Genomic DNA, 57,671 nt, shown 5'->3' with positions numbered 1-57,671 from the left:
ATTGTAGACGTGGGTCTAAGTTACTTAAATCGATGCGGGCAAGTTGCGAAAGCGCCGCGCCGCCTGGCGCTAACTCTTTACCATTGCCATCAAGCAAATGCGCACCTAACGCTTGTAACATGCCCGCCCCTGCATCATTACTAGCCGTGCCGCCCAATCCCACCAGCAAATGTTCAGCGCCTTGATCAAGCGCGGCCAAAATTAATTCGCCAACACCAAAACTGGTGGTTAAACGTGGATTGCGCAGTGCGCTGGCCAATTGCTCTAAACCACAAGCTGCGGCCACTTCAATAACGGCCGTTTTACCATCACTGAGCATCCCAAAAAAACTATCCACATCGGTCATCCTCGCACCATGTACTAAGCAGCGCACCACTTTGCCACCACTGGCGGTCACAAGGGCTGCGACAGTGCCCTCACCACCATCCGCTAAAGGAAGCGCATGATAGTCAGCATCTGGATAAATTTGGGAAAATCCGTCAATAATCGCCTTGGCCGCATGCGGAGCAGACAAGCTTTCTTTGAACGAATCTGGGGCAACGACAATTTTCATGGGGTAGCTCTCCTTGAGAAATAACATTCATATTTCACGGCTATCTTCAGTTTAGGCTAATTATGCTCAAAAGCGCGAGCCATTATTGATCCAGCCAATCTTTGGCCACTTTGACCAGATGCTCACGAATAGCCTTCATCTGCGTTCCCGCAAATAGCCAATCATGCCAATACAAGGGCACCGATAAATGGTGCTCAGGCAATAGATCGATGAGCTCAGCGCTAGCAAGCTGTTTAACAATTTGCTGACGGGAAATCATGCAATAGGCATACCCAGCGGTTGCCATACTAACAAAGGCTTCTGAAGATCGTACCGTATGACATGGGTAATCACCTGACTTTAAGCCAAAGAAACGATCTATGTATTGAAAGTGCATATCGTCGCGCTGATCATAGGCTATCGCTGGCGCGACGCGTAGCTGCGCAATTGAAGGGGCCTCGTGCGGAAAATAACGCGCTTTAAATTCCGCTGACGCAACACACAGATAGGTTAAATGCCCCAAATAGGTGCTCTGCGCACCACTGACTGGTTTAGCGCGGCTCGTCACCGCGCCTAGCACTTCACCCGATTGCATTTTACGCCAGGTCAATGCCTCGTTTTCAACGCTAAAATGCAGTTCAATTTGGCCATTCATTAACCACGGATGACACGCATCCAGTAGCCATGTCGCTAAGCTGTCAGCATTCACCGCAATCGGTAGCCGCAGTGGCGTATGGGTGATGTCATCGATTTGTGTAGCCAATTCCTGCTCAAGCAAGGCGACCCGCTGATAATGCCCCAATAATTGCCGTCCTCGCGACGTACATACCGGTGGCTGACTACGCACCAGTAGTGGCTCGCCTAACTGTTGCTCTAATAAACGAATACGCTGCGACACCGCCGACTGGCTAATTGCCAATCGAGCCGCAGCCCGTTCAAAACTTTGGGCGGCGACTACCGCATCTAATGCCTGCAATAATTTGTAGTCAAAACGCATTATTAGTATTCCTAATATAACTTTAGAATTATTAATTTAACTTAAAAAATAAATCCTCGTAAGCTATACCAACAAGTAATCATACAAGGACGTTAATGATGGGAACATTTATTCAAGGCTATTTGTTAATGCTAGGGCTTATCATGCCCATTGGGATGCAAAATGCATTTGTCTTAAGCCAAGGGATCCATCGCCAACATCACTATCTAGTGGCCACCATTTGCACGCTTGCCGATCTATTTTTAGTCAGCCTTTCCGTATATGGATTGGGTTCGCTATTGACTCGTCATCCTCTGCTAGAGAAGTTATTTATCTTAGCTGGCTGTATCTTCTTGCTCTATTATGCCATGGTATGTCTGCGTCGCGCTTGGCGGGCAAGTTATCCATCATCCGCAGAACCTGCCCAACAGCGTCAGCGCCGCCAAGTCATCATGGCTACGCTTGGCATTACCCTCTTAAATCCACATGTCTATCTGGATACGCTCTTAATTTGGGGCAGCTATGCAGTCGGCATTCCCGCCCATGCTCGACCTTGGTTAATTATCGGCGGCGTATCTGCATCCCTATGTTGGTTTTTTTTATTAGCCAGTGCAGGGGCTTATTTGGCCCCATGGTTGTCCCGTCCACGCACTCAGCAGTTGCTTAATATCGTGATTGCTCTGGTAGTACTGATATTAGCCATGCAGCTGCTAGCGCACCTCTATTAATCATTCGCTTATTGGTTTGTCTATGTTACGTTATAGTGATTTTTAGCAACGTTGAACATTGCATGCGGCCATTTTTTCGACTGGTTTTTTTAGTCCTATTCATCCCATCTATAGCGAATGCTCATCCACACTCTTGGATCGAGCAACAAACGACGATTCTCGGCGATAGTCAGCATATAACTGGGTTAAAAATGGTCTGGAGTTTTGATGTCATCACCACCGCTTATACACTTGATGGTGAAGACCTCTCTAAGGCCCACCGTCACGCTACACTACAAAAAGTAGGCGCCAGCATTATTGCCCATATGCTGCCGGATCACTTTTTTACCTACTTTTATCGCGATGGAAAACCCGTACGCTTTCGCATGGTGCATGAGTATCATGCCGCAATGCCACAGAAAAAATATATTCTCTATTTCACCATCCCGCTTGATCATCCGTTAGCATTTGATAACCACCCACTACAACTATTGATCTTCGATCCCAGTTATTATGTAGATATGTATTGGGACAATGCCAAATCGATTCATCTTGCCAAAGCACTACAGGGACACTGTAAGCTTGATTTAATTAAACCGCATCCCACCCCCAAGGAAGTCAACTATGCGCTATCACTACCTGCCAATGCCGACCCTGATTATAAGTTAGGGCAACTTTTCACCCAAAAATTGGATATTCGCTGCTCACCATGAAATCGACTCTTTCAAATCGTTTGCTAGCCCTTGTGGCTGCCATTTTACTACTGGCCGCGATCTGGCAGTATTGGCCCGTTTTGTTATTGACGAGTATGCAGGCCCAACAGCAGATCTATAGCCATTTCGATACCCTATTAGTCGAGCTCAGTGATCACCAATGGCACGCCGCTTGGATGCTCATTGCGCTGAGCCTCGTCTATGGGGTGTTTCACGCCGTTGGGCCAGGCCATGGTAAAGTGGTGATGTCCAGCTATTTAGCCACCCATCGAGCTCAGCTCAAAACCAGCCTGATGTTGACAATGGCCGCGGCGATAATGCAAGCGGTGGTGGCCATCAGCATTGTGACATTGCTGCGTTTTGTTCTGACCCAGACCGCCCATCAGGTGAATAACAATGCTCTGAACATTATTCATTTTAATAGCTTATTGGTGATCGCTTTAGGGATTTGGTTAGCCATTCAGGCCATCAGAAAAAGCCTGCCTAAGCGAACCCATTACCGCCAATTTGCGCCTATCAAACCAGTTTCAGCGCTGCAACAACCTTTTCGTCCAGCCGCACAATGTGGCTGTGGTCACGCCCATGCTATTTCGCCAACGCAGTTAGCCAAAGCATCCCATTGGCGCGATTATGTCGCATTAATCGTTAGTATCGGGGCCCGCCCTTGCAGTGGCGCCCTCTTAGTTCTGACCGTCTCGGCGCTTATGGGGATCTATTGGATTGGCGTTGCCAGTGCACTTGTCATGGCTATCGGGACCGGGAGCACGACATCCTTGCTGGCAGCGTTAACCGTCACGGCTCGCGGGTTATTGAGCAAAGCCTATGGGAATCATAAACCGCATCCAATGTTAACGGCTCTGCCCGCCGCATTAGGCGCACTGATCCTCATTCTGTTAGGCGTCACTCTTTATCAAATGCCTCCAATGGCAGGGATGCCTGGCTTTTTAGTCCATTAGCTGCACCGTGGCGACAAAGCTTGCCTAATTATAAAACCACTAAATCCAGCGGCAGTGACGCAATCGTTCTGCTACAATTCGCATCCCAATGAGCACTGCTAGGAAATATAACCATGAGTGACCCAAAACAAAGCTTTTACCAGCAATCAAGTGACGTACGCTATCAACTGACATTAGCAGCGATTCGCCGAACTCATACCATATGGACACTAAAAGACGACCAAGGCTGCATTATGGTTTCTAGTGATGAAGAGCACTGTTTGCCGATTTGGCCAGATGCTGACACTGCCGAGGCATGGGCAACTGAAGAGCACGCCCATTGTGAACCATTAGCCATTGATTTAAGTGCATTTTTATCACGTTGGGTACCCGGCATGACTGAAGACGGTTACTACTTAGCCGTAGGCCCAAGTCTTGATGCAGAAAGCTTAGTGGAAAGTCCAAGTGATTTGGCAGAAGCGATTAATCGTCGTTAAGTTAAATAGTACCCAAACAAAGGAGACAGACATGGCCATTCAGTGGTATCCCGGTCACATGCATAAGGCCCAAAAACAGATCCGCGAGGTGATGCCGCAGGTCGACTTAGTGATCGAGGTACTTGATGCTCGGCTCCCATTTAGCAGTAATAATCCGCTAGTCAGTGAGCTGCGCGGTGAAAAACCGTGTCTTAAGATCCTCAACAAAAGCGATTTAGCAGACCCCGACCAAACCCAAGTTTGGGTGGATTATCTCGAGCAAACCCAAGGTGTGCGGGCATTGCCAATGGATCAACAAAAGCAGGGGCAGATCCCTTTACTACTGGCGTTGATTCGTGACATGGTGCCACAGCGAGGCAGTGCTGATAAGCCCATCACGACACTCATTTGTGGCATTCCCAACGTGGGTAAGTCCACTCTAATCAATACCCTAGCTGGGCGCATTATCGCCAAAACGGGCAACGAGCCCGCTGTCACCAAAACGCAACAAAAGATCCGCTTGGATGGTTATATCACCTTGCTGGACACTCCGGGCATTCTGTGGCCAAAATTTGATAATGAAAACAGCGGCTATCGACTCGCTGCCAGTGGCGCAATTAAAGACACGGCAATGAGTCATGATGATGTCGCCGCATTCATGGGCGAATATTTGCTCAGCCACTATCCGCAGCGTTTACAAAGTCGCTATAACTGGCCACAATTACCCGTGGATGAAATTGACTTGTTAGAAACACTCGGGCGTCAGCGCGGTTGTTTAGTTCGCGGGGGACACGTGGATTACACCAAAGCCGCTACCATTTTGCTCAATGAGTTGCGCGATGGCAAACTGGGCCCGATTACCCTAGAAATGCCTTCGCAGATTGAAGTTGAAGAGCTGCATTTTGCCGCGCTACGAGAAGAAAAGGTGGCGAAAAAGAAAATTCATGATCGTGAGCGCCGAGCAAAGGCCCGAAATCGACGTCGTTAACCCTCGTTTGCAAGGGGCTTGCCACTAGCCTCTTGTGCGCTCACTTGATGAGTTATCGATTAACAACATGAGTACTCCCTTCCCTATTCAATACCCAGCCATCCATTGCACTTGTGCTAAATCATGGAAACCGATGATGTCGTCAAACCATCAGCCATTTGTCACAAAAATAACATATAGACTGGTTAGGCTGTCGCCGTCAATCATCGCAATTTTGATCTAAACACAGCCGCGTACTGACAAGTTAGGCAAAAGCAGCCTGCATGTGATGGTATCAATATTGTCGATGACGTTTCCTTTTGCTGTATGGAAGTCACTATGTCAATCAAGCACAAACTCGTTATTGCCGTCATTGTCGTGCTGGCAGCATTGTCTGTCGTTCAAACTTGGCAACAAGTGGAAAGCTTAAAGCATGATGTAACCAAAACACTCAACCACCAAGCGAAACAACTCTCGTCAACCATTGCGACACAGCTATCAACGTGGCTTGATGATAAAGTGAGTGCGCTGCAAGCAGTGACCGATAAATCGCCGAAAAACCAAGACTTCCAATTGGAGCTTTATCAAACCCAAAAAGCAGCTGGATTTTCGAGTGTTTATTATGGCAACGAACAAGGGCAAATGGTGGCCGGCGATCCCAATTATGAGATCCCCTACGGTTACGATCCACGCGTGCGTATTTGGTATATGGGAGCCCAGCAGCAAAGTCCCTATTTTTCGCAGCCATACACGGGAACAGACGGTAAGATGGTGATGACCATAGCGATTAAGAACAATAACAGCGTATTTGCCGCCGATTTGCCGCTCACGACCATTAAGACCCAAATGAGCGCTGTCAGCAATAATCGAGTCACCGCATTTATGGTCTCAGATGATGGCACCATATTGGTCTACCCAAAGGCAAAATGGATTGAACATAGCATCAGTGAGTTGGATAAACAGCTCACCAAAAAGCTGATCAACGCCAAACAACATCAGTTAATTGCCGCTAAAATCGACAAAAAAGAGGTATTGTTAAGCTTCTCTCATATTCCGCATAGCCATTGGTCAGTGGCGATAAGTTTTGATAAAAACATAGCCTATGCTGAGGTCCATGACCGATTGATGGCGAGTTTGCGCTATAACGCGATCATGTTTATTGTGGTGGCCCTAGTGATGTACACGTTGATTTCATTTTCATTTCGACCACTCAAACAACTGCAGCTGGCAATCGACGAGTTAGGGCAAGGAGATGCCAATTTAACCTTACGATTAAATTTAAAACGACGCGATGAAATTGGCCAGCTTGGTAACAGTGTGGATATCTTTTTGACTCGTTTACACAAGCTGTTAGCGGGGATCCAACGCGATTCAGTGCGACTTCTTGAGCACGCTGAGCAAGTGACCCACTATGCGGGACAATCATCGGACTCGGCGCAGAGCCAACGCCAGCAAATCAGCGCAATGACCGACTCATTTAACGAAATCACGGACAGCGCTCGCCACGTCGCCGAAAACGCTGAGCGAACTGGGATGACAGTGCAAACCTCGCGGGCGGCTTGTGCATCTGGAAAAGCCGTTATTGCACGTAATCAAGAACAAATTGAAGAGCTTGCAGAGCAGCTTGAAAATAACGCGTTAAGTATGAGTGATCTTGAAAATAGCAGCCATCAAATCACCGATATCCTAGCGATTATTCAAGGGATCGCCGAGCAAACTAATTTGCTGGCACTGAATGCGGCCATCGAAGCGGCTCGCGCAGGCGATCATGGCCGCGGTTTTGCCGTGGTCGCCGATGAAGTACGTAAACTCTCGGCTCGTACCCATGAATCCACCGATGAAATCCACTCAGTTTTGAACCAATTGCAGCATCATACTCAACGAACCGCCAATGCCATGAAAGCGAGTCGTCAACATGCCCAGTTAAGTATTGAGGAAGCAAGCGCGGCTACCGAAGCATTAGATCATATCAATGATACCATTGAAAAAATCCAAGATATGGCCACCCAAATTAGCAGCGCTGCTGATCAACAGCATCAATCAACTATTAAGGTGCGCGACAATAGCAGCGTCATTGAACAGGCCTGTGATACCTTACAAACGCACGCACAAAGTAACGATGCACAAGCTCAAGAACTGCGCCAGATTGCCCAGCGACTCACCACTGAAATGGCCCAATTCGTCCTCTGACACCAACTCATCTGGGGCCTACCAGAGCGTATGTAGGCCCAAAACGCTATAATTTGCATAGATATTCACCAAACAAACGCTTTTATTAATAATGTAGTTAAAATTGCTGCCATTAGTCCTTAGTATTAACAATGAATCTGCCCCTGAAGACAGACGATAAACTGAACTGTCCACGTCAGTTCAGCCTTTGGAAATAACACCGTGTAACGCAGTAACCAAGGATTAGGGATACACTATTTATGTCCATTAAACATCGTTTAACGCTCACCGTTGTTGTCATTCTCATACTTTTAGGTTCAGCGCAAATTGCGCTACAAACCGTCCAACTCAAGCGTAATCTCACAGATGAATTAGCCGCTCAAGCTCAGCAAAGTGGCCAAACTACCGCACTGCAAATGCACGTTTGGTTACAAACAAAAATGAGAATTTTAAATACCATTAGCACATTACCCCATGATCAGCATTTTACTGATGCATTATGGCAAGCGCAGCGCTCCGGAAATTTTAGTCTGGTCTATTTTGGATCCGCGCAAGGTCAAATGATTACGGGCGACCCAAACTACCATAAACCTGATGGCTACGACCCAAGACTACGGCCTTGGTACCAACAGGCGCAAACTGTTAACCTCTATATGTCAGCGCCTTATCATGATGCGGCCAGCGGTGAGCTGGTCATGACGTTAGCCAAAAAAACAGACGATGGGGTGATCGCGGTTGATTTATCCTTAAACACCATGGTCAAACAGATCAAATCACTAACGAATGAATCACGGCAAGCTTTTTTACTGGATCAAACGGGTAAAATATTAGTCTCATCACATCCACAATGGTTACTCAAATCACTGCATCAATTGAGCCCTGAACTTTCAGCTCGCTCGCTAGGTAAAAACAACATCCTTACCCATGCAAATGTTGCAATGCAGCCAAGTTTGGTGCAGCTTACCGCTATCGCCAACACACCGTGGTATCTCATGTTGAGCTACCCCAAAGCCATTGCTTTTGCCAGTATTGAACATAGTATGCAGCAAGCCATCTGGTATGGCCTTATCAGCTTTTTAATCGTTGCCGCGGCGCTTTATTGGACAATTATCGCTGCTTTTAACCCGCTTAAACAACTGCACAAAGCCGTCGATGAACTCGCGCAGGGCAAAGCGGATCTTACTCAGCGCCTCGACCAAGGCCGTCAAGATGAAATCGGCTTGCTATCAAGGAGTTTTGATAAGGTCTTATATCGTCTGCATAGCATCATGCTCGCGATCAGCAATGACACAGCCGCACTCAAAGAGAGTGCCAACCAAAGTGCGCAGGTTGCGAGCCAATCAGCGCAATCACTTCACCAGCAGCAACAAGATGTCACCTTGATAGCCACCGCCTTGCAACAGATGAGTGCCACCGCCAACGAAGTAGCCAATCATGCAGGGCTGACCGCGAGTACCGTGACTGAAAGTCGTCAGTCATGTGAACAAGGCCGGCAGTTAATTCAAACCAACCAACAGCAGATCATTGAATTAGCCGAGCAGTTAGAAGTCACCGGCGCTAATGTCCAGCAACTTGAACAAGATAACCAAGAAATTGGTACGATCTTACAGACCATTCATGATATTGCCGAACAAACCAATCTGTTGGCCCTCAATGCCGCCATTGAAGCCGCGCGCGCGGGCGAGCATGGCCGGGGGTTCGCCGTCGTCGCTGATGAAGTGCGCAACCTCTCTCAACGCACACAAAGTTCCACAGCTAACATTGCTGAACTGCTCGCCCGCTTCACTCAACGTATCCAATCAACCGTTGCAATGATGAAGCAGAGCCAACAACGAGCCAGTCACAGCGTCGAAGAGGCGCATGCAGCCACTGACGCCATAGATGCCATCGCCGAGTCCATCACTCAGATTAACGACATGGCGACCCAAATTGCGAGCGCCGCCGAGCAGCAACGGGCCGTATCTGAGGATATCACTTGCAATACACAAGCAATATCGGACGTGTCCAATACGCTGCACCATCAATCCAATGACAGTGCTAAGCAGGCGCATTCGCTCAATCGAATTGCCGAGAGTCTGCACGCTCAAGTGATGCAATTTACTCTGTAATTGAATAAGATAGAATGCCTTGGACAGAGTATCGCCTAAGTGCCTCAACCTTTCGCAGCGCTTTGGCATGATGCAAGCATTGGTATTGTCCCGGTAGCTTGGTAGAATGCTCGACCGAAGGTCAGGAGTTTGGCAGTGAAACTAAATAGCGCCCAACAACAAGCGGTTGAGTATACCACAGGACCATGCCTCGTTTTGGCTGGCGCCGGCAGTGGTAAAACCCGTGTCATTACCAATAAAATTGCTTATCTGATTGAACGCTGTGGTTATCAGGGGCGCCATATCGCGGCGGTGACTTTCACCAATAAAGCAGCTCGAGAGATGGCAGATCGAGTTCGCCAAACACTCGGTCGGCAAAAATCCCGCGGACTGACTATCTCAACCTTCCATACATTGGGCCTTGATATCGTCCGTCGTGAGCATCAAGCACTCTCTCTCAAAGCTAACTTTTCGCTATTTGATGATCACGATCAGATGGCACTGCTCAAAGAGCTCAGTGAACAAGAACTGCAAGGCGATAAAGACCTATTACGCCAACTTCAGCATCAGATCAGCCGCTGGAAAAACGACTTGTGTTTAGCCCAGCAAGTGACCTCGACCGGTGATGAAAAACAGCAGTTATTTGCCGCGCTCTATCAGCGTTACCAGAACCAGTTAACGGCTTATAATGCCCTAGATTTTGACGATTTGATCTTAATGCCAACCTTATTACTGAAAACCAATTCACAGGTTCGTGAACGCTGGCAGAAAAAGATCCGTTATTTGTTGGTTGACGAATACCAAGACACGAACACCAGTCAATATCAGTTCATTAAATTACTGGTCGGCGAGCGAGCCTTTTTCACCGTTGTTGGCGATGATGACCAATCGATCTATTCATGGCGAGGTGCCAATCCTGAGAACCTATCATTATTGCAAAGTGATTACCCGCAGTTGCGCGTGGTCAAACTAGAGCAAAACTATCGCTCTACTCAGCGGATCTTAAAATGCGCCAATATTCTAATTGAGAATAATGACCACCTTTTTGACAAGCGATTATTCTCTGAACTTAGCTATGGGGAGCCACTCAAAGTCCTCATCGCCAAAAATGAAGAACAAGAAGCCGAGCGTGTGATAGCCGAACTAATGGGTCACCGCTTTATCAATCGCACTCAATATCGTGATTACGCCATTCTCTATCGCGGTAATCACCAGTCTCGTCTGCTTGAAAAAGCATTGATGACCAACCGTATTCCCTACAAAATTAGCGGCGGCCAGTCATTTTTTTCCCGCAGTGAAATCAAAGATTTAATGGCCTATCTGCGGCTATTGGTCAATCCTGATGATGACAGCGCTCTGCTGCGCATTGTGAATGTCCCTCGCCGCGAAATTGGCCCCGTCACACTGGAAAAAATAGGCCACTTTGCGAACACCCACCATGTCAGTCTGTTTAGCGCCGCCTGTGACAGCCAACTGCAAGGTCAGTTAACCGGCCGAGGTGCTCAAGCCATCGAGTTTTTCTTTCGCTGGATGGTAGAGCTATCGGACCGAGCAATGCGCGGCAATACTCTTGAAGCCGTGCGTGATCTGGTGCGCGATATCCATTATGAAGACTGGCTCTATGAAACCAGCCCCAGCGCCAAAGCCGCCGAAATGCGCATGCAAAATATATCCACGCTGTTTCGCTGGGTGAGCGATATGCTTGAAGGGGATATAGACAATCCAGCCATGAACCTCACCGAGGTTGTTAACCGCCTGATCCTGCGTGATATGATGGAGCGTGGTGAAGATAATGAAGATAGCGATCAAGTGCAACTGATGACGCTACACGCATCGAAAGGGTTGGAATTTCCCTATGTCTATTTAATCGGAATGGAAGAGGGTTTACTGCCCCACCAAACCTCCATTGATGAAGATAGTGTCGATGAAGAACGCCGCCTAGCCTACGTGGGGATCACTCGCGCACAACGAGAGCTCACCTTTACCCTCACCCGTGAGCGCCGCCAATTTGGTGAATTACTTCGCCCTGAACCGAGCCGATTTTTAATGGAACTGCCGCAAGATGATCTGCAATGGGCCAATCAACGGATCGTACAATCAGCGGAGCAGCGTCAACAAAAGGGCTTAGCGGGCGTGGCCGCCTTACGAGAAATGCTCAGCGATAAAAAAAGCGACCGTTAAGCACGTAGCAGTTGATTATGAAGGCAGATACACTTGTGCCCAAAGTTTGAATAGCATCTTAAGCGCGCCACAAGCTGCGCTTTTAGCAAAAAATGTGTAGAATTCTGACAACGGAGATGGCATTCCTCCATTAACCGCCCCACCGGCTGATGATGCCTAAGGGATGTGACAGCCATTAACACTGGCTGCTACGTGCCCGACCCACCTGAGTGAGACGATCGCTCAGTTGAAGACATTCCACCTCACCCAATGGTGGAATTAAGTCACCTTCACTAAATAAGAGGTCTTATGTTTGCAACATTGATTGCCGTCTTTATCGGCGGTGGTTGTGGCAGTATGCTACGTTGGTTTATCAGCTTAAAGCTTAACAGTGGTGGTAGTTCACTACCACTTGGAACACTGGCAGTAAATATGCTCGGGGCGTTTATCATAGCAGTTGGGATCACTATTTTTGCCAAAATGCCAAGCCTTGATCCAACGTGGAAGCTAATGATCACCACAGGTTTTTGTGGTGGTTTAACCACTTTTTCAACTTTTACCGCAGAAACACTGAATCTGTTTCAATTAGGTAAATATGCCACTGCGATTAGCAACATGGCATTAAACCTAGCCGGTTCGATGGCGATGGCCGCCTTAGCCTTTGCCTTAATGTCTTGGCTCATGACCCGATAAGCGATCGCTGACACAAAGCTCATCAGTGATGGGCTTTGCCATTTTTTAGCTTGTCGAATGTGACCGTGTAAACACGCCCGCATTTGTCAGATGAGGACGGCGATACATCGAACCTTATCCTAACAGTGATCAAAGCCCGATTATTCTTAATCTTATTCTGCCAATGGAGAGTCTTTATTGCTTATTCGCTGAGTTTGAAACGAAAGTGATAAACCTGAACGCCGAGACATAAGACACCCAGATCTGTAACGAATCACTCATGCCAGCTCAATAGCCGTGCTTTTAAATGGGCTTTTACTCGCATAGATCACAATTTAATGTCAAAAAATAGACAACACATCTACTATGTAATGACATGATATCCATAAATAACCATTCTTGTCAGGCTGCATGGGCCACAATGCAGCATTTGGCTTGTCATAATAGGAGGGTGACACCATGCAACGTTATACGACTCAGCCCGAGAAAACCTCACAGGCTAGCGCAACATCGATCACGCAGTGTATCAGTCGCCATAAAGCCTTCAGCGATCATCGCAATCAAAGCCAGCTACTCCAACGCAAAACAATGATTCAGCGCAATCAAACTGGCCTTCCTCACTCACTGAAAACAGGGATGGAGCAGCTCTCAGGGATGAACCTTGATCATGTTCGAGTGAACTATCATTCTGCTAAACCAGCCGCCGTGCAAGCCCATGCCTATGCCCAAGGCAATCATATCCATTTAGCCAGCGGACAGGAAAAACATCTTCCTCATGAGTTAGGCCATGTTGTGCAACAGATGCAAGGCCGAGTCCAGCCAACGACCTCCGTCGCAGGGATGGCAGTGAATGATAATCCAGCGCTTGAACATGAAGCCGATAAGTTGGGAGCGAAGGCAATGCAGATGAAAATCGATCATGATAGCTAAAAATCACACGGTAAAACGATGGCATGGACCCTAACGACATGAAAAGATCGCCGCGTGCGACCCCACATTCAACCCGAACATCGCAGGATCATAGACAAGATATTCAAAGGAGTAAAATGCGCTAGCGTGGACATTAAATGACTATAATCATTTCATCCTTGATGTTGTTTATCTATTTTGTCATACAATACATCGTTATTCTATTTTGACGAGTAGTATAGATATCATGATATTCAGCTTTTTGCACAAGCTATCCGAAGTTACGTAAAGAGCGCCGAGCTAAAACTGAAACACGCAACGACTTTAAGGGCTTGCAACCAACTGATGATAAACAACAAGATTAAACTTATTGTAAATGACGAGCTACTTTGATTTACTCCAAAATATCACCGAATCAAAAGCATCGCCTGAGTATAAAAATAATTGCCTATCATGACTTGATTCGCATTAGGTCAAGCAAACTATATACCGAGCAATGCGGCCAACAGCACTCATACTGTTTGACCGCATCTCGACTTTTTTGGGCTGCAGTTACAGCCTAAATCTAGATGCAACGCATCATGTCAATAAGCTGATATTGAGTTATGATGCCATTGTTCTAATCACTCAAACAACAACGGCAAGTAACTGTGAATAAAGCGAAAGAGCATTCACAGCCCTCTCACCTAAAGAGAAGTCAGGCACTGTGAATGGCTCTTCTAACTCAATTCTTGCTCTCTAATGCATCCATGGCTTGGGAAAATCCACTCCAAGACAATGGAATAGCTATCCGTTGACCACTTGCATCCAGAAAACGGAGCTGTCCCTCGCTGCCAGCCCTGATTCGCATCTGCATTTTTTTATCCAGCACATTAGAAGCTACACAACCATTAGGCACACAACGTTTCAGGCTCAAATCAAATCCGTCCTGCTTTTTATCCGTCGCTTTATCATCAATGGCAATATGTACTTCACCGGGGATAAGCACATTCACTGGCAGAACAGCGGTCATCCGAAATGTTTTCTCACCTGGCAGACGACCAATCGCTAGTTGCAAAATAGGTTGCGGTTGCCCTTCAACTTTCACCGCCTGCACCACTTCACAGCTATCTTGAGCTTGTTTATTTTGCCTATTCAAGCGCACGCAATGTAGCACCCAATTGCCATAGGTAGCCGTAGTGTCAGCAGGTGTTGAGGAGACCACAAATGGCTTAGCCTGTGCAGCCAAAGCAGTGCTGGGTACACACACTATGATAGCCATGCATAATGTCAAGGTAAGGTAAAATCGGTTTAAACGAACTTGGCCCATCATTGTATTTATCTCTTTGTATGAAAAGTAACCGAAATACTCTTCGCCGCACTCTCGCGGCGAGAAGCTCTATATCAATATGTAAGTTGGAAAATCAGAACTGCGCCGACCAGCGTAGATTAAACCGATTGTCCGCGGCACCATGGGATTGCTCGCCATGGGCGTACTCCAGCGTCAGCGTCGTGCCATGCGCGGTGTCCATTTGCGAAACCCCCACTCGAAGCCCAACACCTACCGCGCTCGCATAGGTGGTTGAGTATTCAAGCGCCGTGGCCTGTTCCAGATGAATCAAACCGGCCGCGCCAAACACATACGGCGACACCGCACTCCCTAGCGTTGCATGGGATGCCAGCGTTGGCAAAGCCAGTGGAAAACTCAACTCACTGCGCACCATCGCACCCGAATCTCCCATCAGTGCGCTCCCCCCAAATGCCGATAACCCATCCAGACCGCCCAAACCAAATTGCTCGGATGATGCCAGAACATGACCAAAGGACGTTTGTGCCTTACCTGACACAGACCACTGCACTCTGTTATTGGCAAGTTGCTGCGAATAGCGGCTGTTAATATCCAGCTTGGTGAAATTCGGTTTAGCGCCGCTGCGTGACATCGGCAGAGCGGTTGTTCCATGGCGAGCACCCAGACCTGACAGCCCAAAAGAAGCGGTCACATTCCCCGATAGAAAGCCGCCCCAGCCAGTGTACATATCGGCGGTTTGCGTCAGCTGTAGCACCCGCAGTTGGTCTTTGGTCCAATTGGTCCGTGAACCGCTGAGATCAATTTGTTGTGTCTCATCGGCTATACTGAACCCAATCTCGGTACTGGTATTTAAGTTGCGACTGCGCAGCCAATTATAGCCCAGCTTGGTTGACAATCGCTGATAGTGGTCGAGCATTGCATAGCTGAGGCCGGATTGGGGATGCGTCCGGCTATCCACTCCCTCCATATTCAGCCACACGCCATTGATCGACAAAGGGAAGGTGAAACCTGCAACCATCTGACGGTTGCGCGGGTCGTGCTCAGCCACGGATTGGTTAAAACCGGGGTAACCGCCCACTTGCAGATAACCCACTTCGCCAAGGCCCAACACATTGTTGGCATTCACCCCGAGGCTGACATTGTAGCGCCCGAGATCTGAGCCGAGACTATTATCCACTGAGATGCTATAGGTCACCGGATCATAGCGCCCATCCACCACAATGACGGTGGCACCGGGTGTTTTCCCCGCCTTCAGCGTGGATTTAAGCAGCACGCCAGGGATGTCGCCCGCTAACAATAACCGACGTTCCAATTCGTGTCGGGTCAGTACCTTATCCCCCACCAGAGGGTGCAACACCGCCTCGATACGACGCCGGGCTGTACCATCAAAGGCTGAAGCATCAATGCGTTCAACATAGCCATGGGTCACAATCAATTTCAGCGCCATGCCATTCTTAATGGTCTGGGGCGGCAGCGTGACCCGCGCCAACAGATACCCAGCTTTCACATACGCCGCTTCCAATGCTTGCGCGGCGGCAAACAGTTCCGCCCCACTCACGCGCTTGTTTTTAATCGATGCGGCGATTTTTGCCGTCGCCGCTTGAAGCCCAGGCAATTGCCCCTCAACCACTAACCCCGATGGCGTGACATACAGTGTGTTGGCTCCAGCTGGAGCCGTCGGACCGGGACGTGCGGGCAAATTCAAGCCGCCTTGAGCCGGGCGGGTGACCGCAGGCGCATAACTGGGCTGTGTGACTTGGCTGGCCGTCTGGGCGAACGCTGGTAGGGGGGCAATGGCGGCCAATCCCGCCAAAGCAAGCGCCGCAACCGAGACTGTATTACATACCCTCATAAACTCTCTCTCATCCGTTAGTTTGTAGCGCTACACGTGGTCGCAAAATCACTGCCGGCAAAACACACTGCGCCCGTAAGACGAATATCTTGCGTCGTCATGATGTCGCCTTGTCCGGTACGGCTTGTGTCCGTATTGGCCGTTTCATAACTCACCAATTGCTGCCCAACACGGGGAACCAGATGGACGGGCGTAAAGGTAGGCATATTCACTATCTGGCTCGCATCGGGCTGTACATTGGGTGCAGCCGTCACACCCAACTGACCCGGCACGTAGGTGATGTCGTAATTACCAGACGTCAACCCCGACGCGGTGATGGTATAATTGCCCACATTGATTGCCCCTTGGGAGGTACCGCCATAGGCCAGCGTTCCGCCTAAAACAGAACTGGTCTCATTGTTCACCAAGCCAGAATAGGTCACGCCGTTGCCACCCGTGTACGCCTGGCCATCATAAGTCTTAGACGCATCATTGGCCGTTACCGTCAGCACCGCTTTGTTCACCGTCAACTGACCGGCTTTGTAGGTAATCGCGTAGTTATTAGCACTTAAACCCGACGCCGTGATGCCATAGCTGCCGGCATTGGTTGCCCCTTGGGAGGTGCCGCCATACGCCAGCGTTCCGCCTAAAACAGAACTGGTCTCATTGTTCACCAAGCCAGAATAGGTCACGCCATTGCCACCCGTGTACGCCTGACCATCATAAGTCTTAGCCCCATCGTTGGCCGTCACCATCAGCACCGCTTTGTTCACCGTCAACTGACCGGCTTTGTAGGTAATCGCGTAGTTATTAGCACTTAAACCCGACGCCGTGATGCCATAGCTGCCGGCATTGGTTGCGTTCTGGGAGGTGCCGCCATACGCCAGCGTTCCGCCTAAAACAGAACTGGTCTCATTGTTCACCAAGCCAGAATAGGTCACGCCATTGCCACCCGTGTACGCCTGACCATCATAAGTCTTAGACGCATCATTGGCCGTTACCGTCAGCGCCGCTTTGTTCACCGTCAACTGACCGGCTTTGTAGGTAATCGCGTAGTTATTAGCACTTAAACCCGACGCCGTGATGCCATAGCTGCCGGCATTGGTTGCCCCTTGGGAGGTGCCGCCATACGCCAGCGTTCCGCCTAAAACAGAACTGGTCTCATTGTTCACCAAGCCAGAATAGGTCACGCCGTTGCCACCCGTGTACGCCTGACCATCATAAGTCTTAGCCCCATCGTTGGCCGTTACCGTCAGCACCGCTTTGTTCACCGTCAACTGACCGGCTTTGTAGGTAATCGCGTAGTTATTAGCACTTAAACCCGACGCCGTGATGCCATAGCTGCCGGCATTGGTTGCCCCTTGGGAGGTACCGCCATACGCCAGCGTTCCGCCTAATACAGAACTGGTCTCATTGTTCACCAAGCCAGAATAGGTCACGCCGTTGCCACCCGTGTACGCCTGACCATCATAAGTCTTAGCCCCATCGTTGGCCGTCACCATCAGCACCGCTTTGTTCACCGTCAACTGACCGGCTTTGTAGGTAATCGCGTAGTTATTAGCACTTAAACCCGACGCCGTGATGCCATAGCTGCCGGCATTGGTTGCGTTCTGGGAGGTGCCGCCATACGCCAGCGTTCCGCCTAAAACAGAACTGGTCTCATTGTTCACCAAGCCAGAATAGGTCACGCCATTGCCACCCGTGTACGCCTGACCATCATAAGTCTTAGACGCATCATTGGCCGTTACCGTCAGCGCCGCTTTGTTCACCGTCAACTGACCCGGTTTATAGGCAATAGTATAATTGCCAGACGTCAAACCCGACGCGGTAATGTCATAGCTGCCGGCATTGGTTGCGTTCTGGGCGGTGCCGCTATAGGCCAGCGTTCCGCCTAAAACAGAACTGGTCTCATTGTTCACCAAGCCAGAATAGGTCACGCCATTGCCACCCGTGTAAGCCTGACCATCATAAGTCTTAGCAGCATCATTGGCCGTTACCGTCAGCGCCGCTTTGTTCACCGTCAACTGACCCGCATTATAAGTAATGTCGTAGTTCCCTGACGTCAGGCCAGACGCTGTGATGCCATAACTGCCCGCATTGGTTGCGTTCTGAGCGGTGCCACCATAGGCTAACGTTCCGCCTAAAACAGAACTGGTTTCGTTGTTCACCAAGCCAGAATAGGTCACGCCGTTGCCACCTGTGTAGGCTTTGCCATCATAAGTCTTAGACGCATCATTGGCCGTTACCGTCAGCGCCGCTTTGTTCACGGTAAATGTCCCTGCCGCATAGCTCAGGGTGTAATTACCCGATGCCTTGTCACCCAAGGTACCACCGCTCGCGGTCGCCGTGTAGCTGCCGCCCGCGTTCGAGGTTGACGTGGCTGTCGTGCTGTAGCTAAGCCCAGTCAAATTGCTATCGCTCTGGCCATTCTTCCAGCCCGATGCCGTGAACTGGTAAGTTGGCGTAGTCGACCCATAGGTTTGAGACCCCGTTGCCGTTACCGTCAGCGCCGCTTTGTTCACGGTAAATGTCCCTGCCGCATAGCTCAGGGTGTAATTACCCGATGCCTTGTCACCCAAGGTGCCACCGCTCGCGGTCGCCGTGTAGCTGCCGCCTGCGTTCGAGGTTGACGTGGCTGTCGTCGTGTAAGAGAGACCGGTGAGATTGGTGTCGCTCTGGCCATTCTTCCAGCCCGATGCCGTGAACTGGTAAGTTGGCGTGGTCGACCCATAGGTTTGAGACCCCGTTGCCGTTACCGTCAGCGCCGCTTTGTTCACGGTAAATGTCCCTGCCGCATAGCTCAGGGTGTAATTACCTTTTGCCGCGCCACTCAAGCTGCCATCAGAAGCCGTAGTCGTGTAGCTGCCGCCCGCATTCGAGGTTGACGTGGCTGTCGTGCTGTAGCTAAGCCCAGTCAAATTGCTATCGCTCTGGCCATTCTTCCAACCCGACGCCGTGAACTGGTAAGTTGGCGTGGTCGACCCATAGGTTTGAGACCCCGTTGCCGTTACCGTCAGCGTCGCTGGGGTCACGGCCAGTTTGTTACCCCTGTAAGTAATGGTGTAATTGCTATTGCCCAATGAACCCTGCGTAATGCTGTAGCTGCCAACGTCAGAAGAAGAATCCGCCGTGGTGGCTAACGCCCCCGTCAGTTTGTCGCCATTCACCAGTCCATTCGCGCTCACACCATAATTCAGAGTGGGAGTACTGTTGCCATACACCATGGTCTGACCAGCCGACGCCGTGACCGTAATCGGACGTGCTGTCACCGTAAGGTTAGCGCCTTTGTAAGTAATCGTGTAATTGCTATTTGCCAACGTGCCTTGGGTGATGTCGTAGCTGCCAACATTCGCTCCTGATCCAGCACCATCACTGGCAAGTGCTCCTGACAAACTATCGCCAGTGACCAATCCGGTTATCTTATAGGTCAACGCCGCCGTGTCACCATAGGTTTTAGAGGCCTTGTCTGCCGTTACCGTCAGCGCCGCTTTGTTAATCATCAGCGAACCAGATTTTGTGGATATATCGTAGCCCTGCTGGGAAGAATACAATCCGCTGATAGTGAGGTTTGAACCACTATAGCTGCCAGCATTGGCACTACTCGCTGTATATTGAGCCGTGCCATTGACCAGTGAACTGTCATAGTTGGCATCACTGTAAGTTAGGGTACCTACACTCGTTGAAGTGGCACTGCCATCATAGGTCTTGCTGACTGAACCGCCAGATATGGTGAGTTTAGTCATAAAACTGCGTAGCAGCGGCATGGTATAGCCATCATAGATGCGCCAAACCGTGCCAGTGCCGCCTTTATTATCGATATTCCAATCACTGAAGTTCGATAATGTCTTCATCCCAGTCGTGGTTAGGCCAGTGCCGCCGCCCGCCGAACTGGCTTGGCCAGTGGTCTCGGTATCCCAAAAGGATGAAGTGATCGTGCCATTACTCTGCCCCACGAGACCGCCGACGAAGTCGCCTTCAGTCACCGCCCCAGTCGCATAAGCGTTGCTGATGGTGCCATTATTAGAGCCCACTAGGCCGCCGATATTAGCGTGTTCAGTAAACTTCACCGCCCCAGTGGCATAGGCGTTGCTGATGGTGCCATTATTAGAGCCCACAAGGCCGCCGATATTATTGAATGATGCATTTCCCATCACCGCCCCTGTGGCATAAGCGTTGCTGATCGTGCCAAAATTCTGCCCCGCTAGGCTGCCAGTATCAACTTGGTAGTCACCATCAGATGATCCTCCCGTAACGCTTCCGCCCTCAATCCCCACGTTGCGGATTATGCCGCCTGAACCCACATAACCGAATAGGCCGACATAACCCGTCAAAGGACGATTGATGGTGAGGTTGGAAATCACATGGCTCTGGCCATCGAATGTGCCGGTGAATCCGTTCGTATTGTCACCCAAAGGCACGAAGCCGCCGCTGCCCCATATGCCGGAAGAGTCAGCTGTGCTGTTGGTCGCACTGGCATCAATATTGCGAGTCAGGTGATAGGTGCCAGAAAAATTGGCCCCAATCAGCGCCAGTTGATGAAGGTTCGATACCGAAATTACGCCGCCCACTGCCGTGGCCGCTTCCGAGCGCAAAATAGGCCGCATATCACCGCTTTGATACCAAGTATTAGTGAAATCCCAGCCAGTGTAATTACTGCTATTACGGGCCTGTTCTGTTGTCAGGCCATTCACACCGTTGGCAGCTGAATCATTGCCAACGCCGTTGGCTTGGTTTGTTGTCCCTTCGTCAAAGAAGGATAACTTGGATTCTCCGCTAATTAAATATCCGATCAAACCACCGGAATAGGCACTACTCCCCATGGCAGATGTCGAGCCTACAGCATAGCTAGAATCAACAAGTCCATCACTCACAAGAAAGCCATTATTAGTGGCATCCTGCAAACTTCCAACGAGTCCGCCTGCATAAGCAGTGGAACCAGAGTTTGTTGACTCAGCGCTGACAGCACCAGTTGCATAGCTGTTTACAATGCTGTTTTGGTTGCTGCCAACAAGCCCCCCACTGGATACATATCCGTCCCCCCCAGTAATAACCCCTTTGACAACTGACGAACTGGATAATGTAGATGCTTTACCAGAATTCACTCCAATCAGACCACCAACAAAAACGTAACCACCATTACTTTCAGCACTCACGGCCCCGCTAGAAGAAGAATTTGTAATGGTGCCGTTGTTATTCCCAATAAGCCCACCGACAATAAGACTTGAAGAATCACTCTGAGTTTTATTTGCTGTCAACGTAACATTAGAAGTACTGTTCGATATGTTTCCATTAGATGAGTTCGATCCAACAAGCCCACCAATAACAAAATAACCATTTATATTTATTGTCGCTTTCAGTGTCCCTACAACATCTACATTTGAAATAGTACCAATATTTTCCCCCGCGAGAAGTCCCCAATTCCCACTATATTGATTGCTCACTAAAACAGTATTCTTTGCCCCAGAAAGTTTGAGATCACGAATTGCTCCGCTATTCTTTCCTATCAGACCAACATATTGTAAATCCGACGCGCTGATCGTCAGGTTGGAAATGGTATGACCAAGACCTGCCAGCGTGCCACCAAAGGTGGTCACTGGAGCAGTGTCAAATGAGTTGCCAGACAGGTCTAGATCCTGCGCCAAGGCGAAATAAGTACCGGATGCACTCCCCGATGAAGCCTGAAAGCCAGTCATCGAATGGATCAACGTGTAGTCATTGCCATTGATATTAAGCGTCGCATTAGCGCCGGACAGGGTAATCGGCGCATTGACGTAATAGTCCTTATCCGAACCATAGTTCAGAACCAACCCGGCACTCTCGCCGCTGGCCGTCATGGCAGCATTGACAGCAATAGACCCAGCTGCGTTCAACGTCAGCTTAGTGTTAGCCGACCAAGTAACCGTAGAGGCAACAACAATATCGCCGGTCTGGCTGCCACCATTACCAGTGGTCACTTCTACATTCGCCGCACTCAAGGCGTTTTGTAAAGTGGTGACATTGATCACGCTGTCGTCACCGGTGGCCGTGAATCCTGACGAGGTGTTATCAGCATCACTGGAAATAGTGACGTTATAAGGATCGAGCAGCAAGGTACCAAACCCACCAGGGCCGCTTAAATTGGTGAATCCGTTGTAGGCAAGCCTTGCCTTGCCGGAGACTTCTGCATTGCCGCCCTTGCCAGTACCTGCGCCGCGTGCGGTGATTAAGCCATCAAAAGTGGTCAAATCGTCCGACCAGACAATCACCTTGCCGCCATTGCCGCCTTGGGTGGCATCGGCGCGGATCACGCTGGTTGTATCGACATTGGTAGTATTCGCTCGTTGCGTGTTGCCTGTGCCTTGGTAATCGCCGCCGATCTTGATCGAGCCGCCGCCTGTGGCACCGGAGGCATCGATGGTTGCACCGTTCAAGGCAATATCTTTGCCTGTCACCGTGATGTCGCCGCCTTTGCCGCTGGCAGACGTGGCTGTGACCTTGCCTGACACAGAGACGTTGCCGCCTTGGCCACCACCGATGATGATGTTGCCATCGCGGCCCGACACGCTGTTCGCTTCGACCACACCGGATAGATTAATCGCATGGCGGGCCGCATGGCGGGCACTCGCTACCGAGATCAGCACCGTACCGCCGTCGGCAGAAAGCGTGCCTTGGTTACCTATCAACGCGCCATTGCCTTCGGCCCCCGTCTTAGTCGGCAGCGCCACTTGCAAAAAACCATCGCCCGACAAGTTAAGCGTAGCCTGCTCGCCAGAGCCAAGGCCTATTTTGCCCAAGGGAACCGCAATCAAGCCGCTGTTCTGAACCGTACCGCCGATCAGCGCCGCATAACCGCCACGACCGACCGTGATAATGCCTGCATTGCTGACACCCGCCGAAGCGCCATCGCCTTTAAACACAAAGTGATCATTCAAAAAATCTTTATCGGAGATATTCAGCGTGGAACCCACAAAGCCGCCACCGACTTTGATCGAACCCGTTGAGGTAATGGCAATGCCATTAGGGTTGATCAGAAACACCTGACCATTAGCATGGATGGCACCCGCGATAGTTGAGGTGGTTGACCCCGTCACTCGGTTCAAAATCGCTGAGGTGCTACCTGGTTGAATAAAATTGACCGACGCGCCTTTGCCAACCGAAAAGCTACCCCAGTTAACAATCGCTTTATCCGAACGCTGCGTGACTGTGGTGGTGTTACCCGAGGTACCAATGGAAACCTGCCCTGCGGCAACAGACCCGGCGGTCGGTAACGTCGCTGCGGCCAACACAGGCTGCACAGTCAAAGTGTAAATAAGGACACCAACAACACATTTTCTGGTGAAACCAGATGCGGCTACATCCTTGTATTTTTGAGCTTTCATCCTTCGTTCCCAATTATTGCCGATTACAATAAGCTAACTCATATTTAACCAAAGAATTATACAGCGTTAACAAGTCAACACAATGAACCTGATGGACAGCAGCATATCTTCAGCTCACTATCCTTGCTCACCTTCGTATATTAAGATTACGCCAGATGCTCATAACCCTTTGTATGATCAATGCTATTGCACTGACTGTATTAAATAGAATCTTCTTTGATGCACCAGAAATGAATAAAGTTTCCTTGAACGGCATGATTATCATAAAGCGCAGTAAATAACAACTTGTCGAGAAATACTCTTTTCAGGATGCTATTTCGCCAACAGCCAGTAAGGGGACGTAAACTGGAAAAGTACTAACCACTCGTATTAGAATAAAAAAACGCATGTCCCAACCGAGACATGCGCTTAAGCAATCAGTGCTTACAGGGCCAAATCAATACAGCGGAGTCAGAAACCATCAAGCTGATTGATTGGTGAGCCATTACTAATGGCCTAGTTTTGCTAGTGAAACTAACGCAAAATTATAGTCATGTCCGTGACTTACCCCAAATTTTAATAAACATTTAGTTAGATGAATTGCTGGTTAACTGATCCGTTCTTAATCGGTCGTTATTAGGAATATGCGCGATAATATCTGCCCAAGGTAATGAGTCATCCCCTATACCGATAAAATCGGGATTAATTAAGCTTTCATGGCAATTAAAGCTCATCGGCTGTAGATGTAGATCGAGCAAGGTTCCACCCGCCTCTTTTAAGATAATCAGCGGCGCGCCAACATCCCACTCACCGGTTGGCCCAAGACGAATATAACAATCTGCAGCACCTTCGGCGACCAAGCAGCTTTTTAAACTGGCGCTACCTAATGGCAAAAACTCATAACGGTATTGCTCATTGAGCACTTTGTCCAGTTTGCGCTTGTTTTGCACTCGGCTGACAGCAATGCGTAGCGTTTCAGGTATTTGTGGATAATGGCGACAGTGGATTTGCTGCGGGCCTTGTTGGCCTTGAATTTTATAAGCGCCTAAGCCTTTCATCGCATAATAACAGGTATTTGTCACGGGCGCATACACGAGTCCAAGCACGGGTTCCCCATGACAAATCAAGGCGATCATTGTGGAAAAATCGCCAGATCGAGAGACAAATTCTTGGGTTCCATCCATCGGATCAACCAGCCAATAATAATCCCACTTAGCACGTTCTGCGAGCGCGAGACTGTCATGCTCTTCTGAGAGCACTGGCCACTCAGGCGTGAGTTTGCCAAAAGCATCACATAATAGCTGATGGGCCGCTAGATCGGCACTGGTTACTGGCGTGTGATCGGCTTTTTGCTGCGCTTGATAGTCACCACTTTGATAAAGCGCTAATATTGCTTGGCCAGCCTGACGGGCAATTTGTTCAACTGCTGGCAATAGGTCTGTTAAAGATTGGGGCATAAGCTTAACCTCTGTTTTGCCACCATTGGTGGAATAAATAGAGCGCAGCGATAGTACGCGCTTCACTAAACTCAGGACGATCAATCAGCGATAACGCCTGCTCAATAGGGATCGACTCAACAATCAGTGGCTCAGGTTCATCACCAAGCAGCCGTGACGGGTACAGTTCATCGGCAACAAAAATCTGCATCACGCCGCCAAAAAAGCTAGGCGCAACAGTCACCTCTTTTAACAATTGCCACTTTTCAGCGGCAAAACCGATCTCTTCTTGCAATTCACGGTTAGCGGCCTGTTGTGCCGTTTCACCTGCATCGATCGCTCCTTTAGGAAAGCTTAGTTCATAACGCTCAGTTGCAGCTGCATATTCACGCACTAGTAATAGCTGCCCATCAGCGGTCACGGGCACGACCATGACGGCCCCAGCTTGTCCACCTGTTAAACGCTCATAGACGCGTCGCTCGCCATTGCTAAACTCCAGATGCAAAGCTTCCACCTTAAAGAAATGACTCTGAGCGGTGATATGCTGCTCTAAAACTTTAGGTCGTTGTTTGGGCATGTTCCCTCGCTAGACTGACGATTGATACGCTTATGCTACCGCGTTATGGGCCGAATGAAAGCAAATTGTAACGAAACTATTCACTCGCACACATCCAAGTTGTTGCGCAATTAGTCGCTTAATCGCCCGCTTGAGGAAAAGGCATAATTGCCCTTTGCATCAGGGGCTCCCAATTGAGGGAGTACTTGAGAATAACTTTTTGGATAATCAGCCTCAGGTTTGAGCGTCCCTTGTAACTGCCACTGCGACGCCTTTAGCGAAGCATTCGCCCACAATGAAAGGACCTTATCGTGATGATTAAGATGCGCGACAATTTGGCCATTTTGACAGCTAAGCTGAGCTTTAAAGGGGGCAAAATGTAACGCTCCAAGCGGCGAGCGAAAAATCCCTTGCGACCAATGCAGTGAACCGCTAAGTACTTGGCACCACGGTTGGCCAGATCGAAACTGCTGAATGTGTAATTGAACAGTTCCGCTCAATTGTATGGGTAACGGGATGTTAGCAGCTTGATAGAAACGCTGCGCTTGGCCGCTTAGGTGCAGATCGCGAAGCGTCAGCTGCCATGGGCTAGCTCGAACATCAGTCTGTCCATTGAGATCGCCCTCAAATTGTAAGTGAAGACTTACATGACCTAAAAATAATGCCCATGGATGCCACTGCCAGCGCACCGATTGTAACTGCCAGCCTTGCCAGCGCACTTGATTGAGTTGCCCCATCAGAATAGTCCCTTTGGCATCCCCCCATTGCACGCCCGGTAGATGTACGCGTCCCAACAGTTGCTGCGCGGGCATGCTCATCAATAAGCTCAGTAGGTAGATGGTAAAGCCAAAACCTGTCAACACCCACCGGTATTTTATACTCATGGCTGCCTCTCAAAGCGTAGCCGGTTAACGTTTACCATGCCGGGCTTATCACCCGCCTGCAACTCAACATTACTAGGCGTATAACCATACTGGCGCTGTAATATATCCAGCCATTGTAATAAATGATTAAATGGCAAAGGGGCAATCCACACATCGAAATGTTGTTCGCTCTGCTGCAGCCGAGTAATAGCGATGTGCAACTGAGCAGCGCTTTGATTGGCCACTTGGCTAAAGGTTAAACGACGTGTAGTCGACGTTTGATTGTTCGCTGGCACATGCAATAATTCGCTATGGGCACGAACCCATTGCAAGGTTTGCTGCTGAGTCTGGATGCGTTGCAGGGTCTGCTCACGCCAATTTTGATAACGCAGCCATCCTTGTTGATAAAAAACGGTCAACACAATCAACATTCCACCGATAGTGAGGATTAAACGCTCACGAGGTTCTCGGCTTTGCCACCACTGTTTCATGATGGCTCCTTAATAGTCAGTGTGCCTACGACCCGATCCGCCTCACGGATTAATGCGCCATTAGTCACCTGCAACGGTTTAGCTGCCTTTGCAAATTGCTCAAAGCTGGCAAATGATGGCGCACTGATCCGCAGCATTAATTGATGTCGGCTAAGATCATAATTTAAAGTTTGAAATTGCAAATCACTGAACTGGTTAAAAGTCGGCAGTAACCGCTTTAACATAGGTAAAAATCCTAGCATAGAGCCCTGTTGTTGTGAGGCTCCTAGTTGATAAAAAGCGCGCTGCACTTGATAGTCTTGCTGTGGCGCAGCGCGATGAAATACCTGTTGATAAAGCTGCGCTAGTTGCTGCTGACCTTGGTGGGCTTGTTGCTGAAGCTGCCACATCTGAGCGAGTTGATTCGCGACCAATAATAGCAATGCCACGGCTGCGCTTATCAGTAAATAACGGGCTTGTTTGAAGTAGCGTCGCAGCGGCTGATCTTGGCGATATTCCCCTTGTAGTAAGGTTACTTCACTGGTAATCGCTTCAGGTGCTAAAACAGGCAGTGGCAATTCGCTATTAAGCTCGCTGATGGCTCGCCCGCCACCTAATGATGCGTCAATGTCTGAGTACAGTGAACACTCACCATTAGGATCAAATTGCTCAAGCGCAATCGCGAGCCAATTTGCATCAATCCAGCCACCAAACTTATGCGCAGTGCGCAGAAGATAGCCGCCACGATAGCTCATTAAGGTCAATTGTGACGGCTGGGCGGGTGGCAAAGCCAAGTAATCTGGGAGCCACTTTTCGGCGACAATGTTCGCATCAGTTAGTCGCTGTTGCCAGCAATCCATTGATTGCTTATGCACCACCGCCACGGTTAATAAATCATCGTGATACTCAATTGGACAGACATGCAGCGTCTGCGGATCCTCGGCCAATTGCTCCTCAAATAGATACCCTAAGCTATTTTGTAATTTACGATATTGCACGCGCAATAGGGGCGTCTGCTGCAAACTTACCGCGGTGCCAGGCAGCAGCACAATCACCTGACGACTCATCGCCATCTCACTGAGATGATTCAATTCAGCGCACGATGCTAACTCGCCACTGGCAATCACTTGCTGGCTATCGGATGCCCAACACAACCAATCAATCGGTTGCAAGGGGTCATCGCCAAAACGAATGAGCAAACTCTCTCTCAATGCCAATCTCCTAGTATTCGGCGAGTTACTTGAAATTTATCAGTTCCCTGACGCACCACCAGCGAAGACAACTGGCTCTCACTGCCATCTTGCGAGCGGGCGGTCATTTTAACCATAAAATAACGGCTGGTCAGTGCCATCACTTTGATGATCCCTGTATCAGTTTTCAAATGTGCAAGCTCTGGGTAACTCATGATGGTCGAAACGCTGGAATAGCCTTTGCTGGGCCGCCGAGCGAGTACTCGCAACGCTTGCGCCTGATTCAAATTGCCATAAAAGAGCATTTGTAGTAACGCCACTTGCGATTTTTCTAGGGTATTAATGTCAATGCGCAGCCGCTCTGATGGCAGCGCGCACAATAACGGACTAACCCGTCGATAGATAGCGGCGCTGACGCCTTTGACCTCTCGCCATTGACTGACACTAACCATCATCTGATTAGCGGGGCGAAACCCGGCCTTTTGGTAGCTAGAATCTTCGCCACCGTAAGATAATGGGGTTTTGTCAGCATCAACCCAATCTCGCGTGGCCGCAGCAATAGCGCGAGCCTCACTGGCGCTAACCTGTTCAACCAGCAACAATCGATACAAGAGAGTCTGCACCATCGACTGATGGTTGGCATCATCAGGCTGGCGTAATGAATTCAAATTAAAACATCGGGACGAATCAACAATACGGCCATGGATCTGCCCACCTGAGATGGGCAAAGTGATCGACCGAGCCCACTCTTGACTCAAATTTAAAGTTTGATGCTGCTTCATCACATCTTGCAACACCGCCAAGGCTAATTGTTCGCCACTCAGTAGCCGCTGCCAGTTATCCGACTGCGCTTTTACTTCACTCACTTGCTGAATATCTAGCCCCATTTGCAAGCTCATTCGGCTGGCTAAGATGACCATCATGGTGATGATCAGTAGCACCATCAACAACGCGACGCCCTGCTGGCGCGCCAGACTAATCATCGCTGCTTTCATCCTCTTGCGCGCGTTTTAATACCACCGGGTCCACATGTCCGGGCACCAGTAGAAAAACGCGGCGCAACAAACCAATACCGGCCAGTTTAAATGACACTTCAATCGCTTTAGGTAACTGGTCGTTGCGATGCCAGCTGGTTTGCCAACCACTGTTGCCCAGATAAAAGCGAAATTGTAATGCCTTAACATGCTTGAGCAGTGGCTGTTTTTCTATCGGTTGACCGGATAAGGGGTTGAGATGGCGATAAAACTGGCGAATCAACGTGCCTTTTGCATTCACCAGATAACCCACGCGCAATACGCTAGAGCGCCGCTCCCGTGCATCAATATTTGCCCATCCTAAACGAATCAGCGACACGCCCCCTTGGTCACTACCAAGCCAGCCTTCTTGCCCTGCAACGCCTTGCTTACCAACATCACGCAACGTGGTTAAGGTCGCTTGATGGAAATCAGCACCCATGAGTGCAAATATGCGCTCCACGGCCGCCAATTGCTGACTATGCGCTCGACTAACCGAGGCGGTATTGACCAATGCGCGTAGCATCTGATACCCACCCAAACTAAGCATGGCAAAAACCACCAATGCCACCAGCATCTCCAATAAGGTGAATCCGCGCGCGTTTCTCATTGCAGATCCTTATCCACATAGCTGCTGCGAACAATCAATGGATCACCTTCGGGCGCGAGCCGCACTTCAACTTTATAAGGTAATAGCCATTGATTGGCCTCGCCGAGCACCACTTGCCAATACCAGACCTGCCCAGCCATCTTGACTTGCCCTTGCGACGCTTCAATTTTTTGCGCAATACGCAGTTCGGCTAATTTATTATCGGCCACCCAGTTCGCCACTAACGTGGTTTGTAAGTGACTTAAATGGCTCAAATGATCATTACCCGATCGCAGTAGCGCAATCCCAGCAATGGCTAAAACAGCCAGCGCCACCATCACTTCTAATAAGGTAAATCCGCGGCTTTTCATGAGTCAATTTTTTGCAAATGCAACGGCTCAGCATCAGTGCTGGTGCGAATTTGCCAGCGTATCTTGGGGCCACTTAACGTCAAACTAAATAACGGCCAGATACCATCACCCGTGAAAATCAGTGGCAGCCAAGGGGGTTTGGGCTTGGCCGTTTGCCCCGAAGCATCGTGCAATAATACTTGAGCACCTTTTAGCGCATCGGTGTCAGCTTGCTTGGGTGGATGGGTTAAATCAATCGATGTACCAGCAAGCGATAATGCCAATTGCAGTGGTTGTTTAATCGGGCTTAAGCGTCCAGCCAGTACACGCCAGTGGCCCGCACCTTGGTAGCGATAAAACTGATAGCCACTGGGGCTGAACTTCATGCCAATTGGATGCTGAGTTAATACGGCTTGATTACGCGCATATTGTATTTGAGCACGTAGCAACCGCGCTTGTTGTGCAAGTTTTTGCGCATCAGCGCCCGGCCCCATCGACATGATCACCACTGAAGCACCAATGCCAATGAGCATGATAACCAATAACATTTCCAACAAGGTGAAGCCACGTCCACATCGCATCTATTTTAGATTCCAGTTACCAATATCGTCTTTGGTCGATGGCTGTCCGTCGGGGCCATATGAGTAGACGTCAATCGCACCATGCTCACCGGGTGAGCGCAACTGGTAGGGATTGCCCCAAGGGTCATCAGGAAGGCGGCGAATATAGCCACCTTGACGGTAGTTAGTCGGATTAGGAGCAATCTGCGGTTTACTCACCAATGCATTCAAGCCTTGCTCGGTAGTTGGATAACGACCATTGTCTAATTTGTACATATCTAACGCATTCTCAAGCGCGACAATATCAGCAAGCGCTTTTTTCTGGTCAGCTTTATCTTTATTGCCCAATAAATTGGGTACAACCAATGTCGCCATCAACCCGATGATCACAATCACCACCATCACTTCTAACAGAGTAAAACCTTGAGAACGACGCTTAGGCAGTCGTGAAACCATGAGTAATCTCCTTCACCTTGAATTAACCGACCATATTATTCAGCGCTAAGATAGGCTGAATAATGGCCATCACAATAAATAGAACAATCGCCGCCATGCTTATAATCAGCATCGGCTCAAAAATGGCCAGTGCAATGGATACTTGATAACTAAATTCGCGGTCTTGGAAGTCAGCGGCACGCTCTAACATCTGTTCCAATTCCCCGCTCTGCTCACCACTGGCAATCATTTGCAACAACATCGGGGAAAATAGCTGCGTCGCACTGAGCGTAGCCAGCAGCGGATTGCCCTTACGCACAGACTCACTGGCCTCAATTAATTGCACGCGCGCATAGCGGTTAGATAACACCTGTGATGCAATTTGCATCGCTTCGACCAACGGCACGGCGCTCGCCGTCAAAATACTTAAAGTGCGCGCAAATCGCGCCGTTTGTAACTCTAACATCACTTTGCCAGCAACGGGCAAACGCAAGCTTAATCGGTGCCAACGCAGCCGTATGGATGGTTTTTTTAAAGCATTTTTAAGCGCGGCGATAACCGCCAGCAGTACACATCCCAACCACCAGCCGTTGCTGCGCAGCTCATGGCTTAGCCCAATCAAAATACGCGTGGAGAGGGGCAGCTCTTGGCCCATATGCACAAATTGGGCGACAATTTGTGGCACCACAGCCGTCAACAAAATGACAATGACACTCACCGACACACACACCAATACGGCTGGATAGATCAATGCTTGTAAGGTTTTCATCCGGATCTGTTGACGCTGATCGGTATAATCAGCAAGTCGATTGAGCACCCTATCCAGATGCCCCGTACGCTCCCCGGCGGCGACCATAGCACGATACAAATCATCAAAAATACGCGGAAATGCGCTCATGCTGTCAGACAACGAATAGCCTTGCGCCACTTGACTGCGCAACTCATACAACAGCTCTTTCAGCTGATTTTTACCACTTTGATTAGCCACCGCGCGCAGAGCTTCTTCAACGGGCAGCGCGGCAGCAATTAAAGTGGCAAGTTGGCGAGTCAGCAAGGCTAAGTCCGAGCTTTTAACCCGTCTCACCTTCACCCGTACTTTTTTGCTTTTTCCCGTCGATTGGCTGGCCATACTTGGCTGGTGGGTCGCCTCAATTTGCAGCGGGGTGAGACCTTGCTCTCGCAGTTGTTGACGGACCAAGCGGGCCGAGTCGCCATCAATCACACCTTTTTTGGTGTTCCCTTTGGCATCAATTGCTTGATACTGATAAGCCGCCATAAATTAATGCTCCTCGTGAGTCACACGCAGCACTTCGGCAAGGCTGGTGGTACCATCGAGGATTTTCTGTGCCCCATCCTTTAAAATAGCTGGAGCCGTGAGGCGAGCTTGCGCGAGCATTGCTTGTTCGCTGGCGCCTTCATGAATGAGGCCGCGCAATGTATCATCAACTGTCACTAATTCATAAATCCCAGTGCGTCCTTTATAACCGCTTTGGTTACAGTGTTCACAGCCATTGGGGCGATAGATAGGATGATGATGATATTTGTCGACATCGAGATGTAACAAATGGCACTCTTTTTTAGTGAGTTTATGGGCCGTTCGACAGTGTGGGCACAATACTCGCACCAACCGCTGAGCTAATACGCCGAGCAGTGATGATGATAATAAAAAGGGTTCGATGCCCATATCGCGAAGGCGAGTAATCGCACCGATGGCGGTATTGGTGTGCAAAGTCGACAGCACTAAATGGCCGGTTAAACTGGCCTGTACGGCAATTTGTGCGGTTTCTAGGTCACGTATTTCACCGATCATGACGACATCGGGGTCTTGGCGCAAAATAGCCCGTAAGCCGCGCGCAAAGGTCATATCAACCTTGGTATTGACCTGCGTTTGGCCAATACCGTCAATGTTGTACTCAACCGGATCTTCAACCGTTAAAATATTGCGCTCACGGCTATTGATCGTTTGAATGCCGGCATACAAGGTAGTGCTTTTCCCTGAGCCGGTTGGTCCTGTCACCAACAAAATACCGTGCGGACGGTTTAACAACGATACCAGTTGCTGGTGGTTGTCAGCGTTCATTCCCAGCGTACTCATATCAATGCGAGCTTGCTGTTTATCCAATAATCGCAACACCACCCGCTCGCCAAAGCTCGAAGGCATGGTCGAAACCCGTAAATCGACGGAGCGACCCGCAATACGCAAGGAGATCCGACCATCTTGAGGCAAACGTTTTTCAGCAATATCCAATTTGGCCATCACTTTGACTCGCGCGGTTAACAGCACCGCGAGCTGGCGGTTAGGGCGTAAAATTTCACGCAATACGCCGTCGATGCGAAAGCGAATAGACAGTGACTTTTCAAACGTTTCAATATGAATATCACTGGCCTCTTCTTTTATCGCTTCACCTAACATCGCATTGAGTAGCCGAATGATAGGAGCATCACCATCGGCTTCAAGCAGGTCTTCATCATCGCGAAACTCGCTGGCCAATGTATAAAAGTCCATTTCGCTGCCAAGATTTTCCATCAATTGACGCGCTTGCGACGAATTATTTTGATAATGCTCGGCTAATAATCGCTCAAATCGAGATTCGTCGACCATTTCCAGTGTCAAAGGCTGTAAAGCCACTCTGCGCACTTCACTTAAGAGGCTAAAAGAGGGTAACCCACACAGATAGAGCATGGCATTTGACCCATCCAGCAGCACCCCGCTTTTTTTTGCAAAACCATAGGCTAAACGCTGCAATGGCGAGCCATTTGAATGGTCAAATGAAATGCTATCATTCATTACTGCTTACCTTGTACATCGATAGATAATGACTCTTTTTTCTTATTCAGTTTATCCAAATAGGTTTGCACCGATTCGGGCACCTGTTGTTGGCTACTACCAAATGCGGAAAGCACTGGCGTTTTTTCACCGGGCAACAGGTCAATACCTTGGTCCTGTTGATACAATTCCAACGCACGAATTTCGGTATATTTACGAGCACTTAAGCTATTAGCAGTATCGCTATCTCGTATAATCGTTGGCTTAATAAAGATCATCAAGTTGCGTTTGGACTGCTTACTTGACGTAGAGCGGAACAGTGCCCCCAGATAGGGGATATCACCGAGCAGTGGCACTTTACTTACGCTTTGTTCGACCTCGTTATCAATCAGCCCACTCAACACCAAAGTCTGGTTATTATCCACCAACACCGTTGTACTAAGATCGCGTTTCGAGAAAGTGACATCCACCGAGGTTTCCCCATTAACCTTTGAAACCTCTGCTTTGATTTTAAGCTGCACCGCGTCTCCATCATTGATTTGCGGCGTGACGGTCAGTTTAATCCCGACCTCTTTACGTTCAACAGTGGTAAATGGATTACTATTGCTGGAACTAGTGGTTGAGCCAGTTTTCACCGGCACTTCTTCACCGACCAAAAATGACGCTTCTTGATTATCCAAGGTGGTAATCGAGGGAGTAGCTAATACATTAGTTTGTGAATTAGTTTTAGACGCTTGGATCAATGCTCCCCAACCATCTTTATAAAAGCCAACAATCGCCCCAGAAACCCCTGATAGAGCCGAAGCTAGATCGCTAGCATCTCCCGAGGAAGACACCGAGGTAGTGGTACCATTAGAGGTATATTCAGTCGAAGTGGTACTGCGCGCATTATAGACGCCTTCGGCAATCGAGCTGACCGACACTGTGGAACCATTACTAAATTGAGTTCCCCCGCCTGGTGTCACCCACTGGACACCCAGATCCGCGCTATTAGAATCGGATACCTCCACGATCATCGCCTCAACGTGCACTTGAGCACGGCGAATATCGAGCTGCTGAATCACTTTCGCCAACGAGCGCATTGTCTGTGGCTTGGCGGTAATCACTAGTGAATTGGTATCGGCAAAGGCTTCGATAGAGAAATTTGCGTCGCTTTGAGCACTCTCGGCGCTGCCTCCTTTGGCCTTGGCTTGCTGCTTGCCCAACGTTTGGCTGACGCCTTTGAGGACTTTGACCAAATCACTAGCATGCGCATATTTAAGATAAAAGACGCGCGTATCCCCAGAATTTTGCAACTCACCATCAAGCTGATTGATTAATTTGGCAAGGCGTGCGCGCGCCGGTGCATTGCCCGAGATTAAAATGCTGTTGGTACGATCATCGGCAACCACAGTGGGGACTAAAGCGCGCGGCTGGTTATGTTGATCCGTTTTGCTCAGCACCGAGTTAACCACTCGGACCATTTCATTCGCTGAAGCATATTTTAGCCGCACAATATCCACATGCTGATCATCGGCCCTGTCAACCTGATGGATGATATCAACCATCCGATTGACGACTGCGGCGCGGCCCGTAATCATCATCACATTCGAGGGCGCATAATGGATTACACTGCTACCACCACTTGAGTTAGTGAGCTGGCGCAAAATAGGGGTAAGCTCTGCCACCGAAACATTTTGCACAGGGACAATTCGCGTCACCATCTCATCACCTTCTCCGGGATGGCTTGCTGAGCCAATCGCAATAGCAGACGTTTTGGCTTCTTGAGCAGGGACGACTTTGATCACCCCATCAGGCATTGGCACGGTGGCGAGGCCATACACTTCCAACACATTCAGGAAAAACTGATAGTACTGTTTTTCATTAAGCATGTCGTAGCTACGCACATTCACTTTGCCATGAATAGACGGGTCGATAATCATCGTTTTATGCAAATTCCGGCCAATGGTATTAATGAACTCGGTCATATCCGTGCCTTTAAAATTTGCCGCATACTCAGCCGCCACTCCCGGTACACTCACCCCGAGCCATAAACTGACCAATAGCCCACAGAATAATGTCTTTATTCCCTTTGCTTTCATGTAAAACGGAGTCTCCTGGATGCGTTAAGACGATAAGCGTACATCAATGGTGCGACGGATCCCATGACGGATCACCACCACCTGACATGCGGATAAATGAGGTAGTTGAGCGACAACTTTCATCACACTTTGCGTATCATTCAATGAGTAACCATTAATCGATACCGCCAAATCACCGGGTTGAAAACCCAATTGTTTAAACAGTTGACCATCCGGGCCTGGTGTCAATTGATATCCTTTTAAATACTTGCCAGCATATTGAGGGATAATGACCAAGAATTGGTTCAACTTGGCGGGATCATTCAAAAACTTAGCCACTGGCAACACTGGCGGCTGATCACTCTGCGCTTGGTTCTCTGGCGTTGGGCGCGGTGAAGTTAATTCGCTGGTTAATTCACTATTGGGCAGATAAAGCAGCTCATCATGACCAGCACGGCGGATCACAACATAACTGAGATAAACTTGTTTGAGCGTCGCGTGAGTGCCATCAATGGTGTCACCTAACCCGTACACCTGCTGGTGACCATTGCCAGTGATGACAGCCAATGACTGTTTGGGTACGTCACTAAATAACACCCCGACTAAATTTATCGGCAGTTGGGTCTTGGGGGCAAGACGAGCTTGCGTTGACGTATCATCAGCTTGACCAAACAGATGCCGATTCAATAAGGGCGTAAGTGATTGTTGTTGCTGCGCATTGCGTGCGCTGCTCTTATCGCCGAGCACGACTGCGACACTCATCGCCACGGGCTGAGGCACCACTTTCCACGTCAATAACGCTAACTGATAGCAACAAAACAACACCAGTAGGCTGGCCAAACAGGGAATCACTCGCGGGTCAAGCTGGCCTTGTCGCAGCTTTATAACTATTTGATTCGGTTGATTCATCTTTTTATCACTTCAGGTCTATCCATATTACAACTTAGTTATGACCGATTAATTAGCCGAGTGTTCACTTTAATCTGACGACTGGGATATTTTTAGCCAAATGTATCATATACCGACTCTGTATTTCGTCTACGCAAGAAGCATACTTTCATCCAATCTCATGAAACATCTCGCTTAAAAATACAGTTTGTTTTTATTTAATTTTTTATCAAAAAAGATATGCGAATGATTATAAATAAAAAATATGACAATCATACAAAAACAAATCCTTTACCCTAAAAATAGCCGCAACCTATCATTATTTTCAGACATCTCGTGACACGAGCAAGCACTGCCGCTTGCGCTAACTTGGGTATATAATGACGCCTTTAAACCAAACGCGGCGAGCTCGACTATGATCGACAAACAAAACATTCGCTTAGATAAGTGGCTTTGGGCGGCTCGGTTTTACAAAACGCGATCATTGGCAACAGAGATGATCCAAGGTGGTAAGGTGCGTTATAATCAGCAACGCTGCAAACCAAGCCGCATCGTGGAAGTTGGCGCGCAGATCACTTTATGGCAAGGCAGCGAACAAATACAAGTGCAAGTATTGGCTCTAAGTGACAAACGATGTAAGGCGAGTATCGCCCAAACGTTGTATCAAGAAACGCCACAAAGCCTGGCTAAACGCGAAATTGACCAAAAGCAACGCCAATTGGCGCCAAAACCCTTATCACCTGAGCGTCGTCCCGATAAAAAACAGCGGCGCCAGATTATCCAGTTTAAACACCAACATTCAGGTGACTAACTCATGGCTCAAAGCGATACATTATACCGTTATATTTTTGAAGACTATCAAGTTCGAGGTGAGCTGGTACAGCTCGATGACACCTTACAAACCATTTTAGCCCAGCGCGACTACCCCGCGACTATTCGCCAAATTATGGCTGAACTACTTGCGGCGACCAGTCTATTGACCGCAACCCTAAAATTTGCCGGAGATATCACCGTCCAGCTGCAAGGAACAGGCTCACTTCACTATATTGCGATCAATGGCAATAACCACCAGCAGATGCGTGGTGTGGCACGTTGGGATAACGAGCGTTATAACGATACTCTTTCACTAGCTGAGATGATTGGCGCTAATGCACGCTTAGTGATTACCATCAGCCCGGCCAATGGCGAACGCTATCAAGGCATTGTCGCACTTGACCCACAAGGCATTGCGGCAAGCTTAGAGAGCTATTTTGCCCAGTCTGAGCAACTACCTACAAACTTATGGCTATTCTATCAAGAAGATACTCAGCACCCTTGTGTGGCCGGCATTTTGATTCAGCAATTGCCCACCAATGGCTCAGATATGCTCAACGATTACCAGCATGTCACCGAGCTGACACGCACCATCACTGCGAATGAATTATTGACACTACCTGCAGAACAAATTCTCTATCGCCTCTACAATCAAGACCAAGTGCGAGTGTTTGAGCCTCAATCACTGAGTTTTGGTTGTACCTGTTCAAAAGAGCGCTGTCATTCAGCTCTATTTGCCATGAATGAGCATGAGCTATTAGAGATTTGTAAAGAACAAGGTGCGATTGCCATGCATTGTGAATTTTGTGGTAGTGAATACCGCTTTAACCAAGAAGATATCACTCAGCTGTTTCATGGTGACAACGCTCTCACTCATTAAACTGGCAAATTTTCAGTCCCCACCGACTTAATCAGAGCGTTAGGTCGGTGTTTGTTGTAACCTAACGATATAGCATGGCAGTTATTCCAACAGCAGACTATGTGGAAATATGCCAATATTGACGCCAATTTCCAATTAAATTTGATATACCTCTCAGTAATCTGCTGTTTTCATGGCTCCTTCATTAATCATATGATTAGTTAAGCTATACCTATATAAATAAAGATAAGACTGATCTCCCCCTACAAGGAGCACAAAATTATGACAGAACAATTACATCATCTCATCGACGATTTACGTCACTATGGCATCAACGATCCAACCAACATCATCCATAATCCAAGTTTTGAAACGCTCTTTAACGCGGAAGTTGATCCAACATTGGAAGGATTTGAGCGCGGAACACTCACCAATATGGGCGCCATAGCCGTTGATACGGGGATATTTACCGGTCGCTCACCCAAAGATAAATATATCGTCAAAGATGATGTCACCAACGATACAATCTGGTGGAACAACCCGCACTCTCCCAATGACAATAAACCCATCACCCAGCAAGTGTGGGAAGAACTAAAAACCATTACATTAGAAGAGCTTAATGGCAAACGTTTGTTTGTCATTGATACCTTTTGCGGCGCCAATCCGGACACTCGGCTGTGTGTTCGGTTTGTCACTGAAGTAGCTTGGCAAGCCCATTTTGTCAAAAACATGTTCATACGCCCAAGCGATGCGGAATTAGCACACTACCAACCAGATTTTGTGGTCCTTAACGCTTCCAAAGCAACCAATCCTCACTGGCAACGTCAAGAGTTACATTCTGAGAACTACACCGTATTTAACTTAAGTGAGAGAATGCAACTGATTGGCGGAACATGGTATGGCGGCGAGATGAAAAAAGGCATCTTCGCAATGATGAATTACTATCTCCCGCTGCGCGGCATTGCGGCGATGCATTGCAGTGCCAACGTCGGTGAAAAAGGCGATGTAGCTATCTTTTTTGGTCTGTCAGGAACAGGCAAAACTACCCTCTCAACTGATCCGAAACGTGCGCTTATCGGTGATGATGAACATGGCTGGGATGATGACGGTGTATTCAACTTTGAAGGTGGCTGCTATGCCAAAACGATTCATCTTCAAGAGGCGGCAGAACCAGATATCTATCACGCGATCCGCCGCAATGCATTACTAGAAAATGTTGTCGTCGATGACAGCGGACAAATCGACTTTGATGATGGCTCAAAAACGGAAAATACGCGGGTCTCATACCCTATTGACTATATCGAAAATATTGTTAAACCCATCTCAAAAGCTGGGCACGCGAGTAAAGTGATCTTCTTAACCGCAGACGCGTTTGGCGTTTTGCCACCGGTCGCGAAGTTAACCCCAGAGCAGACTCAGTATCACTTTTTGTCTGGGTTTACAGCTAAACTTGCTGGCACAGAACTGGGTGTGACTAAACCGACACCGACGTTCTCCGCCTGTTTTGGCGCCGCTTTTTTGAGTTTACATCCAACGCAATACGCAGATGTGCTCGTCAAACGGATGCTTGCCAGCGGGGCAACTGCTTATTTGGTCAATACAGGGTGGAATGGTACCGGTCAACGCATATCCATTGCGGATACGCGTGCCATCATTGATGCGATCTTGGCCGGTGAGATCGAAAGCGCTAAAACCGAACAACTCCCAATATTTGATTTGGCTATTCCAACTAAGCTCAGCGGAGTATCTGAACAGATCCTCGACCCTCGCCAAACCTATGACGATCCTGCGATCTGGCAGGAAAAAGCGCTGCAGTTAGCTCATTTATTTGTGAAAAACTTCCACCAATATACTGACACGCCAGCAGGTGTTGCTTTAGTCAGCGCGGGCCCGTCCATTTAATAAAGGCCATTAAAAAATAAATCGGAGCCATCAGGCTCCGATTTATAATGTCAGATAACGCGGCTTACCAGATATCTTTTTTATAATGTCCAGCTACTTTCTCTAATACACGTGGGTCAAATTCAGGCTGCTTGACGCCCGATTTGCGCTGTCGTTCGTAATCTTTTAGAGCAGAAAACGCCACTGGTGCCAGTAAAATAATGGCAATTAAGTTGGTCGTTGCCATCAAACCCATCGCAAAATCCGCAAAATTCCACACAAATTTCAAATCGGCAACCGAACCCAACATCACCATCAACAGTAGCGCAATACGCAACGTGTTAATCGCAAGCTTTGGGTGACCTTTAAACAGATAACCGATATTGATTTCGCCGTACGCGTAATTACCAATGATGGAGGTAAAGGCAAACAAAAAAATCGCCACAGCCACAAAATAGGTACCAAACGCACCGAGATGATCATGCATCGCCATTTGTGTGAGTTGGATCCCTTCGACATGCTGATGGATCCCGCCACTGAGTAGTTTTTCATATGCCCCTGAGAGTAAAATAACTACGGCGGTACAGCTACAGATCACCAACGTATCAACGAACACGCCAAATGACTGCACTAATCCTTGTGCTGCAGGATGTTTCACCGTCGCTGTTGCTGCAACATTTGGCGCAGACCCCATCCCAGCTTCGTTAGAAAATAGCCCTCGTTTAATACCATTTTCCATCGCAATTTTAATGGTGTACCCCACGCTCCCGCCAATCGCGGCGCTATAACCAAAAGCACTTTTGAAGATCAGCGCAAACATCGCGGGTACTTGAGCTATATTCACCAGCAGAATATACAAAGCAACCAACAGATACAGGGTTGCCATAGCTGGGACAATTTTTTCTGCAGTCCGAGCTACTGAGCGGATCCCGCCGCAAATGATCAGCGCGGTGAGAACGACCAGTACAACCCCAGTTAGCCAAGTTGGAATATGAAACGCTTGCTCCATACTCTGGGCAATGGTATTAGCCTGTGCGCCGTTAAAAGCGAGTCCATAAGCGATTAGCAAAAAGATAGCAAATACCACACTCATCCAGCGGTGTCCTAGCCCACGCTCGATGTAGTAGGCGGGGCCCCCGCGGAACGAACCATCTTGATGAGGTTCTTTGTAAATTTGTGCTAGTGTTGATTCAATAAAAGCGGTCGCCAACCCTAACAATGCAGTGATCCACATCCAAAAAATCGCGCCTGGGCCACCCACCCACAGCGCAATCGCCACCCCGGCTAGGTTCCCTGTACCAACCCTTGAGGCCAGTGACGTAGCAAACGCTTGAAAGGCACTAATCCCTGCTTCACCTTTTTCTCGGCGACTAAATGTAATTTTCATCATATGGCCCAGCAGGCGAAACTGCATAAACCGGGTAAAACAGGTAAATAATAGACCCGCGCCAAGCAGTAGATAAATTAATATATAGGTCCAAATAAAATGACTGACCGGATCCATGACCACATGGATAGCGCTCTCAATTTGTTCAATTAAATCCATACTTATGGTTCTCCTTATAAGACCTGTTTGCGACGAGATTAAGATTCGTCAGACAGGTTTTTTTATGGTTGTTTTATAATTGATGTGTTGCATAATATGACTCTTTAAGAGCGGGCAGTTTACACGATATTTGCAGTAAACGCAGAGTTCTTGCAAAAAAGGGGCTGAAAGAGGCAGCAGTTAACCCTATTAAAATCAATATAATTCGATGATTTACGAGAGATTTCATCACAAAATAGACACTTGAATGAATAACTACACTAAGCCATTCAAAATGATATGTTTTACTGCTATCTTCCCCGTTAATCACTCACCACTGAGCCATTGTTGACGCTGTCTATTTACTTATCACGCTGTTATAATGCCACCCCGATCACCATATCGGACCCTAGGATACACACAATGACCAACCCGCTCTATCAACGGCATATCATCTCGATTGCCGATCTTTGTCGCGCCGAGCTGGAATTGATTATCGACACTGCTGGTCGACTCAAAGCCACTCCCCAACCAACATTACTTAAGAACAAAGTTATCGCTAGCTGCTTTTTTGAAGCATCTACCCGCACTCGTTTGTCGTTTGAATCAGCGGTTCAGCGCCTTGGAGGCAATGTGATTGGGTTTGCTGATGGCGGCAATACCTCACTGGGGAAGAAGGGGGAAACGCTTGCTGACTCAGTGCGGATCATCTCATCCTATTCTGATGCATTTTTTATGCGCCACCCTAAAGAAGGCGCGGCACGTTTAGCCAGCGAATTTTCCAGCGTGCCCGTAATCAACGGCGGTGATGGAGCGAACCAGCATCCGACTCAAACACTTTTGGATCTGTTTACCATTTATGAAACTCAAGGCAGCTTAGAAGGGTTGAAAGTAGCCTTTGTCGGTGATCTAAAATATGGCCGCACCGTCCACTCATTAGCCCAGGCTCTCTCCCTATTTGGTTGTCAATTTTACTTTGTGGCACCGCAAGCATTGGCTATGCCTGACTACCTCATCGATGAACTGCGGGAAAAAGGCATTGCTTGTAGTTTCCATCAAAGCATTGAAGAAGTTGTCGACGAGCTAGATATTTTGTATATGACACGGGTGCAAAAAGAGCGTTTCGATGAAACCGAGTATCAATACCTTCGCTCAGGATTTGTTCTCAATACCGACATGCTCGCCAATGCCAAAAAGAACCTCAAAGTGCTGCATCCGTTACCACGCATCGATGAAATTGACATTGCGGTCGATAGCAACCCTCACGCTTACTATTTTGAACAGGCGCGCAATGGTGTTTTTGCCCGACAAGCCTTACTCGCTTTAGTATTGACTAACCACTTTGGAGTGTGATCATGGACAAAAAATTACAAGTCGAAGCGATTGAGCAAGGGACCGTTATTGACCATATTCCAGCAGGTCAAGGAATTAAAATATTACGCTTTCTACAACTAGCTGATACCAGTAAACGGATCACCATTGGTTTAAATCTACCTGCGCGAAACCGACAAAGCAAAGATCTCATCAAAGTGGCAGATGTCATATTTAGCGAAGAACAAGCTAACCAATTGGCATTGTTTGCACCCACTGCGACTATTAACGTCATTGAAAACTATGCGGTCGTACGCAAATTTCAGGTCACCCAGCCAGATCGTATTCATGGTGTTTTCCGTTGCCCAAACAGCAACTGCATCAGCCATAGTGAGGCGGTCATTAGCCAGTTTTACGTACGCCAAACCAAGCCACAACAACTGAAGCTCAAATGTCATTACTGTGAGAAGAGCTTTGCAAGCAGTCTGTTTGCAGAGCTAAAAGGCTAACCCCATCATCACAGAGCATGTGTCTATGCCTCATCTAAGGCCATGCTCTGTTAAGACACGTAGACGGTGACGTGTTTAGAATCACGCAGGTGTGGTGACACTTCAAGGTTAGATCGCTTTTGTTCTCACAAGATGATGCTCACGATATAAGCAACACTGTTTAGTTATTCTAACTGAGAATAAACAGAGAGCCTTGACAAAGCCCCTTCGGGCCGCTTTTTAGTTGCATATATGGCGGGTGATCTAGCAGATATGTAGCATAACGACATGCTTCTTTTTCGTAAAATGTGCCGACGTAGCAACAATGCCTTTGAGGCGTCAATGCGCCCTAACGAGTAGATGCAGATGAAATGAACTCATGAGTTAATCGTTGGAAAACTCGTGCATACTGAGTGCATTGAAGAAAGTGGCGGATGGGTTGAACGTTCAGAGTCTGTAGTGACATTGACCAATGGTCTCATTGTTATGCGATGCATTGAATTTGAGGATAGCCCAGATGAATCTGATATGGTTTGCAGCGATGGTTGGATTAGCGATGAGGTCGTATCTGAACCTGAGGGACTCAATATTAAACCTCGCTGTAAATACTTTATTAATAAGTGCTAAGAATCATTTTGGTTAAAAATAAGTGCGGCTCAATCAGGTAGATAATCGATCTAACCAACTACGTAATGGTGTGTTGGCACTGCAGATTGCTCGCTGCCATGAACGCGACTAAAATACCTTAACTTTACGCCATTAAAGAGCCGTATCGCCGTGATAGGAAAGCCTCGCCAGATAGATAGAGCAGCGGTTGTGTTGATGCGACGAATAATAGCTAATATCCAGGTGATGCGCATCGCGCCACACTATACCGGCATAACTGGTGTCACCACCTGAGGGCAAGCGCAATTGTTCGATAACTTGCCCTCGTTCAGGGTCAACCAGACACACACTGGTACGAGCAGGCTGATACAAACGCACCACACACAATAGTTGCCCATCTGGTGTCATCGTTAGCACCGGGCCACCGATGGCCTTATCGAGCACTTGCCATTGCCAATCTTGATAGGGTGCTTGGCTTTGTCCAAGTAATGCGCGCGGGTCATCCCCATCACGGCGCAGCAAACAATACATCGTGCCATCAGCTGCGCTCGTAAGCCCCGACTCATTGGGATACCCATTTGGCTTTGCTAAATCGCCTAACGGCTGTGCTTGCCAAAGCTGATAACGCAGCGTTTGATTGACACGATACAACTGCAGTAAATCGGGGCGCTGATAGGCAAAACTATAGCCATACGATCCCACCCAATGGGTGCGCCAAAGCCATTGATGAACGGGCGCTATTGGGCCGTTACTTTGCCAGATATTCTCGTCAAGACGATACAATAGCGAATGCAAACCATCCGGGCTGATACAGGCACAGTTGAGCAGTAGCAGGCCAGCGGATGAGATTGAAAATTTAGGATCGCGCCAATCCCCAATCCCGCCAATACGAGCTTGTTCACACCACTGCTCGCCGTCGCCAGTGAGGATCACGATTTCGCCATCTTTGCGATGATGGCTGGAGGCACGCCGATAGGCGAGCCAAAGCTTATTATCGAATCGGCACAGATCGGTAAACGCCAGGTGGGCATCCACGTCACTGGCAACATCGTGCACACATAAAAGTGTTAGCGCCATAGCGCCTCCGAAGGAAATGCCTTACTTGGGCGCTGCAACGCGTTAGGACTACGCACAATTAAGCGTCGAGGAACGACCTCAACGCCCACCGGGTAATCACCATTAATCGCTCTAAGCGCTATATTCGTGGCCCGCTCTGCCAATACGGGCATCTGCTGAGCCAAGCCGTTAATTGGATGAGGCAAAAAATCCAACAAGCGGTTATCACCAAAGGTCGCTAAGCGTATTTTTTGCAGCCATTCAGGACGGCGCACCAATTGCTCCAACCCACCTTCGAGCAGCACATAAGCGGTAGTAATAATCAGATCCGGTTGCCAATTGAGTGCTTTATTCATTAACACCGCACCTTGCTCCTGGCTGAAATGGTGCCCATAAAAACATTGATAATCCGCCTGCGGCAAATGTTGCTCCAGCGTGTGATAAATCCCAGCTTCACGCTCACTTGAAACTAACAATTGCGGCAATGCACCAATCATCGCCACACGCTGCATATTCGGCTCAATACTGGCCCGGGTGAGCGAAGCTGCGCCTTCGAAATTTTCGCTGGTCACATTGGCAAATAGTGCAGGGTCGAGCAAACGGTCAATGGCAATAATCGGTTTGCCAGCGCGTAATAATTTAGGATAAAACTCATTGTTCGGTGGCAAACTACTGGCAACCAATAAGGCATCAACCCCCCGCGAAATAAGGCTCTGCGCTAATTGAATTTCCACTTCTGGCAGATCATCGCTACAACTGATGATCAATTGATAGCCTCGCTCGCGCGCACCTTGTTCTAAATGCTTGGCTAATTTAGCATAACTGGCATTTTCCAAATCAGGCACGATAAACCCCAATGATCGGCTTGCTCCTGATCGCAAATGGGCAGCAGTTTGATTCGGTTGATACTTATGCTGTTCGACCACAGCCATCACCCGTGCAACTGTTTTGGCACTCAGCCGGTATTGCTGCGCTTTCCCATTGACAACCGCACTCGCCGTGGTGCGTGAGACACCTGCAAGGCGGGCGATCTCTTCAAGTTTCATGGCGTACCTCTGTTTGATCTCGCTCACAACTAGAAAAAAAAATTTAATTTGCTATTGAATCTTTTGCTGACACGATTCAGCATAGCGCACATCCCAATGACTCCAAACGGTCAGGAGTCATAAAATTGCCGAATAACGGTTAATTTTAAAAAAAATATAAGTTAGGTCACAAAAATCTCTTTTTTTAATATTACGCTGAATCGTTTTAGCTAAGCTAAATAGCTAATACTAGTTAGCCAAAACAAGCAAAGGAATCGAGTATGCTGCAAATTCATACTGATAACATCACGTTAAGTGAATCAGCTGCTGATAAAACAGCCGCAATTCGTTTGGTTGCCAGCAAGTTAGTTCAAGCAGGTTTTGTCAAAGATGGTTACACCGATGGCATGTTAGCGCGTGAACAACAATCTAGCACTTTTTTAGGTAATGGTATCGCTATCCCACACGGTACAACAGATACCCGCGATCAAGTTGAAAAAACTGGCTTGCAGCTCGTTCAATTCCCACAAGGCGTTGATTGGGGAGATGGCAACACAGTTTATCTAGCCATTGGGATCGCGGCGCAATCAGATGAACATTTGACGATCTTACGTCAGCTGACCCACGTTCTCGATCAGGATGATCTCGACCAACGTCTGCAAAACGTGACAGATGCTCAAACCATCGTTGATTTGTTAAGCGGTCAAGCTGAATTTAAGTTTGATATCGATAGTATTGTACTCGATTTTCCTGTCTCAAACATGGCGCAGTTGCAAGCCGTCGCCGCCGGTCAGCTCAAACAAACGGGCGTCATTGGTGATAATGGGATTGGCGCACTGATGGGCGCTCCGGTCACTTACTTGGCTGATGGCGTTTGGCTCAATGCCTCGAATCAAGATGTTCAAGCAAGCGGACTGACACTAGTACGCGCACAAAACGCTTTTGAACACGCTGGCCATTCCGCTGCACTACTGATAAGTATCGCCACTAAAGATGGGCAAGCAAAAACCGTATTAGAAAAATTGACCGAGTTACTTGCCACGAATCAGTTAAGCCAACTGACGCAGGCAACTGACGCCGCTGCCATTCTCGCACAGCTTCGCGATGCACCGACCAAACCCGCAGCCAGCACGCAAAGCGGTGATCTGCCTGAAGGGACTCTGCAAGAAATCTTTAAGCTGAAAAACCCGCATGGCCTACATGCTCGCCCAGGTGCAGTACTGGTGAAAGCGATTAAAGAATATGACGTTAAAATCAGCGTTGAAAACATCACTGAAGGGACTGGACCGGTCAATGGTCGCAGCTTAATGAAAGTGATTGGCTTAGGTGCTCGCCACAACCATGAATTGCGTTTTACAGCTGAGGGTGAAAACGCTCGTCAAGCACTCGATCATATCAAAGAAGCGATCGATGCGGGGTTAGGGGAAGAGGTATGAGAATTGTCTCAATTACCCTGAATCCGGCGTTAGATCTGACCGGCCAGCTCAATGAACTAGTCGTCGACAGCGTCAACTTGGTTGATCAAGCTGATTTAACCCCAGGTGGTAAAGGCATTAATGTTGCCCGTGTGCTTGCAGATATGGGCACTAAATCAACTGTCAGTGGTTGGTTAGGTAGCGAAAACCAAGACCCATTTGTACATCTGTTTAGTGCCATCGACGCGAAGGATGAATTTTTGCGTCAAGAGGGAACAACTCGAACTAATGTTAAGTTAGCTGAGGTCAATGGCCGCGTCACTGACATCAATTTTCCGGGGATGGCCATTGATCATCAAGCCGTGCAACGGATGGAAAAAAAACTAGTTGAGCTCGCCCAAGATCACGAGTGGTTTGTATTGGCAGGTAGTTTGCCACGGGGCGTAAGTCCAACACTTTATCAACGCTGGATTGAACTACTCAACCAGCACGGCGCAAAGGTGATCTTTGACAGCAGTGGTGATGCATTTAGCTATGGCTTGGAAGCATCGCCTTATCTAGTCAAACCCAATGATCATGAATTAGCACAATGGGTCGGCCACGATTTGCCAGATGAATCGGCAATTGTTGCAGCAGCTCGCCAACTCATCACCAAAGGCATTACTCATGTGTTGGTCTCGCGCGGCAGTAAAGGTGTCATTTGGGTCAGTGCCGAGCAAGTTGTGAAGGCTCAGCCTCCAAAAATGAATGTTGTAAGCACTGTTGGCGCAGGCGACTCGATGGTCGCGGCGATGGCTCACGCGCTTACCCAAGGTTGGGATGTGACTAAAAGTGTCACCTATGCAACCGCTGTATCAGCGCTAGCTGTCACTCAAGTGAGTGTTGGCATTAGCGATCAAAGTAAACTCGAATCCCTGATTCAACAGGTGCAAGTTTGTGAATTGCCCAATACGTGAGGACTGAAAGGATGAAGATTGCCATTATTACTGCCTGTCCAGCGGGTGTAGCCACCAGTTTTATGGCGGCTAAACGCTTGGAAGAAAAGGCAAAAAAACAAGGTGTTGAAGCATTAGTCGAATGCCATTCAAATGTTGCACCCGTTGAACCTTTAACAACAGAGCAGCTAAGAAGCTGTGATAAAGTTATTTTAGCGGTGCCTGCTCAACATCGTGTTGATTTAAGCCGTTTAAATACACTGAATGTTGTTGAAACGACGATTGATGCGATTTTAGCCGACCCTGATGCGATTTTAGCTGCTGAAGGGAAAACTTATCAAGCGCCCACTCAAGTCGCACCTGTGGCTACTAGTGATGCGTTAAATGTGGTTGCTGTGACAGCTTGTCCAACAGGTGTTGCCCATACCTTTATGGCAGCGGAAGCGTTAGAGCAAGGTGCACAGCGTCGTGGCTGGAAAATTAAAGTTGAAACGCGGGGTAGTGTCGGCGCGAAAAATCAACTGACTGAGGCTGAAATTGCCGCTGCTGATTTGGTCATTTTGGCGACTGATATCGAAGTCGATCGCGCCCCATTTGCGGGTAAAAAAGTGTACCATTGCTCAACTGGTTCAGCGCTGAAGAAAACCCAACAAGTTTTAAACGATGCGCCTGTGCAAGCCGTTGTACAAGCAGGTCAAGCGAATGAATCAGGTGGCAGCGGAGGTACATCAGGCGAGAAAAAAGGGGTTTATAAACACCTATTAACCGGTGTGTCGTTCATGCTGCCAATGGTCGTTGCTGGTGGTTTGCTGATCGCTTTGTCATTCGTCTTTGGTATCCATGCTTTCGAGCAAAAAGGTACACTAGCGGCTAACCTCATGCTCATCGGTGGCGGGACCGCCTTTAAACTGATGATCCCTGTGTTGGCCGGCTACATCGCTTACTCCATTGCTGACCGCCCAGGGCTTGCACCCGGGATGATTGGCGGGATGTTAGCCAGTACCATTGGCGCTGGTTTCATCGGCGGGATTGTCGCAGGTTTCCTCGCGGGTTACTCTGCACTGTTCTTTGCCAGAAACATTAAGCTGCCACAAAGTATTGAAGCACTCAAACCTATCCTGATTATCCCACTGCTAGCCAGTGCAGTGACCGGTTTGGTGATGATCTATGTGTTAGGTAAGCCAGTCGCCGCCATCATGGAGGGAATGACTCACTTCCTGCAAACCATGGGGTCTACAAACGCTATCCTAATGGGCATTATTCTTGGTCTAATGATGTGCTTTGACTTAGGCGGTCCAATCAACAAAGCCGCTTATACCTTTGGTGTAGGGTTGCTAGCCTCTCAAGCTGGTAGCGATGCCTCAGCAACGATGCCAATGGCAGCGATTATGGCTGCTGGGATGGTTCCACCATTAGGGATGGGGATTGCAACTTTCATTGCACGCCGTAAATTCAGCAAAGCTGAAACTGAAGCTGGTAAAGCGGCATTCGTGCTGGGTCTATGCTTTATTTCTGAAGGGGCAATTCCATTTGCCGCTCGTGACCCAATGCGAGTGATTCCAGCCAACATGATTGGTGGGGCAATCACGGGTGCATTGTCTATGTTCTTTAACTGTCAACTGCATGCACCACATGGCGGGATCTTCGTCTTGGCAATTCCAAATGCAGTTAACCATGTTCTGTTGTATTTAGCATCTATTGTGATTGGTGCACTGGCAACTGCGTTCATTTATTCGGTGATTCGTCGCCCAGAAATGGGTGAAGTGCCCGCTGGAGCGTCTGCTTCAATTATCTAATCTTAATGAATTAATACAAAACCGAGCCTTTTTATGGCTCGGTTTTTTTATGTTTGAACCCTCGCTTGTATCTATTTTCATCTATCTTGCACTCCCGTTTAATTATCGATATTCTGTCATGTTCTAACGCCGCCGCTCTACTTTACTGTTCACTGGGAATTTATGCCACAACACCACCGTTTTGCTTTCCTCATGGCGCTTATTGTCGCTTGTGGACCATTTGCTCTGGATGCTTATCTACCAGGGATCCCTTATATGGCGCATGATCTAGGGGTTTCAACCGCCCAAATCGCCACGACTGTCAGTATTTTTGTATTGGGGCTTGCTTTCGGGCAATTGGTGGGAGGCCCGATGTCCGATCATTATGGCCGCAAGTTCATGATTATGTTAGGGCTATTACTATTTTTAGGCACCAGTGCCATTATCTCTCAAACCAATAGTTTGGTTGTCGTTGAGATCAGTCGATTTATCCAAGCTATCGGCGGCGGCTTTGCATTTGTCTGTATTCCGGCATTGATTCGGGATCGTGCCAGTGGCACTGAAGCCGCTAAATTATTTTCGCTGATTGGCTTAATTATGGTGGCCGCTCCCGCCATCGCACCCAGCCTTGGCGCACTGTTTATCGCCATCGGTAGTTGGCACACCATCTTTTATTTTTTAGTCATCTATCCGGCGATAGTCAGTATTCTGGTATGGCGCTTTGTCCCGTTTGATAAGCCACAGCAACGCCCTAGTGAGTCGACTTTCAAACGATATCAACAAGTACTTAAGGTGCCGGGAGCACATCGTTATCTCATCGCTCAGGCATTAATCTACAGTATTCTGATCATTTTTGTCGCCAATGGCTCATTTATCTATCAGCAATATTTTGGCGTGAGTAATCACACCTTTGCCATCTTATTTGCGGCCAATATTGTCATGCTGACGATCGCTAACCGCGTAAACAGCCGCAGACTGAACCATTTTCACCCTAAAACGCTACTCAGTCAAAGCGCTGTGGTGCAATTGTTTGCCGTTGCAATGCTTAGTATTGCACTCTATTTTGGCGCATCATTGTATGCGGTTGTACCGTGTATTGTCTTAGTGATTGGGATGCACGGTGGCATTCTGCCCAACTCAAATGCCGTTTACATGAGTTACTTTCATCACAACACCGGCTCTGCCTCAGCTCTGATGGGCGCATCAAACTTTATTTGTGGCGCTTTTTTTAGTGCCTTATCAACATGGCTTAACAATGGTACGCTGTGGCCGGTTGCATTATTGATGCTTGCCCTATCGGTTACAGCTAATTTATTACTGCTCGGGGATAAAGAGCCGCAACAACATCCTCATCGCAGTTAACTGTGCCACAGTATCGGCGCTGCGCGCAAGCCAGCGCTAATCGCATAAAAGGATCATCTCGCAGCGCAAATAAATTAATTCCACTATAATTTATAAGGTTATAGGTCAGGAGAGCTTTGCCATGGTCACAATGATGCAGCCACTTGCTTCGATGTTGAACCAATCACTGCGCCAATATCGTGGTCAAGTGAATATTCTGGAGTGGGATGCGCAGCAATTAATGGGACATTACACCGACCCTATCCAGGTACTTGACGAACTCGCTCATCATCTCAAGCTTGATAGCTGCACATTGCAACGGCTTTTTGGCAAATCGCTGTTTTATTTTATTGTCGAAAATGGGGATCGCTTGCTGGATAGTGTGCACAGCAGTTTTGAATTGTTCCGCCATCCAGGGACTGTCCTGCACTTGGAAATAGCCGAGTTATATCACGACCACACACCGCCACGTTTTACTATACTCCAGTGGCAACCCAATAAGATGATCTTAGAATATCAGTCGTCTCTGCCCTTTGCCCATGTTTGCCACGGCTTTCTAACTGCCAGCAGCGAATATTTCGCCGAATCGATTGTCATCCATCAACAGTTGATCAATGGGGCGCTCAATCATGCTCACTTCACTTTAACGAAGATTAAAGAATAAAGTCTATCGTAGTGTCCTTAGGCCATTCGGACTGACCTATTCTCAGTACTTGGTGATATTGGTGTTATGGGAGTAAGACGAGCAAACCGTCTCCCAGCTTGGAAAGCGATTGTTTTTAGATCCTGCGACCTTAACACCCCGACTAAAACGGATGGCAGATAATGGCTGGCCAACACGATGAACGACAGGTATAAAGTCACGCTCACAGCAGAAGGTGAACCACTGCGTCACCAAGCGGCTCATATTCCAGATAAAATCGCCTGCACAGACCAGTGCAGCGACACTCAAATTGAGATGCTTCGCCACCAGCTAGTTGAACGGCGCAGCATTTTACACAAAGCGAATCTATCGCTTTAACCGCTATCAAGCTAAGACGAGTTGATACACTTTTACGAGGAAGTTATTATGTCTATTGAAAAAGCACTCTATCAAGCGCAAGCAACCGTAACAGGCGGCCGTGATGGTCATGCAGTTTCTTCAGATGGTGTGATAGATGTCAAACTGACAACACCTAAAGCGCTCGGTGGCAATGGTGCAGCAGGGAGTAACCCTGAACAGCTATTCGCTGCAGGCTATTCTGCATGCTTTTTGGGAGCTATGAAGTTGGTCGCACATCGTGATAAATTAAGCATCCCAGCTGAATCTAAAATTACCGGTATTGTTGGCATTGGCCCATTAGGTGAAGGCTTTGGTATTGAAGTAGAACTGCGTATTGAGCTACCCGGCCTTGCAGCGACGGCAGCCCAAGATTTAGTTGATCGCGCTCACCAGGTTTGCCCCTATTCCAATGCAACACGCGGTAATGTCGATGTAACGCTGACCATCGTCGAGTAAATTTGTAACGCAAAAAGCCGACTGCTAGGCCGGTTTTTTGCGCTCGCAAGTCGCACTTTCACCCTTCACCAGCAATGCCTGCAGCTTGGTCAACCCCATCTCTTTGAGTAATGCCACATTGCGCTCTGGAATCGCGTTCGTATCTCCATAGTGTTCAATGGCTTGTTCTAAACTAGCTTCTCGCAGAAGATGCAGCATCGGATAGGGAGAGCGATTGGTATAATTGGTCACATCATCCACATTGCATCCAGCAAAACAATAATCGGGGTGAAATGTAGCCAGTTGATAGACGCCTTCATAACCTTGTTCACTGAGCAATTGCTCAGCTAATTCAACAAAGTCTAGATAGTCGCCAAAATCATCCAACATCTTAGGTAACACCAGCAGCGAGGTTTCAATCTGCGCATGCTCATCAAGCCATTGACACTCGCGAATTAGGTTTGCCAATCCATCAGCCACTTGAGTGTGCGGCCAAACCATGAGCCGAACTCGACCAAGATCGATTTCGCGCTTGGCAAAAGGGCACAGATTCAGTGCGACGATCAAGGCGTTAACCCAGTGCCAAGTTTTTTCAGCGATGGATTCATCACTCTTGCTAAAGGACTCAGTGGTCTTGTTCATGGCAGATTAATCTCAAATTTAGGATAAAGTGATGTAGTCGCGCTGCAACCATTAGCATCTTATGCCGGATAGCCGATCAATAATAGCGCTAACAATATTGGACAAAGAAAATGAACGAATAAAGAAATAAAACTAGGAAGATAAAACAGAGAAAGTGGTCGGTGAAGAGGGATTCGAACCCCCGACCCTCTGGTCCCAAACCAGATGCGCTACCAAACTGCGCTATTCACCGACAATAGATAAGCGTTACCCTTGTGAAGAGAAGATACTTAATCTTCACAACAACACGCTATATAAAACTAAGCGTTGCACTACCTACGAATCAAAAACAAGGTAAGCAATGTAAAAATGGTCGGTGAAGAGGGATTCGAACCCCCGACCCTCTGGTCCCAAACCAGATGCGCTACCAAACTGCGCTATTCACCGACGTTGTAACTTATTTTACTCATTGCTCAAGCTAAAATGGCTCAAGAAATGGTGCGAAGAGGGGGACTTGAACCCCCACAGCCGTAAGGCCACTAGCACCTGAAGCTAGCGTGTCTACCAATTCCACCACCTTCGCAGATGGGGTGAGTGATGGGATTTGAACCCACGACAACCGGAATCACAATCCGGGGCTCTACCAACTGAGCTACACCCACCATAGTCTATTTTTTACTACCAAAGTAGCTTGCGTTGCCTGGTGCACCCGAGAGGATTCGAACCTCCGACCTTTGGCTCCGGAGGCCAACGCTCTATCCAGCTGAGCTACGGGTGCTCAATGCTGGCGGAGGCGTATGTTATGCACTTGAGGGGGCTGTGTCTAGACCTTTTTTTAAAAAAATGTCTAATCGAACAAATTTTATTCTATTTGTTCGTTTTTACCCGCCATCTTGCTCATAAATACCCTCACGCCCTTTCATCAGTTGAGTTAAGGCAAATTCCGCCCACGGATATCAGTTAACAGTTGATACCACTGTTCACGACTCAGTTCAATCTCAACGGCTTTTGCGCAGTCGCGAATGCGCTGTTCATTGGTGGTGCCGATTACCGGTTGGATCCCTGCCGGATGGCGCATCAACCATGCCAGTAAAATAGTTTCAATTGCACAATCAAATTGCTGGCTGTACTCAGTCAGTCGCTCTTGGGCGGCGGCAATGGTCGGATTATTGGGCGCTTGTGCAAATATTCCCTTCGCCAACGGACTCCAAGCTTGTATCTGCAGATTTTGCCGCTGACAGTATTCCAGCGTTCCTTCACTAAAATGGGCGTGCCTACCTTGATCATCATTGACAGTGACCCCTGTTTCAATAAAGTCACGATGAGCTAAATTCAGCTCAATCTGGTTGGTAACCAGCGGCTCATCAAGGTATTGCTGCAAAAAGCGGATCTGCTGATGATTCATATTAGATACGCCAAAATAGCGTACTTTACCGGCCGATAACAAGGCATCAAACGCGCGCGCGACTTCTTCAGGTTCCATTAAAGGATCAGGACGGTGCAGTAATAAGATATCGAGATAATCACAACCAAGGCGCTGTAACGATCTATCGACACTATCAATAATATGCTGATAGCTAAAATCGTAGCGATTAGGGCCATGATCATCGGCAAAACGAATCCCGCATTTCGATTGAATGTAGATTTGTTCACGCAACTGCGGGCGGCTTTTTAGCACCTCACCAAATATCAGCTCCGCTTTGCCGTTGCGATAAATATCGGCATGATCAAAAAAATTAATTCCTTCCTCAAGCGCAACTTCGATACAACGTTGCGCTTGAATGCGATCGGCCTCACCATAACTTGCTGCATGCCACTCACCACCAAGACCCATACAACCTAGGGCAATCCGACTTACATCGGCTAAAGTGGTCGTCAATGGAAGGGTTGTCATACACATCTCCTTGATAAAACGGGATCTCATCATAACAGAGCTGTTTTTTTCAAAAAGTAACCTTGGTCATAACTTTACGTGCCGATACCTAATGCGCGGTTAAGTCGGCACCGAATCGCGATCGTGTTTCTGTCGGTACTGCCCCCATTGGTTAAGTGCCACTGCCAGCAAAATCAGTGACAGCGCCCAAAGCGTACTTTGCGGTGGCCGCTCGGCTAACAGCCAACCGCCCAGTAAAAAACCAATGACCGGCACTAAATAATTACTCATCGATGCGAATGTTGGACCACTTAAGGCAATGAGTGCCATAAACACGAAGTAACCTAAGCCCGTCGATAACACCCCAAGCATCAATAGCGAGTTCAATGCGGGCAAACTCACAGTAGGTATCTCAGGGGACGCTATCAGGGCCACCACCAATAACTGCAGGGCGGATGCCGACAAGATATTGCGCGCAACAAGCAACGGCGACTCGCGTGTTAAGCGTTTGACCAGCAACATCCCCATAGCATAACAACCAGCACTAGCTAAAATCGCCAGCAACGGCCAAATAGGCAGACCTGTAGAAATACCCATTAACTGCGGCGCAAACAGCACCCAGATCCCTGCAAATCCTATCAGCACACTGATAAAAGCCACCAGCGTTAAAGACTCACCGATCACAAGTGGCGCAAATAACAGTGTGAGTAAGGGGATCATTCCCATAATCACCGCCGAGATTGAGCTGTCGACCTGCTGCTGCGCCCAGGCTAGCAGCAAAAAAGGAACTGCCGCATCAACTAAAGCAATCAGTGCATAGATAGGCCAATCACGAACATTGCCCCGCAGCCTGAGTAGTTTGCACAATAACCATAACGTTGCGGCACCTGTGAGCGCTCGCCCAGCAGCGACCCAAACATCAGGAATAGTCGCGACCGCTTGGCGCATAAAGACAAATTGCGCCCCCCACAAAAGACCAATCGCCACCAAATACAGATACTTCTTCATAAATACCTCCAAAACTTAGAAGCGCAGTCTACAGAGGTTGGTATAATCAATAAAATGAATCATATTCATCCTTGTATAAATGAGGTTTATAGATGGACCTGCAGCGAATCGACTTTAATCTGCTCAAGGTATTCCGATTACTAATGCAAGAGCGTCAAGTTAGTGCGGCGGCTCGCCGTTTACACCTCTCACAACCGGCAGTTAGCCACTCATTGAAACGCTTACGGGAACTCTTTGAAGATCCACTGTTTATCGCGTATGGACGGCAGATGCAACCGACCCCTGTCGCCAAACAACTGGCCCTTACCATTGAACAGGTGTGGCAAACATTAGAGCTTGGATTTGCAGGCTTAGAACCATTTGATCCCTGTCGCAGTGAGCGGATCTTTAAGCTTGCGGTAAGCGCTTCAATTGAGCACGCCATGATAGAACCTATCTATGAGCGGCTACGCCAAGCAGGTTCGGGATTAACCTTGCAGGTTAGTGAATTAACCCAAAAAGACTACCTACAGCCGCTCGCTGAGCGTGAATTTGATGTCGTCGTCGGCTTTGCTGATAGCCATCATTTGCACCCACAGCTCACCAGTGAATTTTGGTTTAGTGACCCCCTCTATTGCTTGAGCGCTCAAAATCGCGCATTCAACCAACAGCCCATCAGTATCACTCAATTAACTGCTCGAGCGCATATCTATACATCTAGTTGGGGACATAGTCAGACAGTGGTTG

49 protein-coding genes, 5 tRNA genes, 1 pseudogene and 1 riboswitch (2 of these 56 cut by a window edge) are annotated in these 57,671 nt (G+C 48.3%); of the genes and pseudogenes, 25 read left to right on the top strand and 30 right to left on the bottom strand.

What is annotated here, in order from left to right; translation table 11 throughout:
* Together ABUE30_RS10280 and ABUE30_RS10275 are read right to left on the bottom strand one after the other, a co-directional pair.
* On the bottom strand, positions 1–553 hold the beginning of the coding sequence (locus ABUE30_RS10280) for a glycerate kinase (protein WP_408623679.1). Its footprint begins 599 nt before the window's first position; 553 of the gene's 1,152 nt are visible here — the first part of the coding sequence; it begins with the start codon at positions 551–553; its stop codon lies off the left edge, out of view.
* Between the two features lie 82 nt (positions 554–635).
* Entirely contained in the window at positions 636–1,529 is an 894-nt protein-coding gene (locus tag ABUE30_RS10275) for a LysR family transcriptional regulator ArgP (protein ID WP_408623677.1), read from the bottom strand.
* 98 nt (positions 1,530–1,627) lie between these two features.
* On the opposite strand from ABUE30_RS10275, the gene ABUE30_RS10270 reads away from it, so the two are divergent.
* The 10 genes from ABUE30_RS10270 (at position 1,628) to ABUE30_RS10225 (ending at position 13,324) form a co-directional block, all read left to right on the top strand.
* Positions 1,628–2,236, top strand: coding sequence for a LysE/ArgO family amino acid transporter (locus tag ABUE30_RS10270; RefSeq protein ID WP_408623676.1), 609 nt, complete (start codon positions 1,628–1,630; stop codon positions 2,234–2,236).
* 62 nt (positions 2,237–2,298) lie between these two features.
* Positions 2,299–2,928, top strand: a complete 630-nt coding sequence (locus ABUE30_RS10265) for a DUF1007 family protein (protein WP_408623675.1) — start codon at positions 2,299–2,301, stop codon at positions 2,926–2,928.
* Positions 2,925–3,884, top strand: a complete 960-nt coding sequence (locus ABUE30_RS10260) for a nickel/cobalt transporter (protein WP_408623674.1) — start codon at positions 2,925–2,927, stop codon at positions 3,882–3,884. The genes ABUE30_RS10265 and ABUE30_RS10260 overlap by 4 nt, the downstream gene beginning before the upstream one ends.
* 113 nt (positions 3,885–3,997) lie before the next feature.
* Positions 3,998–4,360, top strand: a complete 363-nt coding sequence (locus ABUE30_RS10255; protein ID WP_408623673.1) for a DUF2750 domain-containing protein — start codon at positions 3,998–4,000, stop codon at positions 4,358–4,360.
* Positions 4,361–4,391: 31 nt separating this feature from the next.
* Positions 4,392–5,327 carry a ribosome biogenesis GTPase YlqF gene (gene ylqF / locus ABUE30_RS10250; protein WP_408623672.1) on the top strand — a complete coding sequence of 312 codons (936 nt, stop codon included), beginning with the start codon at positions 4,392–4,394 and terminating at the stop codon, positions 5,325–5,327.
* A gap of 318 nt (positions 5,328–5,645) precedes the next feature.
* Positions 5,646–7,496: a methyl-accepting chemotaxis protein gene (locus tag ABUE30_RS10245; RefSeq protein ID WP_408623671.1), complete on the top strand. Its 1,851-nt coding sequence runs from the start codon at positions 5,646–5,648 to the stop codon at positions 7,494–7,496.
* Positions 7,497–7,735: 239 nt separating this feature from the next.
* Positions 7,736–9,583, top strand: coding sequence for a methyl-accepting chemotaxis protein (locus ABUE30_RS10240; protein ID WP_408623670.1), 1,848 nt, complete (start codon positions 7,736–7,738; stop codon positions 9,581–9,583).
* A 135-nt stretch (positions 9,584–9,718) separates the two neighbouring features.
* Positions 9,719–11,743, top strand: coding sequence for a DNA helicase Rep (gene rep / locus ABUE30_RS10235; protein WP_408623669.1), 2,025 nt, complete (start codon positions 9,719–9,721; stop codon positions 11,741–11,743).
* Between the two features lie 103 nt (positions 11,744–11,846).
* Positions 11,847–11,909: riboswitch (Fluoride riboswitch) on the top strand.
* Between the two features lie 122 nt (positions 11,910–12,031).
* A complete protein-coding gene (gene crcB, locus ABUE30_RS10230; RefSeq protein ID WP_408623668.1) occupies positions 12,032–12,415 on the top strand; it encodes a fluoride efflux transporter CrcB in 384 nt (127 codons plus the stop codon).
* A gap of 438 nt (positions 12,416–12,853) precedes the next feature.
* On the top strand, positions 12,854–13,324 hold the full coding sequence (locus ABUE30_RS10225; protein WP_408623667.1) for an eCIS core domain-containing protein: 471 nt from the start codon (positions 12,854–12,856) through the stop codon (positions 13,322–13,324).
* Between the two features lie 703 nt (positions 13,325–14,027).
* Here the strand turns inward: ABUE30_RS10225 and ABUE30_RS10220 are convergent.
* From ABUE30_RS10220 to gspC, 17 genes are all read right to left on the bottom strand, one after another.
* Positions 14,028–14,564: an invasion associated locus B family protein gene (locus ABUE30_RS10220; protein ID WP_408623666.1), complete on the bottom strand. Its 537-nt coding sequence runs from the start codon at positions 14,562–14,564 to the stop codon at positions 14,028–14,030.
* A gap of 142 nt (positions 14,565–14,706) precedes the next feature.
* Positions 14,707–16,443: a ShlB/FhaC/HecB family hemolysin secretion/activation protein gene (locus ABUE30_RS10215; RefSeq protein WP_408623665.1), complete on the bottom strand. Its 1,737-nt coding sequence runs from the start codon at positions 16,441–16,443 to the stop codon at positions 14,707–14,709.
* A gap of 17 nt (positions 16,444–16,460) precedes the next feature.
* Positions 16,461–23,780, bottom strand: coding sequence for a beta strand repeat-containing protein (locus tag ABUE30_RS10210; RefSeq protein ID WP_408623664.1), 7,320 nt, complete (start codon positions 23,778–23,780; stop codon positions 16,461–16,463).
* Positions 23,781–24,346: 566 nt separating this feature from the next.
* Positions 24,347–25,216, bottom strand: coding sequence for a 3'(2'),5'-bisphosphate nucleotidase CysQ (gene cysQ / locus ABUE30_RS10205; RefSeq protein WP_408623663.1), 870 nt, complete (start codon positions 25,214–25,216; stop codon positions 24,347–24,349).
* A 4-nt stretch (positions 25,217–25,220) separates the two neighbouring features.
* The gene (gene nudE / locus ABUE30_RS10200) at positions 25,221–25,772 is read right to left on the bottom strand and encodes an ADP compounds hydrolase NudE (RefSeq protein WP_408623662.1); all 552 of its coding nucleotides are present in this window, start codon (positions 25,770–25,772) and stop codon (positions 25,221–25,223) included.
* A 110-nt stretch (positions 25,773–25,882) separates the two neighbouring features.
* The gene (locus ABUE30_RS10195) at positions 25,883–26,635 is read right to left on the bottom strand and encodes a type II secretion system protein N (protein WP_408623661.1); all 753 of its coding nucleotides are present in this window, start codon (positions 26,633–26,635) and stop codon (positions 25,883–25,885) included.
* The gene (gene gspM, locus ABUE30_RS10190) at positions 26,632–27,105 is read right to left on the bottom strand and encodes a type II secretion system protein GspM (protein WP_408623659.1); all 474 of its coding nucleotides are present in this window, start codon (positions 27,103–27,105) and stop codon (positions 26,632–26,634) included. The genes ABUE30_RS10195 and gspM overlap by 4 nt, the downstream gene beginning before the upstream one ends.
* A complete protein-coding gene (gene gspL, locus ABUE30_RS10185; protein WP_408623657.1) occupies positions 27,102–28,295 on the bottom strand; it encodes a type II secretion system protein GspL in 1,194 nt (397 codons plus the stop codon). The genes gspM and gspL overlap by 4 nt, the downstream gene beginning before the upstream one ends.
* The gene (gene gspK, locus ABUE30_RS10180) at positions 28,292–29,257 is read right to left on the bottom strand and encodes a type II secretion system minor pseudopilin GspK (RefSeq protein ID WP_408623656.1); all 966 of its coding nucleotides are present in this window, start codon (positions 29,255–29,257) and stop codon (positions 28,292–28,294) included. The genes gspL and gspK overlap by 4 nt, the downstream gene beginning before the upstream one ends.
* Positions 29,250–29,897 (bottom strand): type II secretion system minor pseudopilin GspJ, encoded by a 648-nt coding sequence (gspJ, locus tag ABUE30_RS10175; RefSeq protein WP_408623655.1) that lies wholly within the window; start codon positions 29,895–29,897, stop codon positions 29,250–29,252. Before gspJ ends, gspK begins: the two co-directional genes overlap by 8 nt.
* A complete protein-coding gene (gene gspI / locus ABUE30_RS10170) occupies positions 29,894–30,247 on the bottom strand; it encodes a type II secretion system minor pseudopilin GspI (RefSeq protein WP_408623654.1) in 354 nt (117 codons plus the stop codon). Before gspI ends, gspJ begins: the two co-directional genes overlap by 4 nt.
* Entirely contained in the window at positions 30,244–30,807 is a 564-nt protein-coding gene (gspH, locus tag ABUE30_RS10165) for a type II secretion system minor pseudopilin GspH (protein WP_408623653.1), read from the bottom strand. Before gspH ends, gspI begins: the two co-directional genes overlap by 4 nt.
* Positions 30,808–31,242 (bottom strand): type II secretion system major pseudopilin GspG, encoded by a 435-nt coding sequence (gspG, locus tag ABUE30_RS10160; protein ID WP_408623652.1) that lies wholly within the window; start codon positions 31,240–31,242, stop codon positions 30,808–30,810.
* 22 nt (positions 31,243–31,264) lie between these two features.
* A complete protein-coding gene (gspF, locus tag ABUE30_RS10155; RefSeq protein WP_408623651.1) occupies positions 31,265–32,497 on the bottom strand; it encodes a type II secretion system inner membrane protein GspF in 1,233 nt (410 codons plus the stop codon).
* Between the two features lie 3 nt (positions 32,498–32,500).
* Positions 32,501–34,009 (bottom strand): type II secretion system ATPase GspE, encoded by a 1,509-nt coding sequence (gene gspE, locus ABUE30_RS10150; protein WP_408623650.1) that lies wholly within the window; start codon positions 34,007–34,009, stop codon positions 32,501–32,503.
* Positions 34,009–36,069 (bottom strand): type II secretion system secretin GspD, encoded by a 2,061-nt coding sequence (gspD, locus tag ABUE30_RS10145; RefSeq protein ID WP_408623649.1) that lies wholly within the window; start codon positions 36,067–36,069, stop codon positions 34,009–34,011. Before gspD ends, gspE begins: the two co-directional genes overlap by 1 nt.
* A 24-nt stretch (positions 36,070–36,093) precedes the next feature.
* Positions 36,094–36,957, bottom strand: a complete 864-nt coding sequence (gene gspC, locus ABUE30_RS10140) for a type II secretion system protein GspC (RefSeq protein ID WP_408623648.1) — start codon at positions 36,955–36,957, stop codon at positions 36,094–36,096.
* 394 nt (positions 36,958–37,351) lie between these two features.
* Between gspC and ABUE30_RS10135 the strand changes: the two genes are divergently transcribed.
* The 3 genes from ABUE30_RS10135 to pckA all read left to right on the top strand — a co-directional run bounded on the left by ABUE30_RS10135 (position 37,352) and on the right by pckA (position 40,510).
* The gene (locus ABUE30_RS10135) at positions 37,352–37,747 is read left to right on the top strand and encodes an RNA-binding S4 domain-containing protein (protein WP_408623647.1); all 396 of its coding nucleotides are present in this window, start codon (positions 37,352–37,354) and stop codon (positions 37,745–37,747) included.
* Positions 37,748–37,750: 3 nt separating this feature from the next.
* Positions 37,751–38,629, top strand: coding sequence for an Hsp33 family molecular chaperone HslO (gene hslO / locus ABUE30_RS10130; protein ID WP_408623646.1), 879 nt, complete (start codon positions 37,751–37,753; stop codon positions 38,627–38,629).
* A 261-nt stretch (positions 38,630–38,890) separates the two neighbouring features.
* Positions 38,891–40,510 (top strand): phosphoenolpyruvate carboxykinase (ATP), encoded by a 1,620-nt coding sequence (gene pckA / locus ABUE30_RS10125; protein WP_408623645.1) that lies wholly within the window; start codon positions 38,891–38,893, stop codon positions 40,508–40,510.
* Between the two features lie 64 nt (positions 40,511–40,574).
* On the opposite strand, the gene ABUE30_RS10120 is transcribed toward pckA, so the two are convergent.
* The gene (locus tag ABUE30_RS10120; protein ID WP_408623644.1) at positions 40,575–42,035 is read right to left on the bottom strand and encodes an alanine/glycine:cation symporter family protein; all 1,461 of its coding nucleotides are present in this window, start codon (positions 42,033–42,035) and stop codon (positions 40,575–40,577) included.
* Positions 42,036–42,437: 402 nt separating this feature from the next.
* On the opposite strand from ABUE30_RS10120, the gene pyrB reads away from it, so the two are divergent.
* The 3 genes from pyrB (at position 42,438) to ABUE30_RS10105 (ending at position 44,440) form a co-directional block, all read left to right on the top strand.
* On the top strand, positions 42,438–43,367 hold the full coding sequence (gene pyrB / locus ABUE30_RS10115; protein WP_408623643.1) for an aspartate carbamoyltransferase: 930 nt from the start codon (positions 42,438–42,440) through the stop codon (positions 43,365–43,367).
* A gap of 2 nt (positions 43,368–43,369) precedes the next feature.
* Positions 43,370–43,834 carry an aspartate carbamoyltransferase regulatory subunit gene (gene pyrI / locus ABUE30_RS10110; RefSeq protein WP_408623642.1) on the top strand — a complete coding sequence of 155 codons (465 nt, stop codon included), beginning with the start codon at positions 43,370–43,372 and terminating at the stop codon, positions 43,832–43,834.
* Positions 43,835–44,215: 381 nt separating this feature from the next.
* Entirely contained in the window at positions 44,216–44,440 is a 225-nt protein-coding gene (locus tag ABUE30_RS10105) for a hypothetical protein (RefSeq protein ID WP_408623641.1), read from the top strand.
* A gap of 132 nt (positions 44,441–44,572) precedes the next feature.
* Here ABUE30_RS10105 and ABUE30_RS10100 read toward each other — a convergent pair whose 3' ends face one another.
* Together ABUE30_RS10100 and cra are read right to left on the bottom strand one after the other, a co-directional pair.
* Positions 44,573–45,496: an exo-alpha-sialidase gene (locus tag ABUE30_RS10100; RefSeq protein WP_408623640.1), complete on the bottom strand. Its 924-nt coding sequence runs from the start codon at positions 45,494–45,496 to the stop codon at positions 44,573–44,575.
* A complete protein-coding gene (cra, locus tag ABUE30_RS10095) occupies positions 45,487–46,521 on the bottom strand; it encodes a catabolite repressor/activator (RefSeq protein ID WP_408623639.1) in 1,035 nt (344 codons plus the stop codon). The genes ABUE30_RS10100 and cra overlap by 10 nt, the downstream gene beginning before the upstream one ends.
* 260 nt (positions 46,522–46,781) lie before the next feature.
* Here cra and fruB point away from each other — a divergent pair, with 260 nt between their 5' ends.
* The 8 genes and pseudogenes from fruB (at position 46,782) to ABUE30_RS10055 (ending at position 53,464) form a co-directional block, all read left to right on the top strand.
* Positions 46,782–47,936: a fused PTS fructose transporter subunit IIA/HPr protein gene (fruB, locus tag ABUE30_RS10090; protein ID WP_408623638.1), complete on the top strand. Its 1,155-nt coding sequence runs from the start codon at positions 46,782–46,784 to the stop codon at positions 47,934–47,936.
* On the top strand, positions 47,933–48,871 hold the full coding sequence (gene pfkB, locus ABUE30_RS10085; RefSeq protein WP_408623637.1) for a 1-phosphofructokinase: 939 nt from the start codon (positions 47,933–47,935) through the stop codon (positions 48,869–48,871). The genes fruB and pfkB overlap by 4 nt, the downstream gene beginning before the upstream one ends.
* Before the next feature lie 11 nt (positions 48,872–48,882).
* Positions 48,883–50,646 carry a PTS fructose-like transporter subunit IIB gene (locus tag ABUE30_RS10080; RefSeq protein ID WP_408623636.1) on the top strand — a complete coding sequence of 588 codons (1,764 nt, stop codon included), beginning with the start codon at positions 48,883–48,885 and terminating at the stop codon, positions 50,644–50,646.
* A 162-nt stretch (positions 50,647–50,808) separates the two neighbouring features.
* The gene (locus ABUE30_RS10075; protein ID WP_408623635.1) at positions 50,809–51,987 is read left to right on the top strand and encodes a multidrug effflux MFS transporter; all 1,179 of its coding nucleotides are present in this window, start codon (positions 50,809–50,811) and stop codon (positions 51,985–51,987) included.
* 121 nt (positions 51,988–52,108) lie between these two features.
* The gene (locus ABUE30_RS10070) at positions 52,109–52,630 is read left to right on the top strand and encodes a heme NO-binding domain-containing protein (protein WP_408623634.1); all 522 of its coding nucleotides are present in this window, start codon (positions 52,109–52,111) and stop codon (positions 52,628–52,630) included.
* A pseudogene (locus tag ABUE30_RS10065) lies at positions 52,629–52,808 on the top strand (MarR family transcriptional regulator); the annotation flags it as partial. The gene ABUE30_RS10070 and the pseudogene ABUE30_RS10065, both read left to right, overlap by 2 nt.
* Positions 52,808–52,987 carry a hypothetical protein gene (locus ABUE30_RS10060; protein WP_408623633.1) on the top strand — a complete coding sequence of 60 codons (180 nt, stop codon included), beginning with the start codon at positions 52,808–52,810 and terminating at the stop codon, positions 52,985–52,987. The pseudogene ABUE30_RS10065 and the gene ABUE30_RS10060, both read left to right, overlap by 1 nt.
* 48 nt (positions 52,988–53,035) lie before the next feature.
* Complete coding sequence (locus tag ABUE30_RS10055) at positions 53,036–53,464, top strand: organic hydroperoxide resistance protein (RefSeq protein ID WP_408623632.1); 429 nt, start codon at positions 53,036–53,038, stop codon at positions 53,462–53,464.
* Positions 53,465–53,488: 24 nt separating this feature from the next.
* On the opposite strand, the gene ABUE30_RS10050 is transcribed toward ABUE30_RS10055, so the two are convergent.
* From ABUE30_RS10050 to ABUE30_RS10015, 8 genes are all read right to left on the bottom strand, one after another.
* Positions 53,489–54,085 carry a DUF1415 domain-containing protein gene (locus ABUE30_RS10050; RefSeq protein WP_408623631.1) on the bottom strand — a complete coding sequence of 199 codons (597 nt, stop codon included), beginning with the start codon at positions 54,083–54,085 and terminating at the stop codon, positions 53,489–53,491.
* A 155-nt stretch (positions 54,086–54,240) separates the two neighbouring features.
* A tRNA-Pro gene (locus ABUE30_RS10045) sits at positions 54,241–54,317 on the bottom strand.
* 117 nt (positions 54,318–54,434) lie between these two features.
* A tRNA-Pro gene (locus ABUE30_RS10040) sits at positions 54,435–54,511 on the bottom strand.
* A 49-nt stretch (positions 54,512–54,560) separates the two neighbouring features.
* Positions 54,561–54,647, bottom strand: a tRNA-Leu gene (locus tag ABUE30_RS10035).
* Positions 54,648–54,650: 3 nt separating this feature from the next.
* Positions 54,651–54,726: transfer RNA gene (locus ABUE30_RS10030), tRNA-His, on the bottom strand.
* A gap of 39 nt (positions 54,727–54,765) precedes the next feature.
* A tRNA-Arg gene (locus ABUE30_RS10025) sits at positions 54,766–54,842 on the bottom strand.
* Between the two features lie 153 nt (positions 54,843–54,995).
* Positions 54,996–55,958, bottom strand: coding sequence for an aldo/keto reductase (locus ABUE30_RS10020; RefSeq protein WP_408623630.1), 963 nt, complete (start codon positions 55,956–55,958; stop codon positions 54,996–54,998).
* Between the two features lie 99 nt (positions 55,959–56,057).
* On the bottom strand, positions 56,058–56,945 hold the full coding sequence (locus ABUE30_RS10015) for a DMT family transporter (protein ID WP_408623629.1): 888 nt from the start codon (positions 56,943–56,945) through the stop codon (positions 56,058–56,060).
* Positions 56,946–57,037: 92 nt separating this feature from the next.
* Between ABUE30_RS10015 and ABUE30_RS10010 the strand changes: the two genes are divergently transcribed.
* Positions 57,038–57,671: the 5' portion of a LysR family transcriptional regulator gene (locus tag ABUE30_RS10010; protein ID WP_408623628.1), read on the top strand. Its footprint extends 290 nt past the window's final position; the window shows 634 of its 924 coding nt (coding positions 1–634); it begins with the start codon at positions 57,038–57,040; its stop codon lies off the right edge, out of view.

The organism is Celerinatantimonas yamalensis, from assembly GCF_046054155.1.
GTDB lineage: Bacteria > Pseudomonadota > Gammaproteobacteria > Enterobacterales > Celerinatantimonadaceae > Celerinatantimonas > Celerinatantimonas yamalensis.
The sequence above is the reverse complement of the archived record's forward strand: the minus strand, read 5'-3'. Positions and strand labels throughout refer to the sequence as shown.

What these genes read in the sequence shown, in the direction of transcription:
- ABUE30_RS10275 (WP_408623677.1), bottom strand. Translation starts at nt 1,529, where the DNA reads ATGCGTTTTGACTACAAATTATTGCAGGCATTAGATGCGGTAGTCGCC.
- ABUE30_RS10270 (WP_408623676.1), top strand. Translation starts at nt 1,628, where the DNA reads ATGGGAACATTTATTCAAGGCTATTTGTTAATGCTAGGGCTTATCATG.
- ABUE30_RS10265 (WP_408623675.1), top strand. Translation starts at nt 2,299, where the DNA reads ATGCGGCCATTTTTTCGACTGGTTTTTTTAGTCCTATTCATCCCATCT.
- ABUE30_RS10260 (WP_408623674.1), top strand. Translation starts at nt 2,925, where the DNA reads ATGAAATCGACTCTTTCAAATCGTTTGCTAGCCCTTGTGGCTGCCATT.
- ABUE30_RS10255 (WP_408623673.1), top strand. Translation starts at nt 3,998, where the DNA reads ATGAGTGACCCAAAACAAAGCTTTTACCAGCAATCAAGTGACGTACGC.
- ylqF (WP_408623672.1), top strand. Translation starts at nt 4,392, where the DNA reads ATGGCCATTCAGTGGTATCCCGGTCACATGCATAAGGCCCAAAAACAG.
- ABUE30_RS10245 (WP_408623671.1), top strand. Translation starts at nt 5,646, where the DNA reads ATGTCAATCAAGCACAAACTCGTTATTGCCGTCATTGTCGTGCTGGCA.
- ABUE30_RS10240 (WP_408623670.1), top strand. Translation starts at nt 7,736, where the DNA reads ATGTCCATTAAACATCGTTTAACGCTCACCGTTGTTGTCATTCTCATA.
- crcB (WP_408623668.1), top strand. Translation starts at nt 12,032, where the DNA reads ATGTTTGCAACATTGATTGCCGTCTTTATCGGCGGTGGTTGTGGCAGT.
- ABUE30_RS10225 (WP_408623667.1), top strand. Translation starts at nt 12,854, where the DNA reads ATGCAACGTTATACGACTCAGCCCGAGAAAACCTCACAGGCTAGCGCA.
- ABUE30_RS10220 (WP_408623666.1), bottom strand. Translation starts at nt 14,564, where the DNA reads ATGGCTATCATAGTGTGTGTACCCAGCACTGCTTTGGCTGCACAGGCT.
- ABUE30_RS10215 (WP_408623665.1), bottom strand. Translation starts at nt 16,443, where the DNA reads ATGAGGGTATGTAATACAGTCTCGGTTGCGGCGCTTGCTTTGGCGGGA.
- ABUE30_RS10210 (WP_408623664.1), bottom strand. Translation starts at nt 23,780, where the DNA reads ATGAAAGCTCAAAAATACAAGGATGTAGCCGCATCTGGTTTCACCAGA.
- cysQ (WP_408623663.1), bottom strand. Translation starts at nt 25,216, where the DNA reads ATGCCCCAATCTTTAACAGACCTATTGCCAGCAGTTGAACAAATTGCC.
- nudE (WP_408623662.1), bottom strand. Translation starts at nt 25,772, where the DNA reads ATGCCCAAACAACGACCTAAAGTTTTAGAGCAGCATATCACCGCTCAG.
- ABUE30_RS10195 (WP_408623661.1), bottom strand. Translation starts at nt 26,635, where the DNA reads ATGAGTATAAAATACCGGTGGGTGTTGACAGGTTTTGGCTTTACCATC.
- gspM (WP_408623659.1), bottom strand. Translation starts at nt 27,105, where the DNA reads ATGAAACAGTGGTGGCAAAGCCGAGAACCTCGTGAGCGTTTAATCCTC.
- gspK (WP_408623656.1), bottom strand. Translation starts at nt 29,257, where the DNA reads ATGATTAGTCTGGCGCGCCAGCAGGGCGTCGCGTTGTTGATGGTGCTA.
- gspJ (WP_408623655.1), bottom strand. Translation starts at nt 29,897, where the DNA reads ATGAGAAACGCGCGCGGATTCACCTTATTGGAGATGCTGGTGGCATTG.
- gspI (WP_408623654.1), bottom strand. Translation starts at nt 30,247, where the DNA reads ATGAAAAGCCGCGGATTTACCTTATTAGAAGTGATGGTGGCGCTGGCT.
- gspH (WP_408623653.1), bottom strand. Translation starts at nt 30,807, where the DNA reads ATGCGATGTGGACGTGGCTTCACCTTGTTGGAAATGTTATTGGTTATC.
- gspG (WP_408623652.1), bottom strand. Translation starts at nt 31,242, where the DNA reads ATGGTTTCACGACTGCCTAAGCGTCGTTCTCAAGGTTTTACTCTGTTA.
- gspF (WP_408623651.1), bottom strand. Translation starts at nt 32,497, where the DNA reads ATGGCGGCTTATCAGTATCAAGCAATTGATGCCAAAGGGAACACCAAA.
- gspE (WP_408623650.1), bottom strand. Translation starts at nt 34,009, where the DNA reads ATGAATGATAGCATTTCATTTGACCATTCAAATGGCTCGCCATTGCAG.
- gspD (WP_408623649.1), bottom strand. Translation starts at nt 36,069, where the DNA reads ATGAAAGCAAAGGGAATAAAGACATTATTCTGTGGGCTATTGGTCAGT.
- gspC (WP_408623648.1), bottom strand. Translation starts at nt 36,957, where the DNA reads ATGAATCAACCGAATCAAATAGTTATAAAGCTGCGACAAGGCCAGCTT.
- ABUE30_RS10135 (WP_408623647.1), top strand. Translation starts at nt 37,352, where the DNA reads ATGATCGACAAACAAAACATTCGCTTAGATAAGTGGCTTTGGGCGGCT.
- hslO (WP_408623646.1), top strand. Translation starts at nt 37,751, where the DNA reads ATGGCTCAAAGCGATACATTATACCGTTATATTTTTGAAGACTATCAA.
- pckA (WP_408623645.1), top strand. Translation starts at nt 38,891, where the DNA reads ATGACAGAACAATTACATCATCTCATCGACGATTTACGTCACTATGGC.
- ABUE30_RS10120 (WP_408623644.1), bottom strand. Translation starts at nt 42,035, where the DNA reads ATGGATTTAATTGAACAAATTGAGAGCGCTATCCATGTGGTCATGGAT.
- pyrB (WP_408623643.1), top strand. Translation starts at nt 42,438, where the DNA reads ATGACCAACCCGCTCTATCAACGGCATATCATCTCGATTGCCGATCTT.
- pyrI (WP_408623642.1), top strand. Translation starts at nt 43,370, where the DNA reads ATGGACAAAAAATTACAAGTCGAAGCGATTGAGCAAGGGACCGTTATT.
- ABUE30_RS10100 (WP_408623640.1), bottom strand. Translation starts at nt 45,496, where the DNA reads ATGGCGCTAACACTTTTATGTGTGCACGATGTTGCCAGTGACGTGGAT.
- cra (WP_408623639.1), bottom strand. Translation starts at nt 46,521, where the DNA reads ATGAAACTTGAAGAGATCGCCCGCCTTGCAGGTGTCTCACGCACCACG.
- fruB (WP_408623638.1), top strand. Translation starts at nt 46,782, where the DNA reads ATGCTGCAAATTCATACTGATAACATCACGTTAAGTGAATCAGCTGCT.
- pfkB (WP_408623637.1), top strand. Translation starts at nt 47,933, where the DNA reads ATGAGAATTGTCTCAATTACCCTGAATCCGGCGTTAGATCTGACCGGC.
- ABUE30_RS10080 (WP_408623636.1), top strand. Translation starts at nt 48,883, where the DNA reads ATGAAGATTGCCATTATTACTGCCTGTCCAGCGGGTGTAGCCACCAGT.
- ABUE30_RS10075 (WP_408623635.1), top strand. Translation starts at nt 50,809, where the DNA reads ATGCCACAACACCACCGTTTTGCTTTCCTCATGGCGCTTATTGTCGCT.
- ABUE30_RS10070 (WP_408623634.1), top strand. Translation starts at nt 52,109, where the DNA reads ATGGTCACAATGATGCAGCCACTTGCTTCGATGTTGAACCAATCACTG.
- ABUE30_RS10060 (WP_408623633.1), top strand. Translation starts at nt 52,808, where the DNA reads ATGAACGACAGGTATAAAGTCACGCTCACAGCAGAAGGTGAACCACTG.
- ABUE30_RS10055 (WP_408623632.1), top strand. Translation starts at nt 53,036, where the DNA reads ATGTCTATTGAAAAAGCACTCTATCAAGCGCAAGCAACCGTAACAGGC.
- ABUE30_RS10050 (WP_408623631.1), bottom strand. Translation starts at nt 54,085, where the DNA reads ATGAACAAGACCACTGAGTCCTTTAGCAAGAGTGATGAATCCATCGCT.
- ABUE30_RS10020 (WP_408623630.1), bottom strand. Translation starts at nt 55,958, where the DNA reads ATGACAACCCTTCCATTGACGACCACTTTAGCCGATGTAAGTCGGATT.
- ABUE30_RS10015 (WP_408623629.1), bottom strand. Translation starts at nt 56,945, where the DNA reads ATGAAGAAGTATCTGTATTTGGTGGCGATTGGTCTTTTGTGGGGGGCG.